50 protein-coding genes (2 of these 50 running past the window's edge) are annotated in these 57671 nt (G+C 67.2%); 18 read left to right on the forward strand and 32 right to left on the reverse strand.

Annotated features, from left to right (window positions below):
• Positions 1-69 carry the 5' portion of an AEC family transporter gene (locus tag AC1DT6_RS01825; protein WP_441635249.1) on the reverse strand. Its footprint begins 825 nt before the window's first position, so the window shows 69 of its 894 coding nt (coding positions 1-69); the start codon lies at positions 67-69; the stop codon falls past the left edge of the window.
• A 123-nt stretch (positions 70-192) separates the two neighbouring features.
• On the opposite strand from AC1DT6_RS01825, the gene AC1DT6_RS01830 reads away from it, so the two are divergent.
• Together AC1DT6_RS01830 and AC1DT6_RS01835 are read left to right on the forward strand one after the other, a co-directional pair.
• Positions 193-819 (forward strand): chalcone isomerase family protein, encoded by a 627-nt coding sequence (locus AC1DT6_RS01830; protein ID WP_477103372.1) that lies wholly within the window; start codon positions 193-195, stop codon positions 817-819.
• A gap of 140 nt (positions 820-959) precedes the next feature.
• The gene (locus tag AC1DT6_RS01835; protein WP_477103373.1) at positions 960-1928 is read left to right on the forward strand and encodes a tripartite tricarboxylate transporter substrate binding protein BugE; all 969 of its coding nucleotides are present in this window, start codon (positions 960-962) and stop codon (positions 1926-1928) included.
• Between the two features lie 97 nt (positions 1929-2025).
• Here the strand turns inward: AC1DT6_RS01835 and AC1DT6_RS01840 are convergent, their stop codons facing one another.
• The 12 genes from AC1DT6_RS01840 to AC1DT6_RS01895 all read right to left on the reverse strand — a co-directional run bounded on the left by AC1DT6_RS01840 (position 2026) and on the right by AC1DT6_RS01895 (position 15711).
• Entirely contained in the window at positions 2026-3027 is a 1002-nt protein-coding gene (locus tag AC1DT6_RS01840; protein WP_477103374.1) for a Bug family tripartite tricarboxylate transporter substrate binding protein, read from the reverse strand.
• A 76-nt stretch (positions 3028-3103) separates the two neighbouring features.
• Entirely contained in the window at positions 3104-3805 is a 702-nt protein-coding gene (locus tag AC1DT6_RS01845) for an AroM family protein (protein ID WP_477103383.1), read from the reverse strand.
• Positions 3805-4728: a DUF1177 domain-containing protein gene (locus tag AC1DT6_RS01850; RefSeq protein WP_477103375.1), complete on the reverse strand. Its 924-nt coding sequence runs from the start codon at positions 4726-4728 to the stop codon at positions 3805-3807. Before AC1DT6_RS01850 ends, AC1DT6_RS01845 begins: the two co-directional genes overlap by 1 nt.
• Positions 4729-4781: 53 nt before the next feature.
• Positions 4782-5486: a dipeptidase PepE gene (gene pepE / locus AC1DT6_RS01855; RefSeq protein WP_477103376.1), complete on the reverse strand. Its 705-nt coding sequence runs from the start codon at positions 5484-5486 to the stop codon at positions 4782-4784.
• Positions 5487-5508: 22 nt separating this feature from the next.
• Positions 5509-6297, reverse strand: a complete 789-nt coding sequence (locus tag AC1DT6_RS01860; protein ID WP_477103377.1) for an IclR family transcriptional regulator — start codon at positions 6295-6297, stop codon at positions 5509-5511.
• 172 nt (positions 6298-6469) lie between these two features.
• The gene (locus AC1DT6_RS01865) at positions 6470-7399 is read right to left on the reverse strand and encodes a carbohydrate kinase family protein (protein ID WP_441635263.1); all 930 of its coding nucleotides are present in this window, start codon (positions 7397-7399) and stop codon (positions 6470-6472) included.
• 41 nt (positions 7400-7440) lie between these two features.
• A complete protein-coding gene (gene pgi, locus AC1DT6_RS01870; RefSeq protein ID WP_477103384.1) occupies positions 7441-9072 on the reverse strand; it encodes a glucose-6-phosphate isomerase in 1632 nt (543 codons plus the stop codon).
• A gap of 76 nt (positions 9073-9148) precedes the next feature.
• Positions 9149-10639: a glucose-6-phosphate dehydrogenase gene (gene zwf, locus AC1DT6_RS01875; RefSeq protein WP_441635291.1), complete on the reverse strand. Its 1491-nt coding sequence runs from the start codon at positions 10637-10639 to the stop codon at positions 9149-9151.
• Positions 10640-10706: 67 nt separating this feature from the next.
• A complete protein-coding gene (locus AC1DT6_RS01880; RefSeq protein WP_441635265.1) occupies positions 10707-11684 on the reverse strand; it encodes an ABC transporter substrate-binding protein in 978 nt (325 codons plus the stop codon).
• Between the two features lie 39 nt (positions 11685-11723).
• Positions 11724-12737, reverse strand: coding sequence for an ABC transporter permease subunit (locus AC1DT6_RS01885; RefSeq protein ID WP_441635267.1), 1014 nt, complete (start codon positions 12735-12737; stop codon positions 11724-11726).
• Positions 12738-12821: 84 nt separating this feature from the next.
• Positions 12822-14465, reverse strand: coding sequence for a sugar ABC transporter ATP-binding protein (locus AC1DT6_RS01890; protein ID WP_441635269.1), 1644 nt, complete (start codon positions 14463-14465; stop codon positions 12822-12824).
• On the reverse strand, positions 14452-15711 hold the full coding sequence (locus AC1DT6_RS01895) for an ROK family protein (protein ID WP_441635271.1): 1260 nt from the start codon (positions 15709-15711) through the stop codon (positions 14452-14454). The genes AC1DT6_RS01890 and AC1DT6_RS01895 overlap by 14 nt, the downstream gene beginning before the upstream one ends.
• Positions 15712-15948: 237 nt before the next feature.
• Here AC1DT6_RS01895 and AC1DT6_RS01900 point away from each other — a divergent pair, with 237 nt between their 5' ends.
• The 4 genes from AC1DT6_RS01900 (at position 15949) to plsY (ending at position 19624) form a co-directional block, all read left to right on the forward strand.
• Entirely contained in the window at positions 15949-16428 is a 480-nt protein-coding gene (locus AC1DT6_RS01900; RefSeq protein ID WP_276286799.1) for a methylated-DNA--[protein]-cysteine S-methyltransferase, read from the forward strand.
• Positions 16425-17375, forward strand: a complete 951-nt coding sequence (gene xerD, locus AC1DT6_RS01905; protein WP_477103378.1) for a site-specific tyrosine recombinase XerD — start codon at positions 16425-16427, stop codon at positions 17373-17375. Before AC1DT6_RS01900 ends, xerD begins: the two co-directional genes overlap by 4 nt.
• A gap of 37 nt (positions 17376-17412) precedes the next feature.
• On the forward strand, positions 17413-17904 hold the full coding sequence (locus tag AC1DT6_RS01910; protein WP_441635275.1) for an aminoacyl-tRNA deacylase: 492 nt from the start codon (positions 17413-17415) through the stop codon (positions 17902-17904).
• A gap of 1102 nt (positions 17905-19006) precedes the next feature.
• On the forward strand, positions 19007-19624 hold the full coding sequence (gene plsY, locus AC1DT6_RS01915; RefSeq protein WP_441635277.1) for a glycerol-3-phosphate 1-O-acyltransferase PlsY: 618 nt from the start codon (positions 19007-19009) through the stop codon (positions 19622-19624).
• An 80-nt stretch (positions 19625-19704) separates the two neighbouring features.
• Here the strand turns inward: plsY and AC1DT6_RS01920 are convergent, their stop codons facing one another.
• The 3 genes from AC1DT6_RS01920 to AC1DT6_RS01930 all read right to left on the reverse strand — a co-directional run bounded on the left by AC1DT6_RS01920 (position 19705) and on the right by AC1DT6_RS01930 (position 22234).
• The gene (locus AC1DT6_RS01920) at positions 19705-19998 is read right to left on the reverse strand and encodes a GYD domain-containing protein (protein ID WP_441635279.1); all 294 of its coding nucleotides are present in this window, start codon (positions 19996-19998) and stop codon (positions 19705-19707) included.
• Between the two features lie 230 nt (positions 19999-20228).
• Positions 20229-21506: an ATP-binding protein gene (locus AC1DT6_RS01925; protein ID WP_441635281.1), complete on the reverse strand. Its 1278-nt coding sequence runs from the start codon at positions 21504-21506 to the stop codon at positions 20229-20231.
• Positions 21503-22234 (reverse strand): response regulator, encoded by a 732-nt coding sequence (locus AC1DT6_RS01930; protein WP_441635283.1) that lies wholly within the window; start codon positions 22232-22234, stop codon positions 21503-21505. The genes AC1DT6_RS01925 and AC1DT6_RS01930 overlap by 4 nt, the downstream gene beginning before the upstream one ends.
• A 319-nt stretch (positions 22235-22553) precedes the next feature.
• On the opposite strand from AC1DT6_RS01930, the gene AC1DT6_RS01935 reads away from it, so the two are divergent.
• The 4 genes from AC1DT6_RS01935 to AC1DT6_RS01950 are packed head-to-tail and all read left to right on the forward strand — an operon-like array spanning position 22554 to position 32056.
• Positions 22554-24014 (forward strand): MdtA/MuxA family multidrug efflux RND transporter periplasmic adaptor subunit, encoded by a 1461-nt coding sequence (locus AC1DT6_RS01935; RefSeq protein ID WP_477103379.1) that lies wholly within the window; start codon positions 22554-22556, stop codon positions 24012-24014.
• Positions 24015-24023: 9 nt separating this feature from the next.
• Positions 24024-27164, forward strand: a complete 3141-nt coding sequence (locus AC1DT6_RS01940) for an MdtB/MuxB family multidrug efflux RND transporter permease subunit (protein ID WP_477114424.1) — start codon at positions 24024-24026, stop codon at positions 27162-27164.
• Positions 27164-30460 carry an efflux RND transporter permease subunit gene (locus AC1DT6_RS01945; protein ID WP_477114425.1) on the forward strand — a complete coding sequence of 1099 codons (3297 nt, stop codon included), beginning with the start codon at positions 27164-27166 and terminating at the stop codon, positions 30458-30460. The genes AC1DT6_RS01940 and AC1DT6_RS01945 overlap by 1 nt, the downstream gene beginning before the upstream one ends.
• The gene (locus AC1DT6_RS01950) at positions 30461-32056 is read left to right on the forward strand and encodes an efflux transporter outer membrane subunit (protein WP_441637168.1); all 1596 of its coding nucleotides are present in this window, start codon (positions 30461-30463) and stop codon (positions 32054-32056) included.
• Positions 32057-32088: 32 nt separating this feature from the next.
• Here AC1DT6_RS01950 and AC1DT6_RS01955 read toward each other — a convergent pair whose 3' ends face one another.
• Both AC1DT6_RS01955 and AC1DT6_RS01960 read right to left on the reverse strand, forming a co-directional pair.
• Positions 32089-33516, reverse strand: coding sequence for a sensor histidine kinase (locus AC1DT6_RS01955; protein ID WP_477103380.1), 1428 nt, complete (start codon positions 33514-33516; stop codon positions 32089-32091).
• Complete coding sequence (locus AC1DT6_RS01960; RefSeq protein WP_045237222.1) at positions 33509-34207, reverse strand: response regulator; 699 nt, start codon at positions 34205-34207, stop codon at positions 33509-33511. The genes AC1DT6_RS01955 and AC1DT6_RS01960 overlap by 8 nt, the downstream gene beginning before the upstream one ends.
• A gap of 144 nt (positions 34208-34351) precedes the next feature.
• On the opposite strand from AC1DT6_RS01960, the gene AC1DT6_RS01965 reads away from it, so the two are divergent.
• Positions 34352-35329 carry a tripartite tricarboxylate transporter substrate binding protein gene (locus tag AC1DT6_RS01965; protein WP_441635967.1) on the forward strand — a complete coding sequence of 326 codons (978 nt, stop codon included), beginning with the start codon at positions 34352-34354 and terminating at the stop codon, positions 35327-35329.
• Between the two features lie 34 nt (positions 35330-35363).
• Here the strand turns inward: AC1DT6_RS01965 and AC1DT6_RS01970 are convergent, their stop codons facing one another.
• The gene (locus AC1DT6_RS01970; RefSeq protein ID WP_045237224.1) at positions 35364-36266 is read right to left on the reverse strand and encodes a LysR family transcriptional regulator; all 903 of its coding nucleotides are present in this window, start codon (positions 36264-36266) and stop codon (positions 35364-35366) included.
• Between the two features lie 115 nt (positions 36267-36381).
• Here AC1DT6_RS01970 and AC1DT6_RS01975 point away from each other — a divergent pair, with 115 nt between their 5' ends.
• On the forward strand, positions 36382-36840 hold the full coding sequence (locus tag AC1DT6_RS01975) for a PACE efflux transporter (RefSeq protein ID WP_441635969.1): 459 nt from the start codon (positions 36382-36384) through the stop codon (positions 36838-36840).
• Positions 36841-36936: 96 nt separating this feature from the next.
• On the opposite strand, the gene AC1DT6_RS01980 is transcribed toward AC1DT6_RS01975, so the two are convergent.
• Positions 36937-37146: a hypothetical protein gene (locus AC1DT6_RS01980; RefSeq protein WP_045237226.1), complete on the reverse strand. Its 210-nt coding sequence runs from the start codon at positions 37144-37146 to the stop codon at positions 36937-36939.
• A 313-nt stretch (positions 37147-37459) separates the two neighbouring features.
• On the opposite strand from AC1DT6_RS01980, the gene AC1DT6_RS01985 reads away from it, so the two are divergent.
• The 5 genes from AC1DT6_RS01985 (at position 37460) to dacB (ending at position 42672) form a co-directional block, all read left to right on the forward strand.
• Positions 37460-38740 (forward strand): flavin-dependent oxidoreductase, encoded by a 1281-nt coding sequence (locus tag AC1DT6_RS01985; protein ID WP_441635971.1) that lies wholly within the window; start codon positions 37460-37462, stop codon positions 38738-38740.
• 128 nt (positions 38741-38868) lie between these two features.
• Positions 38869-39981 carry an ABC transporter substrate-binding protein gene (locus AC1DT6_RS01990; RefSeq protein ID WP_477103385.1) on the forward strand — a complete coding sequence of 371 codons (1113 nt, stop codon included), beginning with the start codon at positions 38869-38871 and terminating at the stop codon, positions 39979-39981.
• Positions 39978-40478: a DUF3237 domain-containing protein gene (locus AC1DT6_RS01995; protein ID WP_477103381.1), complete on the forward strand. Its 501-nt coding sequence runs from the start codon at positions 39978-39980 to the stop codon at positions 40476-40478. Before AC1DT6_RS01990 ends, AC1DT6_RS01995 begins: the two co-directional genes overlap by 4 nt.
• Positions 40479-40509: 31 nt before the next feature.
• Positions 40510-41091: a MarR family winged helix-turn-helix transcriptional regulator gene (locus tag AC1DT6_RS02000; RefSeq protein WP_477103382.1), complete on the forward strand. Its 582-nt coding sequence runs from the start codon at positions 40510-40512 to the stop codon at positions 41089-41091.
• A gap of 36 nt (positions 41092-41127) precedes the next feature.
• Positions 41128-42672, forward strand: coding sequence for a D-alanyl-D-alanine carboxypeptidase/D-alanyl-D-alanine endopeptidase (gene dacB, locus AC1DT6_RS02005; protein ID WP_441635977.1), 1545 nt, complete (start codon positions 41128-41130; stop codon positions 42670-42672).
• Between the two features lie 823 nt (positions 42673-43495).
• Here the strand turns inward: dacB and AC1DT6_RS02010 are convergent.
• The 8 genes from AC1DT6_RS02010 to AC1DT6_RS02045 all read right to left on the reverse strand — a co-directional run bounded on the left by AC1DT6_RS02010 (position 43496) and on the right by AC1DT6_RS02045 (position 52320).
• Positions 43496-44482, reverse strand: a complete 987-nt coding sequence (locus tag AC1DT6_RS02010; protein WP_477103315.1) for an L-threonylcarbamoyladenylate synthase — start codon at positions 44480-44482, stop codon at positions 43496-43498.
• Positions 44483-44596: 114 nt separating this feature from the next.
• Positions 44597-45841, reverse strand: a complete 1245-nt coding sequence (locus AC1DT6_RS02015) for a 5-(carboxyamino)imidazole ribonucleotide synthase (protein ID WP_477103314.1) — start codon at positions 45839-45841, stop codon at positions 44597-44599.
• Between the two features lie 59 nt (positions 45842-45900).
• Entirely contained in the window at positions 45901-46398 is a 498-nt protein-coding gene (purE, locus tag AC1DT6_RS02020) for a 5-(carboxyamino)imidazole ribonucleotide mutase (RefSeq protein WP_035869268.1), read from the reverse strand.
• 60 nt (positions 46399-46458) lie between these two features.
• Positions 46459-47367 (reverse strand): phosphoribosylaminoimidazolesuccinocarboxamide synthase, encoded by a 909-nt coding sequence (locus tag AC1DT6_RS02025; RefSeq protein WP_441635984.1) that lies wholly within the window; start codon positions 47365-47367, stop codon positions 46459-46461.
• Positions 47368-47540: 173 nt separating this feature from the next.
• Positions 47541-48605 (reverse strand): class II fructose-bisphosphate aldolase, encoded by a 1065-nt coding sequence (fba, locus tag AC1DT6_RS02030; RefSeq protein WP_477114426.1) that lies wholly within the window; start codon positions 48603-48605, stop codon positions 47541-47543.
• Positions 48606-48729: 124 nt separating this feature from the next.
• Positions 48730-50166 (reverse strand): pyruvate kinase, encoded by a 1437-nt coding sequence (gene pyk / locus AC1DT6_RS02035; RefSeq protein WP_477103313.1) that lies wholly within the window; start codon positions 50164-50166, stop codon positions 48730-48732.
• Between the two features lie 13 nt (positions 50167-50179).
• A complete protein-coding gene (locus tag AC1DT6_RS02040) occupies positions 50180-51079 on the reverse strand; it encodes a DUF4349 domain-containing protein (RefSeq protein ID WP_477103312.1) in 900 nt (299 codons plus the stop codon).
• Between the two features lie 32 nt (positions 51080-51111).
• Complete coding sequence (locus AC1DT6_RS02045) at positions 51112-52320, reverse strand: phosphoglycerate kinase (protein ID WP_441629322.1); 1209 nt, start codon at positions 52318-52320, stop codon at positions 51112-51114.
• Between the two features lie 351 nt (positions 52321-52671).
• Here AC1DT6_RS02045 and AC1DT6_RS02050 point away from each other — a divergent pair, with 351 nt between their 5' ends.
• Positions 52672-53835, forward strand: a complete 1164-nt coding sequence (locus tag AC1DT6_RS02050; protein ID WP_441629320.1) for a helix-turn-helix transcriptional regulator — start codon at positions 52672-52674, stop codon at positions 53833-53835.
• On the opposite strand, the gene AC1DT6_RS02055 is transcribed toward AC1DT6_RS02050, so the two are convergent.
• The 4 genes from AC1DT6_RS02055 to AC1DT6_RS02070 form a co-directional block, all read right to left on the reverse strand.
• Entirely contained in the window at positions 53808-54131 is a 324-nt protein-coding gene (locus AC1DT6_RS02055; RefSeq protein WP_477114427.1) for an AzlD domain-containing protein, read from the reverse strand. The genes AC1DT6_RS02050 and AC1DT6_RS02055 overlap by 28 nt on opposite strands.
• The gene (locus tag AC1DT6_RS02060) at positions 54128-54946 is read right to left on the reverse strand and encodes an AzlC family ABC transporter permease (protein ID WP_441629317.1); all 819 of its coding nucleotides are present in this window, start codon (positions 54944-54946) and stop codon (positions 54128-54130) included. The genes AC1DT6_RS02055 and AC1DT6_RS02060 overlap by 4 nt, the downstream gene beginning before the upstream one ends.
• A gap of 228 nt (positions 54947-55174) precedes the next feature.
• Positions 55175-56200, reverse strand: a complete 1026-nt coding sequence (locus AC1DT6_RS02065; protein WP_441629315.1) for a Bug family tripartite tricarboxylate transporter substrate binding protein — start codon at positions 56198-56200, stop codon at positions 55175-55177.
• A 177-nt stretch (positions 56201-56377) separates the two neighbouring features.
• Positions 56378-57671 carry the 3' end of a DEAD/DEAH box helicase gene (locus tag AC1DT6_RS02070; RefSeq protein ID WP_477103318.1) on the reverse strand. Its footprint extends 1646 nt past the window's final position, so the window shows 1294 of its 2940 coding nt (coding positions 1647-2940); the start codon falls outside the window, past its right edge; the stop codon is at positions 56378-56380.

The raw sequence follows: 57671 nt of genomic DNA on the forward strand, positions 1-57671 counted from the left end.
GTAGCGCACCAGCAGCCAGCCTATCAGGATCAGGCTGAAATCAGGCACCAGCAGGAGAGCAGAAGACATCGTCTCGTTTTATTTATTGTGATGGCCGCCGCGTCACGCCAAGTGCAGACTAGGGCAGATACCAATTGGTATTGTTTCAGAAATCGACGAATATGGCACGTTCCGTCGTACCGTCCAGCTTCCATGTTTTCCCGTCGTACCCCGTCCGTGCGTGCATCGCTGCGCCGCCGCGCCAGCCAGCTGGCGCTCACCCTCTGCGTGGGCTCGGCCCTGGCCATGCCGCCGGGGCACGCGCGCGCCAACGTTGTCGAGGGGATGCGCATCGACGATGCGATCCGGGTCGGCGGCAAGGAACTGCAGCTCAATGGCACCGGGCTGCGCTCGGCGTTCATTCTCAAGGGCTATGTGGCCGCGCTTTACCTGCCGGAAAAGGCGCGCAACGCCACCGTGGTGCTGGGCGGCCACGGTCCCAAGCGCCTGCAGATCCGGCCGCTGCGCGAAGTCGCACCCGATACCTTTATCAAGGCGCTGAACGACGGGCTTCGCGAAAACCACAGCGAGCTCCAGCTGCAGCGGCTATCCGACCGCATGCTCCAGCTCAGGCAGACCATGGAGCAGATGGGCACGGCCCGCAAGGGCGACGTGATCAATTTCGACTTCTCGCCCGATGGCGGCACCATGGTCGCCATCAACGGCACGCCGCGCGGCAAGCCGATCCCGGGCGAGGATTTCTACCAGGCGGTGCTGCGCGTTTTCCTTGGCGACCATCCGGTCGACCGGGAACTCAAGCGCGGACTCCTGGGCGGTTGACCGCCAAGGGCGGCCACTAAGCCCGCCCGCCAGAACTCACGCCGCCGGCCTCGCCGCTCCGCCACCGCGGATGCCTGGCCGGCGTTCTTTACCTAGGGCGGGATATCCCCGCCCGGTCTTTTGACGGGAGACACGATCTCATGCAATCCAGCAAAATCGCACTGGCCCTGGGCCTGGCAGCCGCCGCCACCCTGGCGCAGGCACAAAGCTTCCCGAGCAAGCCGATCCGGCTGATTATCCCGTTCGCGCCCGGCGGCACCACGGATATCGTGGGCCGTGGCGCGGCCGACCAGATGAGCCGCATCCTGGGCCAGCCCGTGGTGGTGGAAAACCGCGCCGGCGGCGGCGGCTCGATCGGCGCCGACGCCATCGCCAAGGCCGCGCCCGACGGCTACACCATCGGCATCTCCACCGTGTCCACCATGGCGGTCAACCCGGCTTGCAATCCCAAGCTGTCGTATGACCCGATCAAGGACTTCAAGCCCATCACCAACCTGGCCAACGTAGCCAACGTGATCGCGGTCAACCCGAATTTCCCGGCCAAGGACTACAAGGAGTTCCTGGCTGCGCTGAAGGCCAATCCGGGCAAGTATTCGTACGCCACATCCGGCACCTGCGCCTTCGGCCACATGCTGGGCGAGCAGTTCAAGGTCTCGACCAAGACCTTCATGGTCCATATCCCCTACCGCGGCGCGGGCCCGGCACTGAACGACGTGCTGGCCGGCCAGGTACCCATCATGGTCGACAACCTGCCCTCCTCGATGCCCTACATCAAGGCCGGCAAGCTGCGCCCGATCGTGGTGGCATGGAACAAGCGGATCGACGCGCTGCCGAACGTGCCGACCTTCGGCGAACTGGGCCTGAAGGAGCCGAACGACCCGGCCTGGTACGGGCTGGTGGCCCCGGCCGGCACGCCTGACGACGTCATCAAGAAGCTCAATGAAGCCGCCGTCAAGGCACTGCAGGACAAGGACTTCCAGCAGCGCCTGCGCGCCGCCGGCGCCGAACCCTCGGGCAACACCCCGGCGGAGCACGCGGCCGAGATCAAGAAGGAATTCGAAAAGATGAAACACCTGGTCAAGGTGCAGAACATCAAGCTGGAGCAGTGATACCGCGCCTGCCGGCATGAACGCCAGGCTTCAGCGCATCGTTGGCCCCCGATACGGGGGCCTTTTTATTTGGCGGGCATTTGCGCCCCGGTGCCGCTTATTCGAGCGTGACGTTGGCGGACTTGATCACCCCCGCCCACATCTTGCGGTCCTGCGCCAGGAAGCTGGCGAAGTGCTCAGGCGTATCGCCCACCGGTTCGGAGCCGAACTCCGCCAGTTTCTTCTTCACCTCCGGCCGCGCCAGCGCTTTCACCAGTTCCTTGTTGAAGCGCTCCACAACCGGCTTTGGCAGGTCCCTGGGGCCGAAAATGCCCTGCCAAGTGGGCATGTCGAAGCCCTTGAGCCCGCTTTCCGCCAGCGTCGGCACGCCGGGCAGCAACGCGGAGCGCGTGCTGCCGGTGACGGCCAGCGCCTTGACCTTGCCAGCCTGGACCAGGCTGGCTGCCGTGGTGATATTGTCCACGGTCATGGCGATATGCCCGCCCATCAGGTCGGTGATGACCGGGGTGGCGCCCTTGTACGGCGCATGGACCATGTCGATCCCGAGCCGGTGCAGCATGGTCTCGGCGATCAGGTGATTGGAGGTGCCGACGCCCGACGTGCCGAAGGTGGCCGACGGGGTCCGCTTCACGTAGGTGACGAAGTCGGCCATGTTCCGCACCGGCAAGGTGGGGGCGACGATCACCACATTGGGTTGCGTGGCGAGCATCACGATGGGCGTGAAATCCTCCACCTTGTAGGGCGTTCCCTTGGGATTGAGCAGATGGCTCACGGCCATCGCGCCGGCGGCACCCATGCCGATGGTGTAGCCATCCGCCGGGGACTTCGCAACCTTGTCGGCGGCGATATTGCCACCGGCGCCGGGCACGTTCTCCACCACCACGGGAACCCCCAGGCTGTCCGACAGCGGCGCCTGCACCAGCCGCGCCAGCAGGTCCGCCGAGCCGCCCGGCGCAAAACCGACCAGCAGCCGTACCGGCCTTGCTGGCTTCCACTCCTGCGCCTGCGCAACCGATACCGTCGATACCGCGGCCATGCCTACGCCCACCGTCAGCAAGCCGCGTAGCAGCGGCCGCATGCGTTTCACCAGCTTTTCCATCTTGAGTCGCGCTCCAGCTATGTCATGGGCAATGGGTAACAGGTCTGCCGGGTTGCCCGCACCCCGGTTAGTCGGCTTATGCCCGCGCGGCATCAGTGCGATCGAGCACCTGCGCCAGCACGGTGGCCACCATGCGGTTCGACAGCAATACCGGTGCCTGCGCATGCCGCGCCACCTCAAGGCGCATCGCCTCGGTGAAGCCCATGCAATGCATGACGATCAGGTCGCAGCCGCGCAGGGCTTCGCCGGCCTGCGCGAAGCGTCCGCTCATGGCATCGAGATAGGGCGAGGCGTGGGTCACGCGCAGCTCGCAAGGCACCGGCTGGATCAGGTGAAAGTCCTTCACCTGCGCTTCCAGCGGCAGCACGATGCCAAGACGCTTGCAACCTGATGCAAGCGCCACGGTGAGGTGATCCACCACCTGCTGGGGCTCCACCACCAGCGTGTTCAGCGGCGGCAGCGCCGTGCCGGTGCATAGCGGCACCAGCACATCGAAGCGGCCGTCGTCCAGCGATTGCAGCAGCCGCGCGAGGCGCGCTTGCGCAACGGGCTTGCCGACCACCGCCTGGCTGCCGTCGCGCATGCGGGTGGCAAAGCGATACTCGCCGGCGCCCGGCGCCATTGCCGCGATGCCGGCGGCGTCCAGCGCGTCGAGAATGCCGAACTCCTCCGCCACCACCGGCATGCGAAGGTCGGCCATCATCTGCGGCACCACATCCACACGCGGCGACTGCCCGATGGTGACGAATCCCACGCGCGGTTCACGGCGGGCCGGCATCATGCTTCACGCCCCACCGTTTGCAGATGCGCCAGCGAGCCGTAGCGGCGCAGCAATTCGGCCCACTCGGCTTCATCGTAGAAGGCGCAGTTGCCAGGGCCGAACAGTTTGGCCACTTCAATGCAGAAGCGCGTGGCCACGTCGAGGTCGAAGGCGTTGGTCACGCCGGTGGCGCAGCCCGGCACCGTGGTCTGCGCGGTCAGCGCCACGCCGATCACGGGCGCGGTGGTGACGATGCCCGGCTGCATGATGGAGTTGACGTGCCAGAGGCCGTTTTCATATGGCGTGATGTCCTGCGTGGTCAGCGGCAGCACGGCCGGCAGTTCGCCGCTGACCCAGCCCATCACGTCCAGCATGCGCTCGGGCAGGCGCAGCAGCCAGCCCTCCTTGGCCACCGGCGTGAGCGCCACGCCGCGGCGGTTGACGAAGCGGTTGCCCCGCGTGGTGTCCACCGACAGGATGGCGGCCATCCCGGCATGCACCTCATGCGACATCATCCTGCGCATTGCGAAAGGCGATTTCATCATCGGCACCGGATGGTGCGGCCGCGTGGCCGCGTGCGGGCAGATATGGGTGTGAATCCGCACCGGCCCGGCCAGCACGTCGCCGGTGGCAGCCATGTCGGCCAGCTTGAGCGCGGCGGCAATCGCAACGATGGCGCCATCCGCATCCGAAACCAGCCCGGTCACGGCCGGGCGCGCACCCACGCCCCCGAGCCGCCCGACCAGGCCAAGCGCCGGCAAGCCGGGGTCCCGGCCTGGCAGCGTGCAGGCGAGGAAATCCGTGTACAGCCCGCCCTCTTCCACGCGCGTGACAGTGACATCGGCCACGCCGCGCGCACGCAGCAGCGCGGCGACCGTCTCGCCGTCGACCGTTGCCGCCGAGAGCAACTCGATCGACTCAATAACCTGCTTCATCGACATCCTGCCTGACCTCCCGCGACTCGCGCGCTCATTTCCAATTGGCCCTGCCCTGCTTACTCTGGAAGCACCAGTGCGCCCGGCGCAACGTCCCAGGTGGACGGCCCCTTGAACCAGCGCGCCTGGTGCGGCCCGCCCATGTCGAACCGCTCGCCGGAAACGCGCAGCCAGTTGCCCTCCGGCAAACCCAGTACGGGCATATGCGGCGCCAGCGTGGTGAACTCCGCCAGGCGCTGGTCGCGCGTTTCCCCGCGGAAACCAGGCACGGTGAGATTGAAGTAGTGCGGATTGATCTGGAACTGCACCAGCCCGAGCGCGTCGAAGCCGCCCGGATAGACCACCGGCATGTCGTTGGTGGTGCAAATGCTCGGGCAAGCCAGATTGGATCCCGCGCTCCAGCCCAGATAGCGGGCGTGCCCGGCGGCAACGCGCGCGGAGATCGCGGCGAGCAGTCCGCGCTCGCGCAGGCATTGCAGCAGGCGGAAGGTATTGCCACCGCCGACCACGATCAGCTCGGCCGTGTCGATGGCGGCAATGGCGGCCCCTGCATCGGCCGCGCGATGCAGCGAGTGCGTGGCCAGGCCCAGCGGCGACAGTGCATCGCGCACGAGGGCTTCGTAGTCGTCCCATTCGCGCGTCACGCCCGCGAAAGGAATGAAGCATGCCTGCCGGCGTCCGCCAGCCAGTTCGGCGATCGCGTCGTGTGCATGGACGAGGTAGCCCTCGTCGCTGCTTGAATTGCTCAGTAACAGTAATTCCATGGGAGTGTGGGGATCTTCTGCGTTATTCATCCGCGAGTGCCGGCGGGTCGCGCCACAGCGGGTCGCCAATGCGCTGGCCGAGGGCAGCTACCGCCTCCACCAGCGCGTCGCGCAATGCCTGCGCCTGCGCCTGGCCGACCTGCATGGCGGTAAAGGACAAGCACAGGCCGCGCAGGTCGCCCGACGCCGGATCGGCAATCGTGGTGGCAACCGCGCCGATGCCCGGCATGCCTTCGTTGATGGCGATCGCGCTGCGCTCCGCGCGCGCGGCCGCCACGCGCTCACGCAATTCCCCCACCGTCGCGGGGCAACCGGCCGGGGCATCCGGCAGCTTCTTGCCGGCCAACTTGCCGTAGCGCTCGCTGAACGCCTCGCCGGACAGGCGCGACAGCAGCACGCGCCCCATCGCCGTGGTGAAGGCGGACCGGCGCGTACCGGGCGGGGACAGCACCTGGACGGGATTGCTGCCGTTCAGGCGCTGCAGCACCACGGTGTCGGTGCCGTCGAGCATGGAAAGGTAGGCGGTAAAACCGGTGGATTCCGAGAGCGCCGCCAGCAGGTCACGGCATTGCTCGTCGAAGGGATGTGCCTGGGTGGCCGCTTGCGCCGCGCGGATCAGCAGTACGCCAGGGCGATAGCGCCGCGTGGCTGGATGCATCTCCAGCAGGCGGTATTTCACCATTTGGGCGAGCAGGCGCGACGCGGAACTCTTGGCCAGGCCGAGTTCGTCGGTGATGTCGTTAAAGACAATCTCGTGCCGGCCCTGTTCGAACAGGCCCAGCACGCTTTCGACGCCTTCAAGAATGCTCATGCGGGATCTTTCCCTTCGGGCCGCACCCGTCACCCGGCGGTGCGGCCGGCTAGAATTTCTGGTTCCGTTTTTTGGAACCTTGGTTCCGTTAAATGGTTGTTCGGAAAAATTCTAGCTGTATTGAAGGAAAGATTCAACAGATGCTGCGCCGTATGGCGCCGTTCCGGCCCCGTCAGGCCGGAACGGCCATCTTGCCCAGCAGCGCCTCGACCTCCGCAACCGTGGGCGAATACGCCCCCGCCCGCGTAGCCGCCACCGCCGCGCTAGCCGCCGCCCATCGCGCCTGCCGCGCCGGTGTCGCCCCGGGATCCAGCAGCAATCCCGCCATCCACCCTCCCATGGCGGCATCGCCGCAGCCCACGGTGTCGACCACATCGACGGCAAACACCGGCTGTTCGCAAACCGCATCTCCATGCAGCAGCGTCATGCCATCGGCGCCGCGCGTCAGCAGCACGCTCGCGCGCGGGGCCAGCGCCCTGAGCGCGGCCAGCGCGGCGTGTTCATCCAGTGCCGGATACAGGCCGCGCAGGTCCTCGTCCGAGACCTTGATGTAGTCCGCCAGGCCGGCGAGATGCGCAAAGACCGCCTGGTACGCCGGCGCGCGCATGGGCATGCGGAAATTGGGGTCGAAGGCGATGCGCTTGCCCGCCGCCGCTGCTTGCGTGGCTTCTTCGCAAAGGCGCGCGGCCAGCGGCTGGCGCGCCAGGCTCAGCGAGCCGAAATGCACCGTGCGCGCGGCCTGGCGCCAGCCCTGCGGCAAACGCGCGGGATCGAAGTAGAGATCGGCGCTGTCGTCGCCCACGAAGAAGTACTGCGGCGGGTGCTGCGCGCCGACAAAAGCCAGCAGCGGCGAGCGTTCGACGCGCTGCAGGAAACGCAGGTCAAGGCCGGCGTCCTCGCTGGCCAGGGCGAGCTGGTCGCCCAGCGCGTCGCAACTGATCGCGCCGGCGAACGCGGTGGGAATGCCCAGCCGCGCGCCCACGCGGGCTACGTTCCAGCATGAGCCGCCGGGCAGGCCGAGCCAGTCCTGACCGCCCTGGTGGACCATATCGGTCAACGCCTCGCCGAAGACGACGTACGCAGGCCATGGTGTCGTTGTCATTGCATCCTCTACTGTGTTGGATAGCGGCCGCGCGCCGCGCCTCAGCCTTGCCACGCCGACGCCGCGGCCAGCGCGCGCCGGATCAGGCCGGCGGTGGAAGCATCGTGGGGCCGCACCGGTCCGCCGTCGAGCTCGCAGGCGATCGGCCCAGCCAGTTGCTTGCCGAGTTCCACGCCCCACTGGTCGAACGAATTGATGTTCCAAAGCACGCCCTGCACGAAGGTGCGGTGCTCCGAGAGCGCAATCAGCGCACCCAGGTGCCAGGGATCGAGCCGCTGCAGCAGCAAGGTATTGCTGGGCCGGTTGCCCTCGAACACCATGTGCGGCACCAGCGCCTCGTCCCGCACGCCCAGCGCCCTGACCTCCTCGGCGGTGCGGCCGCGCAGCAGCGCCTCGCCCTGCGCGAAGCAGTTGGCGAGCAGCTTGCCATGGTGGCCGGGCATCGCGTACGCCGGTTCGAGCGCGGCGATGAAATCCACCGGCATCCAGTGCGAACCCTGGTGCACCATCTGGAAGTAGGCATGCTGGCCGTTGGTGCCGGTGGTGCCCCACACCACGGGCGCAGTGCCTTGCGCGGCGGCGGCGCCGTCGAGCTGCACGGACTTGCCGTTGCTCTCCATCTCAAGCTGCTGCAGGAAGGCCGGCAGCAATTCGAGCGGCTCGCAGTACGGCGCCACGCAGCGGCTGCCGGTGCCCAGGAAGCTGCGATACCAGACATCGAGCAGGCCGAGGATCATCGGCATGTTGCGCGGCGCGCCGGCCTCGGCAAAATGCCGGTCCATGGCGCGGGCGCCGTCAAGCAACTGGCGGAAGCGATCGAAGCCGACCACCAGCGCAATCGACAGGCCCACCGCCGACCACAGCGAGAAGCGCCCGCCCACCCAGTCCCAGAACGGGAACATGTTGACGGGATCGATGCCGAACGCCACCACGGCCTCCCGGTTGGTGGAAACCGCGACGAAATGGCTTGCCAGCTGCGCCTGCGGCACGCCGTGGCGCAGGAACCAGGCGCGCGCGGTCTGCGCGTTGGCCATGGTCTCGAGCGTGGTGAAGGTCTTGGAGCAAACCACCACCAGCGTGCTGGCGGCATCCAGCCGCGCGAGCACCGCGGCGAGATCGCTGCCGTCCACGTTGGCGACGAAATGCATGCGCGGCCCTTCGCTATCCAGGTGCGCGAGCGCGCGGCAGACCATGCGCGGACCCAGGTCCGAGCCACCGATGCCGATATTGACCACATCGGCAATCACGCGGCCATTCCAGCCGCGCCATGTGCCGCCGCGCACCGCGCCGGCGAAGCGTTCCATCTGCGCCAGCACCGCGGCCACGTCGCCGGCCACCGGCACGCCCTGCGCATGGAAACCATCCTCCGGCCACGCGCGCAGCGCCATGTGCAGCGCGGCGCGGCGCTCGGTGGTATTGACCGCTTCGCCGCGGTACATCGCATCGCGCCGCGTGGTTACGCCCGCCTCGCTGGCGAGTTCGAACAACAGCGCCATCGTGGTGTCGGTGACGCGGTTCTTGGCATAGTCCAGCGTCAGGCCGGCCGCCTCGGCCACGAAGCGGGCACCGCGGGCTTCGCCCTGCTCGCCGTCGAACCAGTCGCGCAGGTGGGCATCGCGGATGACTTGGGCATGCGCCTGCAGCCGTTGCCAGGTGGGCAGGTGGTGGGACATATTGGACATCGGTTCAACTCCTGTACTCGCCGCCGCCCTGGCCATGGCAAGGGCGGCGGTATCCCTCAAGCTGACTTCACAGCTCTTCATGCCAGACCGCGCCATCGCGCGAAGGCAGCGCGCTCGACGCGGCCGGCCCCCAGGTGCCCGCGGTGTAGAGCTTGGGCGCGAGATTGCTCTGCGCCCATGCCTGCTGGATGGGCGCGACCCAGCGCCAGGCCTGTGCCTGTTCGTCACGCCGCACGAAGAGCCCGAGACGGCCCCGGATCACGTCAAGCAGCAGGCGCTCGTAAGCCCCGGTCTTGCGCTCATGGCGACCGCCCTGCCCGCGCGGCAACATGCGTTGCAGATCCAGCGTGGCGGGCTGCAGCGCCTGGGTGTCGCCAGGATGCTTGACCAGGAAATGCAGGCGGATGCTTTCCTCCGGCTGCAGCGTGATCACCAGCCGGTTGCCGGGCTCGTGGTCGAGCGGGCGCGGGAACAGGGAATACGGCACGTCGCGGAACTGGATCACGATCTCCGCCACGCGCGACTGCATGCGCTTGCCGGTGCGCAGGTAAAACGGCACGCCGGCCCAGCGCCAGTTGGCGATCTCCGCCTTGATGGCGACGAAGGTTTCGGTCTGGCTGTCGGGCGAGACGGCCGGCTCGTTCACGTAGCCCGGCACCGCATCGCCGCTCGCCGCGCCGCGGCAGTACTGTCCACGTACCACTTTCTCCGCCACCTCGTTCAGCGCGATCGGCTTGAGCGCCTTCAGGATCTTGAGCTTCTCGTCGCGGATGGCGTCCTCGGACAGGCTGGAGGGCGGCTCCATCGCCACCATGCACAGCAGTTGCAGCAGGTGGTTCTGCACCATGTCGCGCAACGCACCGATGCCGTCGTAGAACGCGCCACGCTTTTCCACACCGATTTCCTCGGCGATGGTGATCTGCACATCGCGCACCCATTCGCGCCGCCACAGCGGCTCGAACAGGACATTGCCGAAGCGCATCGCCATCAGGTTCTGCACCGATTCCTTGCCCAGGTAATGATCGATGCGATAGATCTGGTCTTCGGCAAAATGGCGCGCCACCGCGGAGTTGATCGCGTCGGACGAGGCCAGGTCATGACCCAGCGGTTTCTCCAGCACGATACGCACGCCGGCGTGATTAAGCCCCGTGCGGGCCAGATGGTCGCAGATCGGCACGAACAGGTGCGGCCCCGTGGCCAGGTAGAACACCACCACCGGGGCGGCGCGCGCGCGCACCAGTTCGGCCAGGGAATCGAAACCGTCCGGCGCGTTGGCATCCACCTGCAGGTAAAGAATGCGCTCGGCAAACGAGCGCCATGTTTCGTCGGCCGCGGCCGCCGGCAGCGCGGGACGCACCTTGGCCTCCAGCATGGTCAGGTAGGCTTCCTGGCCGAGCGGCTGGCTGCCCAGCGCGAGGATGCGCCCGCGCGGATGCAGCGAGCCCACGCAGTGCGCGTCGAACAGCGCCGGCAGCAGCTTGCGCGTGGCCAGGTCCCCGGTGCCGCCGAACAGCACGAAGTCGAATTCGGGTACTGCGCCTACAGCATTGCTTTGCATCATGTCACCAGTCGGTTGGTTATTCGATTCATCGGTTTGAAGCGGGTTGGCGTGGCCGCTGGCCACGCTAGCGCGGCGCGGACCAGCCCTTGTAGTCGTTCACATTGGCGCGCGTAACCAATGCAGGCGGCAGCAACACGGTGCGGCTTGCGGGCGGCCTGCCGTTCATCAGCCCCACGCCGATCTCCACCGCGGTGCGCGAGATGGCCCAGGGGTCCTGGCTGGCCGAGGCCTCGACCAGGGTGTTGGCCTTGAGCGCGGCCTCGATATCGGGCGCGCCGTCGACCGAGGCGATCAGGATGCCGCGCCGGTTCAACTGGCGCGCGGCCAGGTCGGCGCCGACCGCCTGCGGGTCGTTGATGGTGAACACCGCATCGACCTTGGGGAAACGGGTCAGGTAAAGCTGCATGACGTTCAGCCCGCCCTCGCGCGAGCCCTTGGCATCCTGGTCGTCGGAGAGCACATGGATACCGGGGTGCTTGCCCAGCACGGTCTTGCAGCCCTTCACGCGATCCAGCACCGCGGACACCGGCGGGCCGTTCTGAATGATCAGGTTGCCGCGCCCGCCCAGCCGCTCGGCGAGGAAGCCGCAGGCAAGCTCGCCGGCCTGGGTGTTGTCGGTCTGCACCGTGGCGTCGGCGCCCGCCGCCGCCACGTCCACCGCCACCACCACGATGCCGGCCTTGCGCGCCTTCTTCACCGCCGGTTCGATGGCACGCGCATCGGCCGCGTTGATCAGGATCAGGTCCACCTTGGACACGATGAAACTGTCGATATGCGAGAACTGCTTGTTGAGGTCGTAGTCGGCGGACAGCACCGTGACCTTGACCTCCGGGTTGATCTTCCTGGCCGCGGCTTCGGCGCCGTGCGCCAGCGCGACGAAGTACGGATTACCGAGCGAGCCGAGCGTGACGCCGACCTTCTTCAACGGCTTTTGCGCGGCCGCGGGCGCCGACGCCGGGTCCGGCGCGCCCTGCGCCGCCGCGCCGGTGCACAGTACGCTCATTGCCGCCAGCGTGAGTGCCGCCAGGTAATGCTTGGACATGTCGTGTCTCCAGTAGCCGGTGTGTTCAGCGCAAGCGCATCAGGTACGTGCCGAGCCCTTGCGGCGGTAGCGGTCGAGCGCCACCGCGCCGATGATCACCAGGCCCTTGATGATGTACTGCCAGATATCGGACACGCCCAGCAGCACCAGCCCGTTGGACAGCACCGCGATGATCAGCGCCCCCACCAGCGTACCGACGATCGAGCCGGTGCCGCCGACGAAGCTGGTGCCGCCAAGGATGACCGCCGCGATCGCGTCGAGCTCATACGACTGGCCCAGTTGCAGGCCGTTGGCGGCGTACAGCCGCGAGGCGGACATCACGCCGCCGAGGCCGGACAGCAAACCCGAGACCGCATAGACGAACAGCAGCACGACCCACACCTTGATGCCGGACAGCCGCGCCGCTTCCGCATTGCCGCCCACCGCGTAGATCTGCAGGCCCAGCACGGTACGGCGCAGCACGAACCACGACACCCCCACCACGGCGAAGGCGATGATCACCAGCCAGGGCACGCCCAGCACCTCTGCGTTGCCGATGAAGGCGAAGCCGATATCCGGGTTGTAGATCGTGCTGTCGTTGCCGACCAGCCGCGCCAGCCCGCGCACGGCGGTCAGCGTGCCGAGCGTAACAATGAACGGCGGCAGTTTCATGAAAGCGACCAGGGCCCCGTTGACGATGCCGAACAGCAAGCCGCACAGCAGCGCGGCCGGCACGCTCAGCATGCCTAGCTGCGGCGACAGCGATGCCAGCATCGCCACCACCGCGGAGATCGACAGGATCGACCCCACAGACAGGTCGATGCCGCCAGTCAGGATCACGAAGGTCATGCCCGCGGCCAGCACCATATTGATCGAAGCTTGCTGCGCGATGATCGACAGGTTCTGCCAGCCGGCGAAGTTCTCGGTGAGCACCGTGAAGCCGATGCACAGCAGCACCAGCACCGGCAGCATGCCGAGCGCGCGCAGGCGCTCCTGCGTGGTGATGCGGCCGAGGGACGCCGACGGCGCGGCCGGACCGGAGGAAGGAACGGGACGGGTGATGGATTCGTGCATGGTTGTCTCCTGCGCCGGCGGCTGCGGGGATCTGCAGGGCGGCGTCAATATCTCTTGCGGGTGGCGGAGAGGCTCCGCCCTGTCTCAGTGCAGCATGCTGCTTGTTGCGTTGCCCGCGGCGGCATTGACGGCCGCGGCCAATGGCGTGCCAGTCCAGCCCGCCGCCGGCTGCGCCGCGCCCGTCGCCAGCGCAATGATGCGTTCCTGGGTTTCGGCGGCGCTGCTGGCAGGGCGGACCTCGCCGGCCAGCGCACCTTCGCGCATGACCAGTACGCGATCGCACAGGCCCACTACTTCGGGCAGCTCGCTGGAGATCATCAGGATCGCCACGCCGCTCTCGGCCAGCGCGTTGATCAGGCGGTAGATTTCCGACTTGGCGCCGATATCCACGCCACGGGTGGGCTCATCGAGGATCAGCACGCGCGGCTGGATTTCCAGCAGCCGCGACAGCATCACCTTCTGCTGGTTGCCGCCCGACAGCGCACCCACATTGACCTGCGCATGCGCGACGCGGATGCCGAGCGTGTCGATGGCCTCCGTGGTCCGCCGGCGCGCGGCCGGCCGGTTCAGGCGTCCAAGCCCGAGGGCATCGCGCGCGGCCACGATAAGGTTGATGTTCTCGAGCACGCTCTGGTCGAGAAACAGGCCTTGCAGCTTGCGGTCCTCGGTCAGGTAGGCAATGCCGGCATCGATGGCCTGGCGCGGGCCGCCGGGTGGCAGCGTGACCATCCCGGCCGGGCTTGCAATGCGCACCTCACCGCGCGTACGCACATCGGCGCCGAACACCAGCCGCGCCAGTTCCGTGCGGCCCGCGCCGACCAGGCCCGCCAGTCCCAACACCTCGCCGGCACGCAGATCAAAGCTGCAGCCCTTGACGCGGCGCCCGTCCGCTATATCGCGCACCGACAACATCACCTCGCCCTGGCGCGACTGGCCATGCGTCTTGGTATAGAAGCCCGACAGGTCGCGCCCCACCATCATCTTGACCAGCGCCGCCTGCGACAGGTGATCGCGGTCCAGCGTGCCGACGAAGCAGCCGTCGCGCAGCACCGTCACGCGATCGGCCAGTTCGTCGATCTCGGCCATGCGGTGGCTGATATAGAGGATCGCCATGCCTTCGCCGCGCAACTGGCGGATCAGCGCGAACAGGCGGTCCGTCTCGTGCGTGGACAGCGGCGTGGTGGGTTCGTCCATCACCAGGATGCGCGCTTCGAAGTGCACGGCACGCGCAATCTCGACCAGCTGGCGTTGCGCGATCGACAGGCTGGAGACACAGGCAACGGGCGAGAAATCCGCGCCGAGCCGGGCCAGCGTCGGCTCGCAGGCGCGCGCCATTTCGCCGCGCGCCACCAGCCCGCGCCGTTGCAGCGCGCGGCCAAGGTAGATGTTCTCCGCCACGCTCAGGTTGGGCGCCAGGCTCAGCTCCTGGTAGATCACCGCCACGCCGAGGTCGCGCGCGGATTGCGGCCCGTCGATCTCCACCCGTTGCCCGTCGATATGGCATTCGCCGCCGGGATCCGCGGTGTAGGCACCGGACAGGATCTTCATCAGGGTCGACTTGCCGGCACCGTTTTCACCCATCAGGGCATGGACCTCGCCGGCATAGGCGGTCAGCTCGACATTGCGCAGCGCGCGCACGCCGGGGAAGGTCTTGCAGATATTGCGCAGCGCCAGCAAGGGCGGCCTGGCACACGCGCCGGAAAAATCGGACAGGTCAGACGATGGCATGGTTGGCCTCCGGAATCATGGCGGATGCGCCCCTGAGCATTTCGGCCCGCGGCGAGAAGTTCATGAACATTGGCAGCGAGGCGGCACCCACCGCGCCGGCGTTGGCACCGAAGCAACCACGCACCACGCGCGGCGGGCGCCGCGCCTCCGGCGCGCCCTCGTCCAGTTCGGTCTGCAGGCGCCCGATCAGCGCCGCCACGAGGCCGGCATCGATGTCGGCGTCAAGGATGATCAGCGGCACGTCGAGCACCGCCAGCGCGGACTGCATAGCCGGCGCGAGCGCGTCGATGCAGTCTTCCAGCCACTCCCCCACCGCCGGATGCTGGTTGCGCACCTGCGCTTCCAGATCCGCGTGGCCGTCGATGGTCACACCGTGATGGCGCAGGTGCCGGGTCAGCGCATTGAGCGAAGCGCGTGCCAGCAGGATGTCGCGCCGCTTGCCGGTGCGCGGCGCCGAGGCCAGCGTGCCCGGCTGGACCGGCATCATGCCGATATCGCCGGCATTGCCCGACACGCCGCGCACGCAGTCGCCGTTGAGCGCCACGCCGCCGCCGATGGCCGGGCCGAGGAAGACATAGAGGAAACTCTGCGCGTGGTGGCGGCCGTAGAACAGTTCGGCCACGGCGGCGGCGGTCCCGTCGTTCTCGCCGAACACCGGCATGTCCGTGGCGTCCGCCAGTTCGGCGGCGAAGTCCACCGCATCCCAGGCGCGGAAGGTGGCTTGTGAAGCCTCGTCCTGCAGATCCAGTTCGCGCAGCCAGGCGCCGAGGTTGTAGGGCTGGGCCACGCCGATGCCGAGCAGGCGCTTGCGTTCGGCCGGCGTCAGCTGCGCGCGCAGCGCGGCCACGTCGCCGCGCACGATCTCGAGCGCCTGATCCGGGTGCGGCAGGATCATCTGGTGGGCGCGGGTGGCGAGGATCTCGCCGCCGAAATCCACCATCACGCACTCGATGCTGGCGCGGTCCAGCCGCACGCCGATGCCGAACGCCCCCTTCGGCTGCAGGCGGATCAGGCTGGCCGGCTGGCCACGCTGCCCGTCCTGCCTGCGGCCGGCGACTTCGATCAGGCCATCCTCGGTCAGCGTCTGCACGATGCTGCCCACCGCCGTGTTGGTGAGCTGGGCCATGCGGGCGAGATCGGCCTTGGACGCCTCCCCGGCCCGGCGCAGCGCCAGCAGCAGCGCGCGCTCGTTGTACAGCCGCAGGCTGGCGGAATTCACGCCGCGGCCGGCCTTGGCACTGTTCATATCGTCTCCGGTGTTGTTCTGGGCGCCGCCTGGATCACAGGACGGATTCGCCGCTGCATTAATTAATTCAATTTGAATTAAATAATACGGAGAGGCAGAACTCAAGGAAGGGGAAACCCGCAGGCAAGCGGTTGCATGCCTCCACCAAAGCGCCGCCCGAGCGCCTCGCACGCCACCGGGCATCCCACCGGCTCCGCCATGCTCTAAAATCCAGGCTCGCGCCTTCCGCACCCTGCCATGGACTCCATCTTCGACGCCATCCTTCCCGCGCCTTTCGGCAAGATCGGCGTGCGTACCGACGGCGAAACCATCCGCGAGATCGTCTACCTGCCCGAGAGCATGAAGCTCATCGAACCCGCCAATGCGGTCGCGCGACGGCTGGCGCGGCAACTCGAGGCCTACTACGCCGATCCGGATGCCCCCTTCGATATCCCGCTGGCGCCGGTCGGCAGCGCCTTCCAGCGCCGGGTATGGCAAGCCATCGCGAGCGTGCCGCGCGGCAAGGTCACCACCTATGGCGCCGTGGCGCGGCAGATCGCCAGCGCGCCGCGCGCGGTCGGGCAGGCGTGCGGGGCCAATTACTTCCCGGTGGTGATTCCCTGCCACCGCGTGGTCGGCGCCAGCGGCATCGGCGGCTTTGCCAACCACCAGGGCGATGGCTTCTTCCTTGACATCAAACGCTGGTTGCTGATCCACGAAGGGGTGATGCTGGCATGAACGATATCGCCTCCGTCGAAGGCGGCACCGAAGCCCAGGACAGCCCCGAGCTGCTTGCCGACCTGGACCTGGTCCACCGTTTCTGCGATGCGCTGTGGCTGGAAGACGGGCTGGCGCGCAACACCATCGACGCCTACCGGCGCGACCTGACGCTGCTTTCGCGCTGGCTGCATGGCACGGCTACGGCCACGCTGCTGGGGGTGAACGATGCCGCCCTCAATGGCTACTTCGCATCGCGCCACCTCGAGACGCGCGCATCGTCGGCCAACCGGCGGCTCACCGTGTTCAAGCGTTTTTACCAGTGGGCGGTGCGCGAGCACATGATCACGGCCGATCCCTGCCTGCTGCTGCGCCCGGCCAAGCAGCCGCCGCGCTTTCCCAAGACGCTGACCGAAGCCCAGGTCGAAGCCCTGCTTGAAGCGCCCGACACCGCCACTCCGCTCGGCTTGCGCGACCGCACCATGCTGGAGCTGATGTACGCCAGCGGATTGCGCGTGTCCGAGCTCACGCAGATGAAGACCATCGAAGTCGGCCTCAACGAAGGCGTGGCGCGCGTGGTCGGCGGCAAGGGCAACAAGGAACGGCTGGTTCCCTTCGGCACCGAAGCCGGCGACTGGCTACGCCGCTACCTCGCCGAAGGCCGGCCCGCGCTGCTGGGCGAGCGCGCCTGCGACGCGCTGTTCGTCACCCAGCGCGGCGAGGGCATGACGCGGCAGGCCTTCTGGCACCTGATCAAGCGCCACGCGCGCGACGCCGAGATCTACGCGCCGTTGTCCCCGCATACGTTGCGGCATGCCTTTGCCACCCACCTGCTCAACCACGGCGCAGACCTGCGCGTGGTGCAGTTGCTGTTGGGGCATGCCGATATTTCCACTACGCAGATCTATACGCATGTGGCGCGCGAGCGCTTGCGGGATCTGCATCAGCAGCATCATCCGCGCGGGTAGGTTTTTTTGCGCGGTCATTGCGAACAGTCATTCCATCATGAGCAAGTCCAAACACGTTTCGGAAACCCCCGCTACCCAGTTCCTCAAGCAGCATGGCGTTGCCTTTGGCGAACATGCCTATGACTATGTCGAGCATGGGGGCACCGGGGAGTCGGCGCGCCAGCTTGGCGTGGATGAACATGCCGTGATCAAGACGCTGGTGATGGAGGACGAGAAGGCGCAGCCGATGATCGTGCTGATGCACGGGGATTGTTCGGTGTCGACGAAAAACCTGGCTCGGCAGACGGGGCGCAAGAGCGTGCAGCCGTGCAAGCCGGAGGTGGCGCAGCGGCATAGCGGGTATATGGTGGGGGGTACTTCGCCGTTTGGGACGCGCAAGCGGATGCCGGTGTTTGTGGAGGCTGGGGTGCTGGCGATGGGGCGGATCTATATTAATGGGGGGCGTAGGGGGTATCTGGTTAGTATTGATCCGCAGGTGTTGGTGGGGTTGGTGGGGGCTGAGGTGGTGGAGTGTGCGTTGGTGGATTGAGGGGGACTTGGTTGGGGTTGGGGGGCAAAACCGTTGGTTTTTTATTGCGGGGTTGGGATTGGTTTTGGCGGTGTTGGTTGTTGCACCCAACAGCGTACGACATCCCCCTGCGGGGGACGCCGGTCACTCTTCTTTGCCTCGGCAAAGAAGACTAACGAGAAGAAAGCCGACCCTGCCGGGGGCAGAGCAATCAGGCTGTTCGGCGGCAGTGATTCCGTCGTGCGGGCAGTGGCTTCGGCTGACATGTCCTACCGGTTTCCCCGCTGCACCACTGCGCGCCACACGGGTTTCGTGGTGCAGCCCCTGATGGCGGGTGCCCTGCCCATTCGGCCATCTGCCGTACGCGGTGCAAACGGCCGCGAATCTTCGAGATTTACTGGTTTCGTGGTTTTGTCTCTGACGGCAAGCGCAGTGATTGTTCAGTCCCTGCCGTTCGCGGAGGTGGGCGCTGCGCAATTTCGCAATGATGGGTTTCGTGGTGGGCGCGGTGGCCCGTGCTCAATTGCCGGCAGCCTCGCTCATGAAGTGGCAGCGAACCGCCCAACACCGTCGCCAGATCCTTCCGTCTTCGCTGACCGGGCCACGGTGCCCACCCAGAAACGAAGACGGTTGTATTCAGTCACGGCCAGCGCCGGTACGGCAGGGTGTCAATTGGCACGCTATTCGCCGTCAGAGACAAAACCACGAAACCAGCAAGGCACGATACGCTGCAGCAATTCGCGCCGCGAACGGCAGATGTGGGAGCAGGCACCGCGCACGAGGTCAGGGGCCCCACCACGAAACCCATGGGTCATGCGATTGCGCTGCCCTTCGAGTCAGTAAGGCACGCCAGCCAACACTCAGGGCCGTACGACGCAACCACCGAGGCCCACAAGCCTGATTGCTCTGCCCCCGGCAGGGTCGGCTTTCTTCTCGTTAGTCTTCTTTGCCGAAGCAAAGAAGAGTGACCGGCGTCCCCCGCAGGGGGATGTCGTACGCTGTTGGGTGCAACAACCAACACCGCCAAAATCAAAAGCCAACCGTTTCGCACACCGCCATAGCCCGCCCCCCACCCCCCTTCCACGCTACAATCCCGCCAGCCTCAAATACCCGGTTCCCCCAAATGGCCAACCTAATCTTCACCCTCGCCGCCTACCTGATCGGCTCCATTTCCTTCGCCGTCGTGGTCAGCAAGGCCATGAACCTGCCTGACCCGCACACCTACGGTTCCGGCAATCCTGGCGCCACCAACGTCCTGCGCAGCGGCAACAAGAAAGCCGCCGTACTGACGCTGATCGGCGACGCCTTGAAAGGCTGGCTGGCGGTCTGGCTGGCGGAGCGTTTCGGCCCGGCCTACGGCCTCGACGACACCGGTATCGCGCTGGTKGCCGTGGCGGTCTTCCTGGGCCACCTGTTCCCGGTCTTCTTCCGCTTCGCCGGCGGCAAGGGCGTGGCTACCGCAGCCGGCATCCTGTTCGCCATCGACCCGCTGCTAGGTGCGGGCACGATGGCCACCTGGCTGATCATGGCATTCTTCTTCCGCTATTCGTCGCTGGCAGCGCTGGTGTCCGCGGTCTTCGCGCCCTTCTTCTATGTGCTGATGCAGGGCGTGGACGTGATCGCCGGCGCGGTCTTTGCGATCAGCGTATTGCTGGTGGTTCGCCATCGCCAGAATATCGGCAAGCTGCTGGCGGGCAAGGAAAGCCGCATCGGCGAAAAGAAGAAGGTGCCCGGCGCCTGAAGGCGGAACGCATCCAAGGCCAAGAAGAAAGCCCGCACGATGCGGGCTTTCTTCTTGGCGAGCCGGTATGAGGAATGCGCTTACGGCATCTTGCCGAGGATGCCATCCATCTCGTCTGCGGAGAAAGCACGCAGCGTCTGCGTGCGCACATTGCCCGCCATGCCCAGGGACAGTCCGAACGCGGTCATGGTAGCTTCGTCGGGCGCGGTAAAGGTCACTACAAGGTCATATTGCCCGAGCGTCCAGTAGATATCTTTCATGTCGATGCCGTTTTTCTTCGCCATTTCGCGAACGGCAGCGGCGCGCTTGGTTGTGTCTTTTACGGTACGGATTCCCTGGTCGGTAAAGTTTAAGAGTGCTACGAAAGTTGCCATGATGCGTCTCCTGATCAACTGGAATGGCACTACGCGTCGCCAAAGCGCACAGAGCAAGTAAGTGCTGCAATCTGCGTACCATGCGAGACATCGTCTGGCCCGCGTGGCCATGACGCCAGGCGGAAGCGCCCGCGGCGGGAGAATTTACCCGAAAGTGTTCCAGGATTGAGACACTCCGGACGCCGCGGCAGGTGGCCGGCGCGGCGCCGAAGCTGCATTTGGAGCGGCGTTCAGGCTGCCTGTGCCAGCGCCGCGAACGGAAACACCATTTCCACCCGCAACCCGCCCTCGGCACGGTTTTCCAGCACGAGCCGCCCGCCCGCCTGGCGCACCAGCCGGTCCACGATGGCCAGGCCCAGGCCCGAATGCGCATTGCCGCCGCGCGCCGGATCCAGTCGCACGAAAGGCAGCGTCACCTTGTCCATCGCTTCCGGCGGAATGCCTTCGCCGTGGTCTTCCACCCCCATATGCCAGCCATCGGCCTGGCGCGAGGTACTGAGCAGCACCGGCGGCGCGCCATAGGCATACGCGTTGTCGATCAGATTGCCAACGATGCGGTCGAGCTGGGTGGCAATCAACCGGAATCCTTCGCCTGCCATCAGCGACACTTCCACCGGCTTGTCCTGCTCCGCCAGCGAAGCGGCCAGTTCACCGATGCGGCGGTCCACCGGCACCGGCCGGGCGGCAGGCTCGCCGCTTTGGGCGAAGGTGAGGAATTGTTCGACGATGGCGGACATGGATTCGACGTCACGCGTCACGCCAGCCGCCGCCTTGGGATCGGCCAGCATCTCGGCGCGCAGCCGCAGCCGCGCCAGCGGCGTCTTGAGGTCATGGGCGATACCGGCCAGCATGGTGTTGCGTTCCTGGTCGATGCGGGTCAGGTCGGCCATCATGCGATTGAAACGCACGATCAGCTGGCGCAACTCGTGCGGGCCGCGTTCGCGCAGCGGCTCGACGGTGTGCTGGCGCGACAACTGCTCGGCGGCCGCGGCCATGTCGCGCACCGGGCGCTGGATCTGCCAGGCGATCAGCAAGGCCACCGCCATGGCCACACCGACCACCAGGATCACGCCGGGCAGCAGGCGATTGTCGGGCGGCGGGTTGACCACCCACAGCACCGGCATCGCGATCCAGTCCTGCCGCTGGGGTAGCTTGATCCAGATGCGCGACGTCTCTTCTTCTTCGAGCCGCACCTGGGTACCGGCCGGCATGCGCTGCGCGAACTTCTCGACCAGCCGGCGCGCCCTGCCCTTGGCCGCCACGGTATGCTCCGCCGCGCTGGCCTCGCTGGCCACTTCCACCAGGCTCGGCAGCCTGGCCGGAGGCTGCGCGGCGAGCGCGCGCTGGATGCTCTCGAACTGGAACATCATCTGTTCGACGGAGTAATCCACCTGCTGCTGGCGGCGATCCATGCGCAGGATGGCAAGCCAGGAAAAATGGCTCAGTACCAGCACGGCTGCGATCAGCAGCGCGATGCGTCCGAACAGCGTATCGATGCGCAGCTTCATTGCGGTATGTCGTCTGCTTCGTCAGGCACGAAGGTATAGCCTCGCCCCCGCACGGTCTGGATGTAGCGGGGACGCTGGGCGTCCTCGTCGAGCAGGCGGCGCAGACGCCAGATCTGCACGTCGATGCCGCGATCGCTGATGCCGCTGGCGGTGCCGTACATCAGTTCCACGATGCGCTCGCGCGACAGCACCTCCAGCGGATGCATCAGCAGCAACTTGAGCAGCGCGAACTCGGTATCGCTGATCGCCATCTGCTCGCCGGCGCGCGCCAGCGCGCGCTGGCGAAAGTTGACGCGGAAGGGCCCGAAGGCGATGCCCTCGCGGTCTTCCGGCGCGGCGGCCGGGCGCGCCAGCTTGCGGCGCAGCACGGCATTGATGCGCGCCAGCAGTTCGCGCGGCGAAAACGGCTTGCCGAGATAATCGTCGGCGCCGATCTCCAGCCCGACGATGCGGTCGATCTCGTCGCTGCGCGCGGTCAGCAGGATCACGGGAATATCGTCGTTCTTGGCACGCAGGTTGCGCAGCGCTGTCAGGCCGTCCACCTTCGGCATCATCAGGTCGAGCACGATCAGGGCCGGCCGCTCGCGCTCCAGGCGCGCCTGCAAACCTTCGCCATCGTGCAGCACGGACACGGCGAAACCCTGCTGGCTTAAATACTCGCGCAGCAGGTCGCGGAGTTCGGGATCGTCGTCGACGACCAGGATCTGGGTAGGCTGATTGACTCGCATAGGCAGATGATAGCTAGGCTGGGCGCGGCAATCCGGGCGAATTGTTTCAGGGCATTACACCCGAGCCGCTGGTAATGGTCTGTAAGAATGGATGCCGGCGTTGAAACACGAGGAGCATCAAGGCGCATTATGCTTCGCTTATGTTTGCCGTTGCCGGCGGTCGCCGGACTAAACGGACCCGCCCCGATGCCGCCCGGCCACTACAAGCCGCGTGCTGCCTGCGGCACGTGCCGATGGCATTACGGCATACTGCTGCCTCTCTTACTCCGAAATTTGTTCGAACGCGCTCTCTTTTTCGCGTCGCTCCCAGGATCCGGTCATGGCCAAACCCGAAGAACATCAACAGGCTAAGCTGCCACCGCCGCCCAAGGCTGCCTCACGCCGCCGCAAACTGATCGCCGCCGCGCTGATCCTGCTACTGGCCGGCGGCGGCTGGTACTGGTACCAGCACCGTACCCCCGCCGCCAGCGCCCCTGGCGCGCCCGGCGCAGCCGGTGGTCCCGGTGGCCCGGGCGGCCGCGGCGGTCCTGGTGGCCCCGGTGGCCCCGGTGGCCAGCGCTCGCCGGTGGTGGTCAGCACCGTGGCCCAACGTAATATGGATGTCATCCTCAACGGCCTGGGCAACGTCACGCCGGTGGCCAACGTGACCGTGCGGGCCCAGGTGTCGGGTCCGCTGCTCAAGGTGCTGTTCAAGGAGGGCCAGATGGTCAAGGCCGGCGATGTGCTTGCGGAGATCGACCCGCGCCCGTTCCAGGCCACGCTGGACCAGGCCGTGGGCACGCTGGCGCGCGACCGCGCCCTGCTGGAAAACGCCCGCCTGGACCAGAAGCGCTACCGCACCCTGCTTGGACAGGACTCGATCTCCAGCCAGCAGGTCGACACCCAGGACGCGCTGGTGCGCCAGTACGAAGGCGTGGTCAAGACCGACCAGGCCAACGTGGACAGCGCCCGCCTGCAACTGGGCTACACCCGCATCGTGGCGCCGGCTTCGGGCCGCATCGGCCTGCGGCAGGTCGATCCGGGCAATATCGTCAGCACCAGCGACACCAACGGCATCGCCCTGATCACCCAGATCCAGCCGATCGCCGTGCTCTACACCATCCCCGAAGACAACCTGCCTTCGGTACTCAAGCGCCTGCATGCCGGCGAGACCATTCCGGTCCAGGCCTGGGACCGCCAGGCGCGCAACCGCCTTGCCGAGGGCACGCTGCTGACTACCGACAACCAGATCGACACCACCACCGGCACGGTCAAGCTCAAGGCGATCTTCCAGAATACCGACGGCCTGCTGTTCCCTAACCAGTTCGTCAACATGCGCACGCGCGTGGACACCATCGAGGATGCCACCGTGGTACCGGTGGCGGCCATCCAGCGCGGCCAGCAAGGTACCTTCGTGTATGTGGTGGACGAGAGCAGCAAGGTCAAGGTCCAGGTGGTCACGCTGGGGCCGTCGGACGGCGAGCGTACCGTCGTGACCAAGGGCGTGCAGCCCGGCCAGCGCGTGGTGATCGACGGCGCGGACCGGCTCAAGGAAGGCATGACGGTGGAAACCGTGGACCCGGCAGCGCGCGCTGCCGCGCTGGTGCCGGCCAGCGCGCCGCGCGGGCGCGGACGCCGCCGCGACGGCGGCTCGGGTGGTGCCAGCGGCAGCGGGGCTTCGAGCGCGGCGGGTGCCTCCGGCGCCCATGCCGAAGGACGGCGCCACCGCGACGGCGCAAGCGCCCCGGTTCCCGGCGGCGATGGCGCCCCGGCGGGCGCGGCGCCCCAGCGGCCGCAGTAAGGACTCAGCATGAACCCCTCACGCCTCTTCATCGAGCGGCCGGTCGCCACCGCGTTGCTGATGGTCGCCATCCTGCTGTCCGGTCTGGTGGCCTTCAGGCTGCTGCCGCTGTCGGCGCTGCCGGAGGTCGATTACCCGACCATCCAGGTCACCACGCTCTACCCGGGCGCCAGCCCGGACGTAATGACGTCGTCGATCACGGCCCCGCTGGAGCGCCAGTTCGGCCAGATGCCGGGCCTCAAGCAGATGTCGTCGTCGTCCTCGGGCGGCGCCTCGGTGATCACGCTGCAATTCGACCTGACGCTGTCGCTGGACGTGGCCGAGCAAGAAGTCCAGGCGGCCATCAACGCCGGCGGCAACCTGCTGCCGGCGGACCTGCCGATGCCGCCGGTCTACAGCAAGGTCAACCCGGCCGACGCGCCGATCATGACCCTGGCCATGACCTCGGACACCATGCCGCTGCCCAAGCTGCAGGACATGGTGGATACGCGCGTGGCGCAGAAGATTTCGCAGTTGCAGGGGGTGGGGCTGGTCAGCATCAGCGGCGGGCAGCGCCCGGCGGTGCGTATCCAGGCCAACCCGACCGCGCTGGCCGCGCTCGGCATGTCGATCGATGACCTGCGCACGGCCATCGGCAGCGCCAACGTCAACGGCGCCAAGGGCAGCTTCGACGGCCCCGCGCGCGCCTCCACCATCGACGCCAACGACCAGCTCAAGTCCGCCGACGAGTACCGCCAGATCATCGTGGGCTACCAGAACGGCGCGCCGATCCGCATCACCGACGTGGCCAATATCGTCGACGGCCCCGAGAACAGCCGGCTGGCGGCGTGGGCCAACGACAAGCCGGCCATCGTGCTGAGCATCCAGCGCCAGCCCGGCGCCAACGTGATCGAGGTGGTGGACCGCATCAAGGGGCTGCTGCCGCAATTGCAGAGCTCGCTGCCGGCCTCGGTCAAGGTGCAGCTGCTGACCGACCGCACCACCACCATCCGCGCCTCGGTGCGCGACGTGGAGTTTGAACTGCTGCTGKCGGTYGCGCTGGTGGTGATGGTGATCTTCGTSTTCCTGCGCAACGTGCCGGCCACCATCATCCCKRGCGTGGCGGTGCCGCTGTCGCTGGTSGGCACCTTYGGSGTGATGTACCTGGCGGGCTTCTCGATCAACAACCTGACGCTGATGGCGCTGACCATCGCCACCGGCTTCGTGGTGGACGATGCGATCGTGATGATCGAGAACATCATGCGCTACATCGAGAAGGGCGATTCGCCCATGGAGGCGGCCCTCAAGGGGTCCAGGCAGATTGGCTTCACCATCATCTCGCTGACCTTCTCGCTGGTGGCCGTGCTGATCCCGCTGCTGTTCATGGGCGACGTGGTGGGGCGGCTGTTCCGCGAATTCGCCATCACGCTGGCGGTATCGATCCTGATCTCGGCGGTGGTCTCGCTGACGCTCACGCCGATGATGTGCGCGCGCCTGCTGCACCATGTGCCCGAAGAGAAACTCTCGCGGTTCCACCGGGCCACCGGGCGCTTCTTCGACAACGTGATCGCCAGCTACGGGCGCGCCCTGGACTGGGTGCTGGACCGCCAGCAACTCACGCTGCTGGTCGCCGTCGGCACGCTGGTGCTGACCGTGCTGCTGTACATGCTGGTGCCCAAGGGCTTCTTCCCGGTGCAGGACACCGGCGTGATCCAGGGCATTACCGAGGCTTCCCAGACTACGTCCTTCCCCGCCATGGCGCTGAAACAGCAGGCGGTGGCGAAAGTGGTGCTGGAAGATCCCGCGGTGGAAAGCCTGTCCTCCTTCATCGGCGTGGACGGCACCAACACCACGCTCAACGCCGGGCGCCTCTTGATCAACCTGAAGCCCAAGGACCAGCGCCGCGATTCCATCGAGGACGTGACGCGCCGGCTGCAGGCCGCGGTCGACAAGCTCGGCGGCGTCTCGCTCTACACCCAGCCGGTGCAGGACCTGACCATCGAGGACCGCGTGTCCCGCACCCAGTACCAGTTCACCGTGCAGGATCCGGACCCCGTCACGCTGGCCACCTGGGTGCCCAGGCTGGTGGAGCGCCTGAAGCAGGAGCCCGAACTGCGTGACGTGGCGAGCGACCAGCAGAACAACGGCCTGCGCGCCTACGTGGATATCGACCGCGACGCCGCGGCGCGCTTCGGCATCACCACCGCGGTGATCGACAGCGCGCTGTACAGCGCATTCGGCCAGCGGCTGGTGTCGACCATCTTCACCCAGTCGAGCCAGTACCGTGTGGTGCTGGAAGCCATGCCCGAGTTCCGCACCGATCCGCGGTCGCTGGCGGAACTGCGCCTGCCCTCGTCCTCGGGCGGGCAAGTGCCGCTTGGCGCGTTCGCGCGCATCAGCGAGCGCACCGGCCCGCTGGTGATCAACCATCAGGGCCAGTTCCCCTCCGCCACCATTTCGTTCAATCTGTCGCCCGGCGAATCGCTCGGCGCGGCAGTGGACAAGATCACCAAGGTGGAGCACGAAATCGGCCTGCCGATCTCCATGCAGACCGAATTCCAGGGCGCGGCGCTGGCATTCCGTGCCTCGTTGTCCAACACGCTGTGGCTGATCCTGGCGGCGGTGATCACGATGTACATCGTGCTGGGCGTGCTCTACGAGAGCACCATCCATCCGGTGACCATCCTCTCCACCCTGCCCTCGGCCGGCGTGGGCGCGCTGCTGGCGCTGCTGGTCTCGGGCCAGGACCTGGGCATCATCGCGATCATCGGCATCATCCTGCTGATCGGTATCGTCAAGAAGAACGCCATCATGATGATCGACTTCGCGCTGGACGCGGAGCGCGAGGGTGGCATGGCGCCGCGCGAGGCGATCTTCCAGGCCTGCCTGCTGCGTTTCCGCCCGATCCTGATGACCACCATGGCGGCATTGCTGGCCGCGCTGCCGCTGATGCTCGGCACCGGCATCGGGTCCGAGCTGCGCCGCCCGCTGGGCATCACCATGGTGGGCGGCTTGCTGGTCAGCCAGGTGCTGACGCTGTTCACCACGCCGGTGATCTACCTGGCGTTCGACAGCCTGGCAATGCGCCTCAAGGACTGGCGCCGGCGCCGTTATGGCGACACCGGCGATGGCGACCAGACCGGCGGCCCCGCCCCCGAGCCGAGGCCGTGATGAACCTGTCGGCTACCTTTATCCATCGGCCGGTCGCCACCGCGCTGCTGACCATCGGCATCCTGCTGGCGGGGCTGGCGGCGCTGCGGCTGCTGCCGGTGTCGCCGCTGCCGCAGGTGGACTTCCCCACCATCTCGGTGTCCGCCTCGCTGCCCGGCGCCAGCCCCGAGACCATGGCCGCCACCGTGGCCACGCCGCTGGAGCGCGCGCTGGGCGCCATCGCCGGCGTCACCGAGATCACCTCCAGCAGCTCGCTGGGCTCGACCCGCGTCACGCTGCAGTTCGAGCTGTCACGCGATATCGACGGCGCCGCGCGCGACGTGCAGGCTGCCATCAACGCCTCGCGCGCCACGCTGCCCACCAGCCTGCCGAGCAACCCGACCTACCGCAAGGTCAACCCGGCCGACGCGCCGATCATGATCATCGCGCTGACCTCGCCCACCATGACGCGCGGCCAGCTCTACGATGCGGCCTCGACCATCCTGGCGCAGAAGATGTCGCAGATCGAGGGCGTCGGGCAAGTCACCATCGGCGGCTCTTCGCTGCCGGCGGTGCGGGTGGAGCTCAACCCCACCGCGCTCAACAAATACGGCATCTCGCTGGAGGATGTGCGCAACACCATCAGCGCCACCAACGCCAACCGTCCGCTCGGCTCGCTGGAAAACGCCACCACCAACTGGCAGGTCTACGCCAACGACCAGGCCATGAAGGCGGCGGACTATATGCCGCTGATCGTGCGCTACGCCACGCCGGGCACGTTTTCCTCGGCCTCGGCGGGCGCGCTGATCGCCAGCACCGCCAAYGCCACCGCGGGCGGCGGCGTCAGCACCAAGACCGTCAACGGCGTCACCACCACCACGCTGACCACCAGCAGCGGCACCACCACCATCAGCACCGGCGCCACCGGCGGCAACGGCAGCAGCAGCGGCCCGAACGCCTTCGCCGTGCCGGTGCGGCTGTCTGACGTGGCCAGGGTGACCGATTCGGTGCAGGACGTGCGCAACGCCGGCTCCGCCAACGGCCAGCCCTCGGTGCTGCTGGTGCTCAACCGTTCCCCCGGCGCCAACATCATCGAGACCGTGGACCGGGTCAACGAGGTGCTGCCGTCGCTGCAGCAGATGATTCCGTCCGCCATCAAGATGGAAGTGATGATGGACCGCACCCCCACCATCCGCGGTTCGCTGCGCGAGGTGGAGCACACGCTGATGATCTCGGTGGCGCTGGTGATCATGGTGGTGTTCCTGTTCTTGCGCAATGCGCGCGCCACGCTGATTCCCAGCGTGGCGGTGCCGGTGTCGCTGATCGGCACCTTCTCGGTGATGTACCTGGCCGGCTTCTCGCTCAACAACCTGTCGCTGATGGCGCTGACCATCGCCACCGGTTTCGTGGTCGATGACGCCATCGTGGTGCTGGAGAATATCTCGCGGCATATCGAGGAGGGCATGAAGCCGCTCGAAGCCGCGCTCAGGGGGTCGCGCGAGGTAGGCTTCACCGTGCTGTCGATGAGCCTGTCGCTGATCGCGGTGTTTATCCCGCTGCTGATGATGGGCGGCATCGTCGGACGCCTGTTCCAGGAGTTCGCCATCACCTTGTCGGTGGCGATCCTGGTATCGCTGGTGGTCTCGCTGACCGCCACGCCGATGATGTGCGCGCGCCTGCTCAAGCCGGTGAAGCCGGAACAGCAGGGCCGCTTCTACCGCGCCAGCGAACGCGTGTTCACCTGGATGCACGACCTGTACGCGCGCACCCTGGCCGTGTCGCTGCGCCACAGCGTGCTGGTGYGGCTGGTGTTGCTGGCCACCATCGGCCTCAATGTCTGGCTCTACACGATCGTGCCCAAGGGCTTCTTCCCGCAGCAGGACACCGGGCGCCTGATCGGCTTTATACGGGCCGACCAGGCCACCTCGTTCCAGGCCATGCGGCCCAAGCTCGATAACTTCATCAAGATCGTGCAGTCCGACCCGGCGGTGGTCAACGTGACGGGCTTCACCGGCGGTTCGCAGCGCAATACCGGCCAGATGTTCGTCACGCTCAAGCCGATTTCAGAGCGCGATTCGGCCGACGCCATCGTGGCCCGGCTGCGCGTCAAGCTGGCCAAGGAGCCCGGTGCCAGCCTGTTCCTGACCTCGGTGCAGGACATCCGCATCGGCGGCCGGCAAAGCAGTTCGGCTTACCAGTTCACGCTGCAGTCGGACGATCTCGACGTGCTGCGCGAGTGGGAGCCCAAGGTGCGCGCGGCCATCTCCAACCTCAAGGGGCTGGAGGATGTCGATACCGACACCAACGACAAGGGCCTGCAGACCTCGGTCATCATCGACCGCGACACCGCTTCGAAGCTCGGCGTCACCGCGCAGCAGATCGATGCCGTGCTCAACGACGCCTTCGGCCAGCGCCTGGTGTCCACCATCTACCACCCGCTCAACCAGTACCGGGTGGTGATGGAACTCAGCCCCGAGTATCTGCAGGGCCCGCATGCGCTCAACGATATCTATGTAGTCACCGGCGGCGGCAAGCAGGTGCCGCTGTCGGCCTTCGCGCGGTTCGCGCCCACCAGCACGCCGCTGGGCGTCAACCACCAGGGCCAGTTCGCCGCCTCCACCATTTCCTTCAACCTTGCCGAGGGCGTCTCGCTGTCGCAGGCCACCGACATGGTCAAGGCGGAGATGGCGCGCATCGGCGTGCCGGAGACGCTGCAGGCCAACTTCCAGGGCAGCGCCAAGGCCTTCCAGGACTCGCTCAAGAGCCAGCCGCTGCTGATCCTGGCCGCGCTGATCACCATCTACATCGTGCTCGGCATGCTGTACGAGAGTTACGTGCATCCGCTCACCATCCTGTCCACCCTGCCATCGGCGGGCGTCGGCGCGCTGCTGGCGCTGCTGGCCTCGGGCACGGACTTCAGCATCATCGCGCTGATCGGCGTGATCCTGCTGATCGGCATCGTCAAGAAGAACGCCATCATGATGATCGACTTCGCCATCGATGCCGAGCGGCGCGAGGGCCTGTCGCCGCGCGATGCCATCTACCGCGCCTGCCTGCTGCGCTTCCGCCCCATCCTGATGACCACGATGGCTGCCTTGCTGGGCGCCATCCCGCTGGCGATCGGCCGCGGCGACGGCGCCGAACTGCGCGCGCCGCTGGGCATCTCCATCGTCGGCGGGCTGGTGGTCAGCCAGTTGCTCACGCTGTACACGACGCCCGTGGTCTACCTGACGCTGGACCGCTGGCGCCTGAAGGTGAAAGCCTGGCGCCAGCGCCGTTCGGCCGTGCCCCCGGCCACGGCCAGCCTCGAACCCTGAATGCGATCCATGAACGCTCTTCTCCGCCTCCCTACCCTTTCCTTCCCGGCGACCGCGATGACGGTGGCGTGCGCCCTGCTGCTGGCCGGCTGCGCCGTGGGGCCCGACTACAAGCGCCCCGATGCGCCGTCCACGCCGACCTTCAAGGAGGCACCGGCCGACGCCTCGCAGTGGGGCGAGTGGAAGCCGGCCGAACCGCAGGACACCAGCGAGCGCAGCAACTGGTGGGCGGTGTTCGCCGATCCGGAGCTCGACAAGCTGATGGCACAGGTGCAGGTCGCCAACCAGAACATCAAGGCATCCGAGGCGCAGTACCGGCAAGCGCTGGCGGCGCTGGAATCGGCGCGCGCGGGCTACTTCCCGACCGTGAACGCATCGGCCGGACTCGACCGCACGCGCGGCAGCAACGGCCAGGTCGCCAACGGGCAGAGGGCCACGTTGTCGGCAAGCTGGGAAATCGATGTGTGGGGCCGTGTGCGCAGGCAGGTGGAAAGCAGCGAAGCCAGCGCGCAGGCCAGCCAGTCCGACCTGGCTTCGACATTGCTGTCGACCCAGTCCACGCTGGCGCAGAGCTATTTCCTGCTGCGCATCGCCGACCAGCAGAAGGCCTTGCTGGACCGCACGGTGACCGACTACGAGAAATCACTGCAGCTGGTACGCAACCAGTACGCAGCCGGCACCGCCCAGCGCTCCGACGTGCTGCAATCCGAGACCCAGCTCAAGAGCGCGCAGGCGCAGCAGATCGATATCCAGATCACGCGCGCGCAGCTGGAGCACGCCATCGCCATCCTGACAGGCAAGCCGCCGGCGGACCTCGCCATCACGCCGCAGGACTACGCCTCCGCCGTGCCGCGCGTGCCCATCGCGGTGCCGTCGGCGCTGCTGGAACGCCGGCCCGATATCGGCGCGGCCGAGCGCCGCATGGCCGCTGCCAATGCGCAGATCGGGGTGGCCCAGGCGGCTTATTACCCGACGCTGACGCTATCCGCCACCGGCGGTCTATCCGCCAGCACGCTGGCGCGCTGGCTGGCGCTGCCGGACCGCGTGTGGTCGATCGGCCCCGCGCTGGCCGGCACGCTGTTCGACGGTGGCCTGCGCAGCGCCGCCAAGGCGCAGGCGGTTGCCGCTTACGACCAGAGCGTGGCCAATTACCGCCAGACGGTGCTCTCCGCCTTCCAGGAGGTCGAGGATGGCCTCGCGGCCGCGCGCCTGCTGGAGCAGGAATCCGTGGTGCAGAACGACGCGCTGCGTTCGGCGCGCGACGCGCTGGCCCTCGTCAACAACCGCTACCGCGCCGGCACCGCGAGCCTGCTGGATGTGCTGACGGCGCAAACCACCGCCTACACCGCGGAGCGCACCGCGCTGACCATCGTAGGCCGCCAGTACACGACCAGCGCGGTGCTGATCAAGGCGCTGGGCGGCGGGTGGCATATCGAGACGGACAATGCGTCGAACGCGGCGCCGGCTATGCCAGGTACCGTGCCAGCCGCACCGGCCCCTGGCGGCATGCCACCGCCCGCCGGAACGCAAGGCGCCGCGCCGGCACCGGCAATCGCACCGGCGCGCTCCGCCGCCAGCGTGGCCGCGCGGCGGTAGCCGTCGCTGGCATCCGGTGGCGTTGCGCCGCCCTATGCCGGCGGAAAACGCACCCGCACCAGCAGGCCATTGCCGCCCTCGCCCTCCAGCAGCGCCAGCGTGGCGCCGTGCGCGGCGGCAATGTCGCGCACGATGGTGAGACCGAGCCCGGAGCCGCCCGGGTTCGCCTCCCCCGCGGCGCTCAAACCGGCGGCCTTGCCGCGATAGAACGGCTCCAGTACCGCCGCGCGTTCCTGCAACGGAATGCCCGGGCCATCGTCTTCCACCTCCAGTACCACCGCTTCGCCAGCGCGATGGACGCGCGCCGTGACGACGCCGTCCGATGGCGTGTAGCGCAGCGCGTTGTCGACCAGGTTGGTGACCAGTTCGTGCAGCAGGTCGGTGCCAAGCACCGGCAGCGCGCCCTCGCCCTCGAAACCCAGGTCGATGCGCCGCGCGCGGGCGGCGGGCGTGAGTTCGAGGCAGACTTCCCTCACCAGCGCCGCCAGGTCCAGCACGCGCGGTGTCTCCGCGCCGCCGTGCGCGGCGCGCGCCATCGACAGCAGGCGGTCGGCCAGCGCGGCCATGCGCGCGGTGCTGTCGGCCAGGCCCTGCGCGATGCGCCGCTGCTCGGCGGGATCGTGCTCACGCGCCGCCAGTTGCGCCTGCGTGTGCAGCACCGCGAGCGGCGTGCGCAACTGATGTGCCGCGTCGGCGATAAAGCGGCGCTGCGCGGCCAGCACCTGCTCCAGCCGCGCCATATAGCCGTTCATCGCCTCCACCAGCGGCGCCGTTTCGCGCGGCGCGCTATCGAGCGGCAGCGGCGTGGTGGCGCCGGGCTGGCGCTGCGCCACCTCGGCGCGCAGCGCATCGAGCGGCGCCAGCGCGCGCCGCGTGAACAGCCAGATCACGAGCACCACCGCCAGCACCAGCATCAACTGGCCCCACAGCACATCGAACAGGATGTTGCGCGTCAGCGCCTGGCGCGAGTCGAGGGTCTCGCCAACTTCGATCAACGCCATGCCGCCGTGCGTGCCGCTCGCGTCCATCACCGGCTGGCGCAGCGCGGCGATGCGGATCGGCTGGCCGCGGTAAGTGCGGTCGTAGAAACTCACCAGCGCGGGATAGAGCCTGGTGCGGGGCTGGCTGGCATCGAACGGCGGCAGGTCGTCGTAGCCCGAGACGAACTCGCCATGCACCCCGCTCACGCGATAGAACATGGTGGCGTTCATACCCACCTCGAAGGTATCGAGCGAGATATAGGGCACGTCCACGCGCACGCCTTCGGGTGTCAGCGTGATGCGCTCGGAGATATTGCGCGCGGAGGCGAGCAGCGTGCGGTCGTAGGCCAGGTCGGCTGACGCCAGCGCATTCGAATACGCCACCACGCCGTACACCGCCTGCAGCACCAGCATGGGCGGTATCAGCCACCACAGCAGGCGCGCGCGCAGGCTGGCGGGACGCCTGCGCGGCTCAGCCAACGCTGGGCTCCAGCACGTAGCCCAGCCCGCGCAAGGTCACGATGGCCGCGCCGGAGCCTTCGAGCTTGCGGCGCAGGCGATGCACATAGACCTCGATCACATCGGGCTGGGTCTCGTCGGCCAGCGTGAAGATGCTGGCGTAGATCCGGTCCTTGCTGACGGTCTTGCCTGGCGGCGTCATCAGGATCTCCAGCACCGCGTGCTCGCGCGGCGTCAGCGCGAGCGGCACGCCGCCCACCTGGAAATGGCGCGACACCGTATCGAAGCCCAGGCCGCCGCAAACCACCAGCGGCGCCTCGGTCTGGCGCGCGCGGCGCAGCAGGGCCTTCACGCGCGCCTCGAACTCGGCGAGATCGAAGGGCTTGGCCATGTAGTCGTCGGCGCCCAGGTCCAGGCCCTTGACCCGGTCGCCCACTTCGCCGCGCGCGGTCAGGATCATCACCGGCACGCGGCAGCCGCGGCCGCGCAGGCGGGCGAGCAGGTCGAGGCCGTCGCGGTCGGGCAGCGTGAGGTCCAGCAGCACCAGCGCGTAGTCGCTGCCGGCACCGGTGCCGCCCGCGTGCGTGCTGAACAGGAGGGATTCGGCGCTGGCCGCGTCGGCGGCGCGCTCCACGGTGAAATGCAGGGCGCGCAGCGCCTGCATCACCCAGGTGGCCAGTTCGTCGTGGTCTTCGACCAGCAGTACTCTCATGGAAGGTTCTTCTCCTGCGCTTCTGGCACTCCGTTATGCCTGATTTTCTCACCGGCAGCCAGCGGATTTGCCCGGGATTTCCCGGTAAGCTGTCTGCCGCGTTGTCGTTCTATCCCGTCGTCCGGCCCCATCCCAGGAGAATCCATGAGCATCGTCCCGGCCGCCCTGCGTCTCGCCTGCGCCGCGCTCGCCCTCGGGGCGGTTTGCGCGCATGCGTCCCCCACGCCGGAGTGCATCGTGCCCGCCAAGCCCGGCGGCGGCTTCGACCTGACCTGCAAGCTGGCGCAGCGAGCGCTGCTGGAAGCCGGACTGACCGAGCAACCGATGCGGCTGGTCTACGTGCCGGGTGGCATCGGCGCCGTGGCCTACAACAGCATCGTGGCGCAGCGCCCCGCCGAGCCCGATACGATCGTCGCCTTCTCCGGCGGCTCGCTGCTGGCGCTGGCCGAGGGCAAGTTCGGCAAGTATGGCGTGGCCGACGTGCGCTGGGTCGGCGCGCTCGGCACCGACTACGGCATGATCGCGGTGCGCGCCGATTCGCCTTACAAGACCTTGAAGGACCTGGTGGCCGCGCTGAAGTCGGACCCCGACCAGGTACTGTTCGGTGCCGGTGGCACCATCGGCAACCAGGACTGGATGAAGGCCGCGCTGGTGGCCAGGCAGGCCGGCGTTGGCTACAAGCGCATGCGCTTCGTGGGCTTCGAAGGTGGCGGCGAGGCCTTCACGGCACTGCTGGGCGGGCACGTGCAAGCGGTGTCGGGCGACGTCTCCGAAGCCGCGATGCAACTCGGCGCAGGCGGGATCCGCATCCTCGCCGTGCTGGCCGAGCGGCGCCTGCCGGGCAGGCTTGCCAGCGTGCCGACGGCGCGCGAGCAAGGCTACGACATCACCTGGCCCATCCTGCGCGGCTTCTACATGGGCCCGAAGGTCGCGCAGGCCGACTACCAGCGCTGGGCTGGCCGCTTCGAGCGCCTGCAGGCAAGCCCGGCATTCGCCCGGCTGCGCGCGGAGCAAGGCTTGTTCCCCGCCGATCTGGGCGGCGCGGCGTCGCTTGACGCCTATGTGAAGGACACCGTGCAACGCTACGGCACGCTGGCGAAGGAGTTCGGCCTGGTCCGCTAGGCGGCGGCGTGCGCGAGCCTCCGGAGTAGCGGCCCTATGCCGGCCGCTTCTCCGGACGCGGCAGCGGCTGCTTGCTCACCCGTTCCTTGAGCCACGTAGCGGCCTTGCCGAGCGGCCGCTGCTTGTGCCACACCAGCTCCATCGCCACCGGCCAGTCCTGGTCGTCGAACTCCAGCACCGGCGACACCAGTTGCGCCGCGGCCGGCGAATTGGCCGCCACGTGCCAGGGCACGAAGGCCCAGCCCAGCCGGCGCTTGACCAGTTCGACGATGACCCACTGGCTCTCCACCCACCAGACTTCGGCGGCCACGCGCAGCCGCATTTTTTCCTCGCTATCGCTGCGGGTCGCCACCATCAGTTGCCGGTAGCGTTTCAGTTCCTCCCAGCCCACGCGCTGGTCCGCGAGCGCGTGGTCGGGCGCGCAGATGATCTGCATCGGCACCCAACCCAGCGCACGGAAGCCCAGCTCCGGCGGCAACACCTCCTGGCGCCACATCAGGCCCAGGTCGGCGGAACCGGCCAGCACCAGCCGGCTGACATCCTCCATCAAGGGAAACAGCAGCTCCAGTTCCACCGCCGGGAAGCGCGCCGAGAACTCTTCGAGCAGCACGCCCAGGGTTTCCTCCGGATACAGCTCATCCACCGCCAGCACCAGGCGGCTCTCGACGCCTTCGCCCAGGCTCTTGGCCACACCGCGGAAATGCTCGCAACGCTCCAGGATCACCCGTGCTTCGGCCAGCAGGCGTTCGCCCGCGGCGGTCAGGGTCGGATAGCGGCCGGCACGGTCGAACAGTTGATTGCCGAGATCGATTTCCAGGTTGGCCACGGCCGCGCTGACCACCGACTGCGCCTTGCCCAGGCGGCGCGCGGCGGCGGAAAAAGAACCGCACTCGGCGGCGGCCGCGAAGGCCTGCAATTGTTCCAGGGAAAGGCTCATGGGATTCCTGATGGCGCGATGCCGTCACAACCATCGTTTTTAGCGATGGATACCAACTTGGCTATGCCACGATTATAGATAGAATGGCCTGCATTGACGCCAGACAGGAAGTATCATGCGCAGCACCAAGGACAGAATCCGCCACACCATCGGCTTTGAACTGATCGGCCTGCTGATCTTCGCGCCGGTGGGCAGCTGGCTATTTGGCTTCGCCCTGCACCAGATGGGCATCATTGCGGTGGTGGCATCGGTGATCGCCGCCGGCTGGAATTATCTTTACAACCTGCTGTTCGACAAGGCCATGCTCCGGTTCACCGGACAATTGCGCAAGCCGGTGGCCGTGCGCGTGCTGCATGCCATCCTGTTCGAACTGGGCCTGCTGGTGGTGTTCCTGCCGATGGTGGCCTGGTACCTGGACATGAGCTTGCTCGATGCCTTCATCATGGATATCGCGGTGGCGGCGTTCTACGTGGTTTATGCCTTCATCTACAACTGGGCGTACGACGCCGTGTTCCCCGTTGGCGCTGGCGCCCGGACCAGCACGAAAACAAAGGCTGTCGGGGAATCCGCCTGAGCGGCGCCCCTCCGAAAGCAAAAAGCGGATGCCACCGGCATCCGCTTTTTGCTTTGTAACGGCCTGGAACGTATGCCGGCCGGCAGCTTGTCCTGCTCACTTCCGGTCGGGGGTCGCCACATTACCGACCACGCCACCCAGGGCCGCGCCACCGATGGTGGCCGCCGGCCCGCCGATCAGGGCCGCACCGGCGACGCCGCCGACGCCTGCGCCAATGGCCGTATTGCGCTGCTTGGGAGTCATGTCGGCACAGCCCGCCACGCTAAGCAGGGTGGCAAGCAGGAGAGACAGGGTCACGGTACGCATGATGGGGCTCCTTGATGGATTGGCTTTGCGCCTGGCAATGCACCCATGCATTGCGGCAGTTGCTTTCAGTATGGATGCCGGGTAAGTCACGCGCGACCGGCAAGGGGCCTAACCTCTTGTCAGAGGAATCCCACAAGCTTCCACACAGGCTTGCCCCGGCATGCCCGGTATTGCGGGTTTCTCCCCACGTTTCAGAGCTTGATGCGATCATCCATTTAGTTATACTACATAACAATATTGCTGCTTGCCGCCGACCCTGCATGAGGGACCCACGCGGCGCGGGCAATCCATAACAAGCTGTGGAGACAACATCATGAAGATCGCGATAGCCGGCGGCGGCATCGGCGGCCTGACGCTGGCACTGCTTTGCCACCGGCACGGCATCGAGGCCGAGGTCTGGGAAGCCAGCGAAACGCTGCGCCCGCTCGGCGTGGGCATCAACCTGCTGCCGCACGCCGTGCGCGAGCTGGCGGAACTGGGGCTGCTCGATGCGCTGGCCGAACTGGCGGTGCAGACCTCATCACTGTCTTACTACAACAAGCTGGGCCAGCGCATCTGGCACGAGCCGCGCGGGCGCGCGGCGGGCTACGACCTGCCCCAGTTTTCCGTTCATCGCGGCGAATTCCAGATGCTGCTCTACCGCACGGCGGTGGAACGCCTGGGCGCCGATCGCGTGCACACCGGGCATACTTTCGAATCGGTGGTGAGCACCGGTGCGCGCGCCGGCGAGCCGGTGGCGTTCACGCTGTGCCGTCGCAGCGACAACGCCGAAGTCACGGCCCGGGCCGATGTGCTGGTGGGCGCCGACGGCATCCACTCCGCGGTGCGCCGCCACTTCTATCCGCAGGGCGACGCGCCGCGCTTCTCGCGCCGCACGCTGTGGCGTGCCGTCACCGAAGCGCCGCCGTACCTGGACGGCAGCTCGATGTTCATGGCGGGCCACCAGGACCAGAAGTTCGTGGCCTACCCGATCTCCGAACCGCTGCGCCGCCAGGGGCGCTCGCTGGTCAACTGGATCGCCGAGCTGCGCGTGCCCGACCACGTCTCGGACACACCACCGCGCAGCGACTGGAACAAGCAGGTCGACAAGTCCGTGTTCAGCGCGGCCTTTGCGAACTGGCGCTGGAACTGGATCGATATTCCCGCGCTGATCGACGGCGCCGAAGCCATCTACGAATTCCCCATGGTCGACAAGGACCCGCTGCCGCGCTGGACCTTCGACCGGGTGACGCTGCTGGGCGACGCCGCCCACCCGATGTACCCGATCGGCTCCAACGGCAGCGCCCAGGCCATCCTGGATGCGCGCTACCTGATGGACAGCCTGCTGGCCAACGGCGCGCCGCGCGATGCGTCCGGCGCCGGCTACGCACTGCGCGAGTACGAGGCGGAGCGGCTGCCGCGCACCGCCGCCATCGTCCTGCGCAACCGCCTGAACGGGCCCGAGCAGGTCATGCAGCTGGCCGAGCAGCGCGCGCCGCAAGGCTTCAGCGATATCGACGCCGTGATACCGCGCGCGGAGCTCGAAGCCATCGCATTGCGCTACAAGCAGCTCGCCGGCTTCGACCGGCAGTCGCTGCAGGCACCTGCGCGCTAGCCCACTGCTTCGCCCCTCGCATTACGCCCAACGACCGGCCCCGAGAAGCCGGCGTTATCACAAGGAAAAAAGGAGACATCGTGCCGCGCCCCAGCCCTATCCGCCCCGCTACCGCTGCCCGCCTCGCGCTGGCCGTGGCCGTAACCCTTGCCGCCGCGCCCGCGCTGGCCGACGTGACTGTCGGTGTCAGCATCTCGTCGACAGGCCCCTCGGCTTCGCTCGGCATCCCGCAGAAGAACAGCATGCCGCTGCTGCCGGAGACCATCGGCGGCGAGAAGATCCGCTACGTGGTGCTGGACGACGGCTCCGACCCCACCCAGGCCACCAAGGTGGCGCGGCGCTTTGTCAGCGAAGACAAGGTCGACATCATCCTCGGTTCGTCGGCGGTGGCGCCGTCGATCGCGATCGCCGAAGTCGCCGACGAGAGCCAGACCGTGCAGCTGGCATTCTCGCCCATCGAACTCAAGCCCGGCCGTGGCGAATGGACCTATCGGCTGGCGCAGCCGGTCAGGCTGATGGCCGAAGCCGTGGCGGAAGCGGCGCACGCCAGGGGCGTCAAGACCATCGCCTTCATCGGCTTTGCCGACGCCTACGGCGAGACCTGGCTCAAGGAGTTCACCGCCGCCGCCACCGCGCGCGGCATCCGCCTCGTCGCCACCGAACGCTATGCGCGCTCGGATGCCAGCGTGACCGCGCAAACGCTCAAGCTGATCGCCGCCCATCCCGACGCGGTGCTGATCGCGGGCGCCGGCACCGGCGCCGCCCTGCCGCACACCACGTTGCGCGAGCGCGGCTACGCGGGCCCGGTCTACCACACGCACGGCGCCGCCACCAAGGACCTGATCCGCATCGGCGGCAAAGCCGTGAACGGCTCCATCCTCCCGGCCGGGCCGGTGATCGTGGCCGAACAACTGGCGGACAACGCCGCGGTGAAAAAGCCAGGGCTGGACTATGTGGGCCGCTATGAAAAGCAGTACGGTCCCGAGAGCCGCACCCAGTTCGGCGCGCACCCCTACGATGCCGGCCTGGTGCTGCAGCGCATCGTGCCGGTGGCGCTCAAGCAGGCGAAGCCGGGCACGCCGGAATTCCGCAAGGCACTCAAGACGGCGCTGGAGACCGAGCGCAATATCGTGGTCTCGCACGGGGTGCTGAACTACACGGCGCAGGACCATTTCGGCTTCGACACGCGTGGCCGCGTGCTGCTGACCATCGACAACGGCAACTGGAAGCTGCTGAAATGACCACGCCCCTGGTTAGCGACGCGCTGCCCGCCCCCACGCTGGAACATGTGGCCGACTTCAGCTTCCGGCTGGCGCCGGCCACCGAGGTGGGCGCGAGCGCGCTGGGCAACCGCCGGGTGATCCCCATCCTGGACGGCGCGGTCAGCGGGCCGCGCCTGCAAGGGCGCATCCTGCCCGGCGGCGCTGACTTCCAGCTGGTACGGCATGACACGGGCAACGGCATCGCCGTGGCCGATATCGAAGCGCGCTACGTGCTGGAGACCACCGACGGCGCGCGCATCTACATCGTCAACGCCGGCTTGCGCAGCGGCCCCGGCGAGCTGATCGCGCGGCTCGGCGCCGGCGAGGTGATCGATCCGCGCCTGATTTACTTCCGCACGGCGCCGCGCTTCGAAACGGCATCGCCCGGTTACGACTGGCTCATGCAGCACCTGTTCGTCGCCACCGGCGCCCGCTATCCCGACCGGGTGGAAATGCGGTATTTTCGCGTCATCTGATCCCGTTTCATTCGACCGACGCCAAGGCATCATGACCACAGCAAAGGCGCGCCCGCGCCGCAGCCGCGACGCCCCCGATCCCGCCGGCGCCAGCCAGGCGGCCGACACCATCGGCGGCTTCGACCCACATATCCCCAACATCGACTACGGCGTGCTGGACAGCCTGGTCGGCTACGCCATCCGCCGCGCGCAGATCCGCATCTACGAGGACTTCGTCCAGTCGCTGGCGCAGTGGCACATCACGCCGCCGCGTTTCTCCGCGCTGGTGATCATCTCGCGCAACCCGCATCTCAAGCTGACCGAACTGGCCAGCATCCTGGGCATCGCGCGCTCCGGTGCGGTGCTGCTGGTCGATGCGCTGGAAGACATGAAGCTGGTTGCACGCCGTCCCGCGCCGCACGACCGCCGGGCCTACAGCCTGGTCCTGACGCCAGCGGGCCGCCGCACGCTGGAGGCCGCCACCACTGCGGTGTGCGCGCATGATGCGCGCGTCGCGGCCGCGTTATCGGCGCAGGAGCAGGATACGCTGCGCGCGCTGCTCGGCAAGCTGGCGCCGCCCTGTCCCGCCGGCATGGCCCAGCCGGCACCACCCGCGAGCCTCACGGAAATCTGAACTTCGCGTCATCCGCGCTCATGCCCATGCGTTAACATGGGCACCATGCCGAAACGCCCTTCCCCATTCCTTCACCGCCTGTTGCCGCTTTGCGCCGCCGGGCTGCTATGCATCGGCGGCCTGCCCGCCGCCACAGCCAAGGCCACCGTCCACAAGGCCAAAGCCTCCCACGCCGCTAACACGCCGACAGAACAGGCGGAGCCGCGATCGGGCCTGCCGGCCAGCGTGACGGGCGCGCTCAAGCGCGCACACGTGCCAGCCTCGGCCGCCAGCTTTTATGTGATCAAGGTCGGCGCGCAGGCGCCCCGCGCAAGCTGGAACGCACAGACGCCAATGAACCCGGCCTCGACCATGAAACTGGTCACCACCTTTGCCGGCCTGCAGTTGCTCGGCCCCGGCTATCGGTGGCAAACCTCGCTCTACGCCGACGGCCAGCCAGGCGCCGACGGCACCATCAACGGCAACGTCTACCTGCGCGGCCAGGGCGATCCCAAGCTGGTGCCGGAAGAAATGGCCAAGCTGGTCGCCAAGGCCCGCGCCGCGGGCGCCACCACCATCAATGGCGACCTGGTGCTGGACCGCAGCTACTTCGACTCCGCCATCGACAACGGCGCCACCATCGACGGCGAGACCCAGCGCGCCTACAACGTCAGCCCCGACGCGCTGCTGTATGCCTTCAAGACGCTGTCGTTCACCATCACGCCCGACCCGGCCAGCCAGTCGGTAGCGGTATCGGTCACGCCCGCGCTGGCGCAGCTCAAGCTGGACAACCGCCTGGCGCTGTCCAACGGAAAATGCGGTGACTGGTCGGCACGCGCCCGGCCCTCCGTCACGCAACAGCCCGACGGCACCGTGCTGGCTTCCTTCGACGGCAGCTACGCCGCCGACTGTGGCGAACACGTCGTTAATATCGCCACCCTCTCGCACAACGAATTCACCTGGGGCGGCTTCGTCGCCGAATGGCAATTCGCCGGCGGCCGCTTCACCCACCAGCCGGCGCTGCGCATGGGCCGCCCCCCGCGCGGCGCCTTCCTGCTCGCACGCCACTACGGCCAGCCGCTCTCCGATATCGTGCGCGACATCAACAAGTTCTCGAACAACGTGATGGCCCGCCAGCTCTATCTGACCATCGGCGCCGAGATGGATCGCAGCGGGCCTGCCAGCACCGCGCGCTCGGAGAAAGTGGTGCAACGCTGGCTGGCACGCCAGGGGCTGACCATGCCGGACCTGGTACTGGACAACGGTTCAGGGCTTTCGCGCGAAGAACGGATCAGCGCGTACGATATGTCGCGGTTGTTGCAGCAGGCGCTTGCCAGCGAGGTTGGGCCGGTGTTGATCGATTCGCTGCCCATACTTGGGGTGGACGGCACGTTGCGTAACCGGCTGACTAAGGCCGGCGCGGCCGGCAATGCGTATATGAAGACGGGGACGTTGAATGATGTGCGGGCGCTGGCGGGGTATGTGGATGCCCTGAACGGGGATCGGTATGTGGTGGTGAGTTATATCAACCATGCGAATGCAGCGCAGGCGCGGGATGCGCATGATGCGTTGTTGCAGTGGGTTTATCAGGGGGCGCCTTAAATTAAGGTTTTTTAGGGCGGGTGGCTTTGGCGGTGGGTGGTGTGAGCTGCAAAACCGTTGGTTTTTGATTGCTGGGTTGGGGGTGGTTTTGGCGGTGTTGGTTGTTGCACCCAACAGCGTACGACATCCCCCCTGCGGGGGGCTGCCGGTCACTCTTCTTTGCCTCGGCAAAGAAGACTAACGAGAAGAAAGCCGACCCTGCCGGGGGCAGAGCAATCAGGCTCTCGAATATCGATGATTTCGTCGTACGGCCCAGAGTGCCGGCGGGCTTCTGCCGGTACCGGTTTGAGCGGCCACGGATCTGCCAGCTTCCGGGATTCAGGGTGGGGCCCCCGGTAGCAGACATCACTGACTTCGAGCCGTCTGTCGCTCGCGAAATGGGCGGCCACGAAGTTGCAGGCGGTCCGGTTCCGTCGTGGGCGCGGTGGCACCGGGTGATATGCCCGAGGCCTTCACCACCGCGCCCGCCCCACCACGAAACCATGGGCATGTGATGTGTCGTGGTAGCCCGCGCCGGTAACGGCAGATGTGGGCATGGTCACCGCGCACGAGGTCAGGGGCATCACTACGAAACCCATGGGTCGTGCCATTGCGATGCCCTGCAAGCTGGTAACGGCAGATGCCAGCAGAACTGCGGCCGTACGACGAAACCAGCGTCCCTCGCACTCGCGATTGCTCTGCCCCCGGCAGGGTCGGCTTTCTTCTCGTTAGTCTTCTTTGCCGAGGCAAAGAAGAGTGACCGGCGTCCCCCGCAGGGGGATGTCGTACGCTCTTGGGTCCAACAACCAACACCGCCAAAACCAACGCCCCAAGACCGCCCCCCTTACCCCCCAAACGCAGCAGCAGCCCGCTGCAACCGATCCCTAACCCCATCCCACTCACACCCATCCGGCAAGACCTCAAACACCAGTCTCGAATACCCCTCCCGATCCAACCTCCGCAACAACCGATAAAGCTCTCGAGCATAAGCCTCGGCGTCGGCAGGCGCCTGCACCCAAACGCACCGCGGATCGGCAACCGCCTCGCCCCCCACCCATGCCACTTTGGCATCAGCAGGCAAATCCGCCAACTGGGCCGGCAAATCCGCAGCGGAAGACAACGCCAGCGAAGTATGCGGCGCATAGTGCGCCTTAAGCGTCCCCGAAGCCCGCGGCGCAGCGGCATCCGGCGGCAAGGGCGTCACGCCCAGGACCTGCGCCATCATCGCCGCCGTAATCGCGCCAGGTCGCAGCAATACGGGGCCAATGCCCTGCTCCAGCCGCGATAGATCCACGATGGTCGATTCAATGCCAACCTCCACCCCATCGCCTTCGAGCACAAAGACGGCGTCGCCAAACTCATCCCGCACATGCTGCGCGGTGGTCGGGCTGACCTGGCCGAACTTGTTTGCCGACGGCGCGGCAATGCCTCCTCGCCCGCGCTTGAAGCGTGCCAGCAGCGCCTGCGCGACGGGATGCGAGGGGCAACGCAGGCCGATGCTGTCCTGCCCGCCGGCCACCGCTGCCGGTATATGACTGGCGCGCTTGAGGATCAGCGTGAGCGGGCCAGGCCAGAAGGCGTCGATCAGTTGCTGCGCGGCCGGCGGCACGTCGTCGACCCAGTAGCTGATATCGCCGCCGTCCACCACGTGCACGATGATCGGATGGTTGGACGGCCGGCCCTTGGCCGCGTAGATGCGGGCGATGGCCTGGGGGTTTTCCGCGTCGGCGCCGAGGCCGTAGACCGTCTCGGTGGGAAAGGCGACCAGCTCGCCGGCTTCCAGCAGTTGGACCGCTTGGTCAAGTTCGGCGGACGTGGGCATGCGCGACATCGGGGATCTCTGGGGTGGGCGTTACTACGAAACTACAAAACTACGAAGCTACAAGACTACGAAAGCGGGAGAACCCGCCGGGCACGCCGACAGCGCACCCGACCGGGCAAGCCTTCACGACTCGATGTGCAGCGCCTTCAAGGCAGCGTCGAACGCGCGGCCCGCATCGGCGGCTTCGCCGCCCACGCAGTTCACATGGCCCATCTTGCGCGAGGGGCGCGCATCGTTCTTGCCGTACAGGTGCAGCTTGGCACCGGACTGCGCCACGACTTCGTCCCAGGCCGGCGTGCGCTCCAGACCGAACTCGAACCACACATCGCCCAGCAGGTTGAGCATCTTGCCCGCCGAATGCTGGCGCGTGCTGCCCAGCGGCAGGCGGGCCATGGCGCGCACCTGCTGCTCGAACTGGCTGGTTTCGCAGGCGTCCATGGTGATATGGCCCGAGTTGTGCGGGCGCGGCGCCATTTCGTTGGCAACCAGCGAGCCGTCCGTCAGCACGAAGAACTCGATGCACAGCACGCCCACATAGCCCATCTCGGTGGCGATGGTGGCGGCGGCTGCGCGGGCCCGCGCGGCGATCTCGTCGGAAACGCTCGTGGCGGGCATCACGGTGGAGAACAGGATGCCGTCGCGGTGCACGTTTTCGGCCAGCGGCCAGGTGGCGGTGCTGCCGTCGGCGGCACGCGCGGCCAGCACCGAGACCTCGTAGGCCAGCGGCAGCATCTTCTCCAGCACGCAGGGCACGTGCTGCATGGCGCGCCAGGCAGCACGCACGTCCTCGCGGCTCTTGACGCGGGCCTGGCCCTTGCCGTCGTAGCCCATGCGCGCGGTCTTCAGGATGCCCGGCAGCAGGTCTTCGGGCAACTGGTCGACGTCGGCGTCGTGCTGGATCACCCAGTGCGGCGCGGTGGGCACGCCAGTGCGCTCGGCGCAGGAGGCGAAGAACTTCTTCTCGCCGATGCGGTTCTGCGCGATCGACACGCAGTAGCCGCGCGGCGCCACGAAGGCGCCCAGTTGTTCGAGCCGGTCCAGCGAGAGCGACGGCACGTTCTCGAATTCGGTGCTCACCGCCGGGCACAGTCTGGCCATCTCGGCCAGCGCGGCTTCGTCGGTGTAGGCCGCGCAGATATGCTTCTCGGCGATGGTGCCGGCCGGGCTGTCCTGGTCCGGATCGAGCACGCAGACCTTGTAGCCCATCGCCTGGGCGGCATGGGTGAACATGCGGCCGAGCTGGCCGCCGCCCAGCATGCCGAGCCAGGCGCCGGGCAGCACCGGCGCGCTGGGGTTGTCGATGCCGAACTCGGCACGCGACTCCGGCGTGTGGGCTTCGACCAGGTGGGGATGGATATCGGTGGGCATTGCGCGTCTTTCCGGATTCGGGGCTTAAGCTAGTCGGCTGGTCTGGTGTTGCTTGCGTGTTATACCGGCAGCGTCATCGCGCGCGCAGCTTCGGTCTGCCTGGCACGGAATGCTTCCAGCGCCGCGGCCAGCGCGTCGTCGGTGGTGGCCAGCGTGGCGATGGCGTGCAGCGCGGCGTTGGCGGCGCCAGCCTCGCCGATGGCGAAGGTGGCGACGGGCACGCCCTTGGGCATCTGCACGATCGACAGCAACGAGTCCTCGCCGCGCAGGTAGCGCGACGGCACGGGCACGCCGAATACCGGCACGATGGTCTTGGCGGCGATCATGCCGGGCAGGTGCGCGGCACCGCCGGCACCGGCGATGATGGCGCGCAGGCCACGTTCACGCGCCGTGGCGGCGTACTCGAACATATCGTCGGCCATGCGGTGGGCGGATACCACGCGCGCTTCGAAGGCCACGCCGAAATCCTTCAGCATGGCGACCGCGTTCTGCATCACGTCCCAGTCGGAACTGCTGCCCATCACAACGCCGACCAGCGGCTTGGCTGTATTGCTCACGTTAAATCCTTAAATATCGTCTGGCGCCTGGTGGCGCCAGTCCTCGCCATCCGGCAATGATTACTGCAGTTCCTCGCCGGTCAGGCGCGTCAGCGCCTCGCGGTACTTGGCGGCGGTCTTCTCGATCACGTCGGCCGGCAGCGCCGGTGCCGGCGCGGTCTTGGGCCACGGCTTGCCGTCGATACGCACCGATTCCAGCCAGTCGCGCACGAACTGCTTGTCGAAGGACGGCGGGTTGGTGCCGACCTGGTAGGAATCCGCCGGCCAGAAGCGGGAGGAATCCGCGGTCAGCACTTCGTCCATCAGCGTCAGCGTGCCGTTCTCGTCCAGGCCGAACTCGAACTTGGTGTCGGCAATGATAATGCCGCGCGTGGCGGCATAGTCGGCCGCTTCCTTGTACAGGCGGATCGAGATGTCACGCATCTGGCGGGCCAGGTCGGCGCCGATGCGGGCTTCGGTTTCGGCGAAGGAGATGTTCTCGTCGTGCTCGCCCATCTCGGCCTTGGCGGCCGGGGTGAAGATCGGCTCGGGCAGCTTCTGCGCGTTCTGCAGGCCGGCGGGCAGTTCGATGCCGCAGACGCTGCCGGTAGCCTGGTAATCCTTCCATCCGCTGCCGGCCAGGTAGCCGCGCACCACCGCTTCCACCAGGATCGGCTTGAGGCGCTTGACCACCACGGCGCGGCCTTGCACCTGCTCGACCTCGGCCGGGCTCACGACGCTCTCGGCGGAGACATCGGTCTCGTGGTTCGGCACGATGTGGGCCAGCTTCTTGAACCAGAAGTTGGCCATCTGGTTGAGCACGCGGCCCTTGGCCGGGATCGGCTCGCCCAGGATGACGTCGAAGGCCGACAGGCGGTCGGTGGTGACGATCAGCAGCTTGTCGTCGCCGACGGCGTAGTTGTCGCGGACCTTGCCGTGACCGAGCAGCGGCAGCGAAGTGATGGAGGACTGATAGAGAGCGTTCGACATGGTGGTTCCGATAGGAGGCACTAACAGAATGATCCCGAGTGATCCTGAGTGACCCGGCGCATCATTTTGTTAGTGCCTCTCGGGCCCCGGCAACATGCGCCGGGGCCTGAAAAGCGTCGTCCCCGCGCCTCTCCTTGTTACGGGATCAGGGCGGGGACGGCACGGGGTTCGGCTTACTGCACGACCTGGGCGAGTTCGCCCGACTTGTACTTCTGCGCGACGGCGTCCAGCGAGACCGGCTTGATCTTGGATGCCTGGCCTTCGCAGCCGAAGGCGATGTAGCGTGCCTTGCAMACCAGCTTGGCGGCTTCGCGGGCCGGCTTCAGGWACTCGCGCGGATCGAACTTGCTGGGGTTCTCGGCAAAGAAGCGGCGGATCGCGCCGGTCATGGCAAGGCGGATATCGGTGTCGATATTGATCTTGCGCACGCCGAACTTGATGGCTTCCTGGATTTCCTCGACCGGCACGCCGTAGGTTTCCTTCATGTCGCCGCCGAACTGGCGGATTTCGGCCAGCAGTTCCTGGGGCACCGAGGACGAGCCGTGCATCACCAGGTGGGTGTTGGGGATGCGGGCGTGGATTTCCTTGATGCGGTTGATCGCCAGGATGTCGCCGGTGGGCTTGCGGGTGAACTTGTAGGCGCCGTGCGAGGTGCCGATGGCGATGGCCAGGGCGTCGAGCTGGGTGGCCTTGACGAAGTCGGCGGCCTGTTCCGGGTCGGTCAGCAGCATGGAGTGATCCAGCTTGCCTTCGGCGCCGAYGCCGTCYTCCTCGCCGGCYTSGCCGGTTTCGAGCGAGCCCAGGCAGCCMAGTTCGCCTTCGACGGTCACGCCGATGGCGTGCGACATCTGCACCACCTTGCGGGTTACGTCGACGTTGTATTCGTAGTCGGCCGGGGTCTTGCCGTCTTCACGCAGCGAGCCGTCCATCATCACGGAGGAGAAACCCAGGTCGATCGCGGCCTGGCAGATCACCGGCGACTGGCCGTGATCCTGGTGCATCACCACCGGGATATGCGGGTAGGCTTCCACGGCGGCTTCGATCAGATGGCGCAGGAAGTGCTCGCCGGCATACTTGCGCGCGCCGGCGGAGGCTTGCATGATCACCGGCGCATTGACCTCGTCGGCGGCCTGCATGATGGCCTGAACCTGTTCCAGGTTGTTCACGTTGAAAGCGGGCAGACCGTAGCCGTTTTCGGCGGCGTGGTCGAGCAGCTGGCGCATCGATACGAGTGGCATGTCAAAACTCCTAAAGAAAGAATGGGGTGTCTCGGTATTCGTTTATTCGTCTTCGCATATTGGCTATGCGTGTGCGGCTGATCCTACGTGCACGGCGGCCGGCGTTCTGTCCGGCGCGGCACACTCAGGCGCCGACGCGGACAATCTTCAGCGTATTGGTGCCGCCCGGCTGGCCCATCGGCTCGCCAATGGTCAGCACGATAAAATCGCCGCGCTGCACAACGCCGCGCGACAGCAAGAGTTCCTCGGCCTGCTCCAGCGCGGTATCGCGGTCGGCGCTGGCTTCCAGCGGCAGCGGCACCACATTGCGGTAGAGCTGCATCTTGCGCTGCGAGGCCACGTTGGGCGTCATCGCGTAGATCGGCACATGGATGCGGTGCCGGCTCATCCACAGCGCGGTGGCGCCGGAATCGGTCAGCGCGGCGATGGCCTTCACCTGCAAATGATAGGCGGTGAACAGCGCGCCCATGGCGATCGACTGGTCGATGCGGCCAAAGGTCTGGTTGAGGAAATCGGTGTCGAGCTGGACCACCTCGGATTTCTCCGCCTCGACGCAGACCGCGGCCATGGCTTCCACGGTTTCCACCGGATAGCGGCCGGCGGCGGTCTCGGCCGACAGCATCACGGCGTCGGTGCCGTCCAGCACGGCGTTGGCCACGTCCGACACCTCGGCGCGCGTCGGCACCGGGTTGACGATCATGCTCTCCATCATCTGGGTAGCGGTGATGGTCAGCTTGTTGGCCTCGCGCGCCAGCCGGATCATGCGCTTTTGCAGCGCCGGCACGGCCGCGTTGCCCACTTCCACGGCCAGGTCGCCGCGGGCCACCATGATGCCGTCGGAGGCCTGCAGGATCTCTTCCAGCACGCCCGGGCGGATCGCCTCGGCGCGCTCGATCTTGGCGATCATGCGAGCCTTGTGCTGGTGCGGCTGGCCGGCCACGGCGGCGAGCTGGCGGGCCATTTCCATATCGGTGGCGTTCTTGGGAAAGCTCACCGCGACATAGTCCGCGCCCAGCGCCATGGCAGTCTTGATGTCGTCCATGTCCTTGGCGGTCAGCGCCGGCGCCGACAGGCCGCCGCCCTGGCGGTTGATGCCCTTGTTGTTGGACAGCTCGCCGCCGATCCGGACCGTGGTGAAGATCTCGTGGCCGAGCACGCGGTCCACCACCAGCACGATCAGGCCGTCGTTGAGCAGCAGCAGGTCGCCCGGGCCCACGTCGCGCGGCAGGTCTTCATAATCCAGGCCCGCCCGCTCCTGGTTGCCCAGGGTGCAGGTGGAATCAAGGATGAAAGCGTCGCCCGGCTGCAGCGTGATCTTGCCGTTCTCGAACTTGCCGACGCGGATCTTCGGCCCTTGCAGGTCGGCCATGATGGCGACTTCCCGGCCGCAGGCCCGGGCCGCCTCGCGCACCAGGCGGGCGCGCTCGATATGGTCCGCGGCTACGCCGTGGGAGAAGTTCAGGCGCACCACGTCGACCCCTGCCGCGATCATGCGCGTGAGCATTTCCAGCGTGCTGGAGGCGGGACCGATGGTGGCGACAATCTTGGTCGAGCGGGTCATTGGCAAATCTTCCTTATCGAGGGCCAGCGCCGTCCGGCGGCGCCGGCACGGCTTGCTTCCTGCGCGCCACGCGGCGCCGGCGCCAGGCCAGCGCCAGCCACAGCAGCGGCACGCCAACCAGCAGCCAGGGCAGCGCGCCGGCGGCCACGCGGATCAGCACGGCCAGGCTGCCGAGGAACAACTCGGCGATATCGTTAAAAGCGTCGCGCAGCGGCGATACCTTTCGTTGGCTGACAAAGCTCTCGCGCGCAATAAAGTCGATACGGACTTCGTTGCGGTCGGTTTGCGCCGCCAGCATCTTGCGCAGGCCGTGGATGGTATCCAGTTCGCCCTGCACGCGCGCCAGTTCGCGCTCCAGCTCGATCACGTCGCGCAGCGGACCGCGCGCGTTCTGCAGCATGGCACGCAGGCGGTCGCGCAGCTCGGTGGTGTTCTTGATGCGGGCCTCGGCATCGATCACCTGGTCGGTCTTGTCTTCGCTCGACACGGCGTTGGATACCACCGTGCCGCCTTGCTCCGCCGCTTTCAGCAGGTCCGGCAAGGATTTCGGCGCGATGCGCGCGCGCAGCTCGCCACGCGGCGATGCGCCATCGCGGCTGCGCGTGAAACCCGCCTCCAGCAACTCGCAGCCCAGCGCCTGGCAACGTTGCACCACGCTCTTCCAGCCGGCCTCCAGGGCATCGGCGGTATTCTCCACCGTCAATGCGTACTTGAGCGCGAGGTAGCGGCGCTCCGCTTCCTGCTGCTCTCCCTGTCCACCCTGCCCGCGCGCCATTTCCGCCGCCGCCATGCCCGCGGCCGGCGCGGCAGCCAGGGTGCGCCCGTCGGGCGCGCCGCCCGGGCGGCCGCAGGCGGCCAGGGCCAGCAGCATCGCGGCCAGCAGCAACGCTGCAAGGCCGCGCCTGCCGCCCATGTCCCCGCCAATCCCCCGCAGAGCCGCCACCCTCAGCCCGCGGCGCGCTGTTCCAGCACCTCGAAAGCGGGCAGCTTCTTGCCCTCCAGGAACTCCAGGAAGGCGCCACCGCCGGTGGAGATATAGCCCACGCGGTCAGCGATGCCATATTTGGCGATGGCCGCCAGCGTGTCGCCGCCACCGGCGATCGAGAAGGCCCTGGACTCGGCAATGGCATGCGCCAGCACCTGCGTGCCGTTGCTGAACTGGTCGAATTCGAACACGCCGACCGGGCCGTTCCACACGATGGTGCCGGCGGCCTTGAGCTGCTCGGCCAGCATCTGCGCGGTCTTGGGGCCAATGTCGAGGATCATGTCGTCGTCGGCCACTTCCTTCGCGTCCTTGACGGTAGCCGTGGCGGTGGCGCTGAATTCCTTGGCGCACACCACGTCCACGGGAATCGGCACCGAAGCGCCGCGCGCGGCCATCAGGTCGATGATGGTGCGGGCGTCGGCCACCAGGTCCGGCTCGGCCAGCGACTTGCCGATCTTGAGGCCGGCCGCCAGCATGAAGGTATTGGCGATGCCGCCGCCAACGATCAGGTTGTCGACCTTGCTGGCCAGCGTCTTGAGGATGGTCAGCTTGGTGGACACCTTGGAACCGGCCACGATCGCCACCAGCGGGCGCGCAGGCTGGCCCAGGGCCTTGCCCAGCGCATCGATCTCGGCAGCCAGCAGCGGGCCGGCGCAGGCGATGGGGGCGTACCTGGCGATACCGTGGGTGGTGGCCTCCGCGCGGTGCGCGGTGCCGAAGGCGTCGTTCACATAGACGTCGCACAGCCTGGCCATCTTCTGCGCCAGTTCGTCGCTGTTCTTCTTCTCGCCCTTGTTGATGCGGCAGTTTTCCAGCAGCACTACTTCACCGGGCTTGACCTGGCTGACTTCGCCGGTGCCGTCGACCCAGTTCTGCACGAGCTTGACGGGCTTGCCGAGCAGTTCGCCCAGGCGCGCGGCTACGGGGGCAAGCGAATCCTCGGGCTTGAACTCGCCCTCGGTGGGGCGGCCCAGGTGCGACGTCACCATGATGGCAGCGCCGGCCTTGAGGCAAGCCTCGATGGCGGGCACCGAGGCGCGGATACGGGTGTCTTCGGTGATATTGCCGGCGTCATCCTGCGGCACGTTCAGGTCGGCGCGGATAAAAACACGCTTGCCGGCAATTTTGCCTTCGGAGATGAGATCGGAAAGACGCAGGACAGAGGTCATGGCGGTGGCTGGGGAGCGAAAATCGGGGAAAATCGGCATTTTACCTGATCGCAAGAGCCATTTTGCGCGATTGGAACCACGATGCACCCTGCCGTGAGTGCTGCAATCGCCGCATGCGGCGAACGACGTGCCGCGTCCTTGCAACGCACCCCCTGAAAGGAGGGTGCGACAATCGGCCTGCGTCTCGTACGCTCATGTCGAAGCGCGCGATGTATGCACAAAATATGCACGCAAAAACATAGCCGGAGGCCCGCTACAGACGGGACCCAAGGCACGGAGCCGGGCACGCCCGAATGAGCGGCGTCGGCGCCACACGGCTGATGCCGTTGTCGCGAAGGCAGGGGGGTAATCATGAACGAAGACATGCACGGGGCAATCCGTGGCTTGTACGAAGGGATTCTTGACGCGCAGGCGTGGCAGCAAAGCTTGTACACCATGAGCGGCATCGTTGGCAGCGCGCATGCATCGATGATCGTGCGCGACACGGATCGCGACCTGATGACGGTCAATGAAATGGTGCGCCCGGTACAGGAGTTGTTCAGCGCCTACGAAAAGGAGTTCCACGAAATCGACCCGGGCAAGCTGTTCGCCCACAACCTGAGCCCCGGCGAGTGGTACATCGACGTGCGCGATTTCGGCGAGGGCGCGATGCAGCGCAGCCCGTTCTACCGCGACTTCTTCCACCGCTTCGGCCTGTGCTCCTATGCGGCCTGCCTGGTGGAGCGAAAGCCGCACTACGAAGTGTATTTCTCCCTGCAGCGCGCCTTCTCGCAGGGCATGTTCACGGCAGCGGACGTCAGCGCGCTGGACTGGGCGCTGCCCCATATGCGCAGCGCCATAGCCATGCGCGATCGTACCGTCGAGCTGTCCACGCTGGCGCAGCTATCGGCGCAAATCCTGGAACGGCTGTCGTTTGGCGTGATCGCCTTCTCGCCCGAGCGCCGCGTCTTGCTGAGCAACAGCATCGGTGAGCGCTGGGTGCGGCGGCTCGACCCCGCCGGCAAGACCAGCGAGTGGCAGCTGTCGCGCTCGCTGCCGGACATGATAGCCGCGGCCTGCTCGCTCCAAAGCACGGTGCCGGCACAGGCCGCGATGGCACGCCATGCCGATGGCGGCAGCGCGCAGCTGATCGTGATGCCGCTGCCGCCGTCCCATATCTTCGCGCTGCCCTGGCAAAAGCCCAGTGCGCTGGTGGTGATCCATGAAGACGCGCATGCGCCGGTGCAACTCCCGCACCTGCTGCGCGAAATCTACGGCCTGACCCCGGCCGAGATCCGCCTGGCCACCCTGCTGGCCACCGGCATCGGCCTGCCCGAAGCCAGCGAGCGCCTGCGTGTGCGGCATGAGACCGCGCGCAGCCAGCTCAAGGCGGTATTCCTCAAGACCGGCGCCACCACGCAGGCCCGCCTGACACGGATGCTGACCCAGCTGAGTACCGCGCTCGGGCCCGGCACGGGAACCCCTGCTCCGGAATCCGCGCCCGACGCTCAACCGAGCAATCGAAGCGCTGTATAGACCGCCATGCCTGCCGCGATCATGCCAACCATGCGCCGCGTCAGCAGGTAGAACACCAGGGCGACCGCCCCGGCCACCAGCTTGTAGTTGCCCGGCGCAATGGTGAAATGCCCCTGCCACGTCATCAGGTCGGGCAGGATGATGGCCRCCAGCGCCGCCGCCGGCGCGTAGCGCAGCGCGCGCTGGATGCGGTCGGGCACCGTCACGCGCTCGCCCGCCATCAGGAACAGCGCGCGGGTGACGATGGTCACCACCGCCATGCCCACCAGCGCGACCCAGATCTCGAGATGGCTCATGAACGGTCCTCGGCCGACTGGGGAGGCACCTGCGCCGCCGCATGCTCCAGCTTGCGGCGGCGGATACCGCGCAAGGTCGCCCGGGCCGCCAGTTCGTCGCTGGCCATGCCGGCCGCGATCGCGCCCACCACTGCCGCCACCAGGCCCAGCCGGTAAGGCAAGTGAAAGCACAGCAGCGCCAGGGTCGAAGCCACCGCCACCGCCAGCATCGTGGAACGCGAGTTGATGGTGGAGACCATGACCGGGATCAGCGCGAGGGTACCGGCCAGCCCAAGGCCCCAGCTATCCGGGAACGCGCTGGCCAGCACGATGCCGATGATGGACGAGACCTGCCACATGGCGAAGTTGGTCAGCGCCATGCCCCAGAAGTAGCCCTCCTTGCCCGGCTCGTGGCCCGGCGTGGCATAGCGCTGCATGAAGTAGACGAAATGCAGGTCGCCGTTGAAGGACCCCAGCAGGGTGCGGCGCCACAGCGGCAGGTAACTGAAATGCGGCTGCAGTCCCGCACTGAAGATGACAAATCGCAGGTTGACGATGGCGGCGGTCAGCCAGACCGTCCACAACGGCAAACCCGCCGCGAACAGCGGCAGCACCGACAACTGGGCCGAGCCCGCGTAGACCAGCAGCGACATGCCGATCGCCTCGGGCACGTTCATCACCGATTTGCTCATGGCCACGCCGGTCACCAGCCCCCAGGAGAACACCGCGGGCAGGGACGGGGCGAAATAGCGCGCGCCCTCGATAAAGCCGGCCCGCTCGGCCGGGGCAATACGATGCCAGGGACGCAGCAGGGCCTGGGGCGGTCGGAATGTCATGTTCTAAGGTCTTGGGGGGAAGCGGCGCCGGCTCCGCCACAGTGGAAAGCCTGGGGCACGTGAGTTGCCCGACGGGCGGGGCGCGCGGGCAAGGCCCCATTATAGGGCCAGCCCCGGCCACTCGTAAGCAACCGCTTAACAGATTCGCCGTTGCCCTTGGCTGGGGTGCCTGCAAATAAAAAGCCCCCGCATGCGGGGGYCCTGCAGGTGGGGACGGCCGTGCGGGATTCAGTCGATCGAGGCGCCCACGCTCTTCACCACGCCGGCCCACTTCTGGCGATCCGCCTTCACGGTGGCCCGGAACTGTTCGACCGTCTCGATCCGCGGCGAATTGCCGGCATCGATCAGTTTCTGCCGGATCGCCGGCGTTTCCAGCGCGACCTGGACCGCGTCATTGATCTTCTTGCTGATCCTGGCGTCCAGTCCCTTGGGTCCGAAGAAACCAAACCAGATAGTGCTGTTAAACCCGGCCAGGCCACTCTCGGCAATCGTCGGCACCTCCGGGATCACCGCCACTCGGTTCCTGGTGGTCACGCCCAGCAGCCGGACCTTCCCCGCCCTGTATTGCGGCAACACGCTCTGCACCTGATTAAAAATGCAGCAAACCTCGCCCTTTAGCACGGCCTGCAACGCATCCGGGCCGCCCTTGTACGGCACGTGGACCATGTCCAGGCCGGCGCGCGCATTGAACTCGGCGAAGGCCAGGTGGGTGCCGGTACCGTTGCCGGTGGACGCGTAGTTGTACTTGCCCGGATTGGCCTTGACCTTCTCGATGAATTCCTTCACCGACTTCACGTCGATCACGGACGGGTTGACCGTCAGCACATTGGACACTTCCACCAATGGTGCCACGGGCGTGAAATCGGCCTCGGCGTCGAACGGCAGGCTCTTATACAGGGCCGGGTTGATGCCGTGGGTGGCGGCGGTGCCGAGCAGCAGCGTGTAGCCGTCGGGCTTGGCGTGCGCGACCACTTCGGAGGCCACGTTGCCGCCCGCGCCGGGGCGGTAGTCATAAATGATGGTGGTCTTGAGCGACTTCTGCAGCGATTCCTGCAGGGTGCGGCCGACCATGTCCACGCCCGAACCGGCGGTAAAGCCCATCAGGATGGTAATCGGCTGGGCGGGCCATGCCGGGTCCTGGGCACGGGCCGGCGCGGCCAGCGTGCAAAGCGCGGCCAGGGCGCCCAGACCGGCTGCCAGGCGAGAAACCGGGCGGGAAACAAGGGAAATGCGGCGGGATGCAATGCGGAGCATGGGGGTACCGTCGGAAAAATGAATGCGGGTCGGGGCTGCCGGCCGGGGTCTGGCGCCCCGGGCCAAAACAGCAAGATACCAACGATCCGCCGCATTACCAACGATGGAGTTCGCTTGAAGGTATGCCATGTTGGTATAAGCAGACATGGAGCGGAATCGCGATGGGCAACGACGCCCCTAGTTGCGCAGCAGACCCACCAGTTCGTCGATGTCTGGCAGCGCGGCCGCCGTGCCGGTCAAGCCGTCCCCGCCCTCCCCGATCTCCAGGATGCCGTCGGCCAGCGCCCGCTTGCCGTGGTGCAGCGCAAGGATGCGCTCCTCGATGGTGCCCGCGCTGATCAGCCGGTACACCGTCACCGGCCGCTGCTGCCCGATGCGGTGGGCGCGGCCCATGGCCTGGTCCTCGGCGGCCGGGTTCCACCACGGGTCGGCGATGATCACGTAGTCCGCCGCGGTCAGGTTGAGGCCGAAACCACCGGCCTTCAGGCTGATCAGGAAGACATCGCCCTGCCCCGCCTGGAAAGCCGCCACGCGCCGGGTGCGCTCGGCTGCCGGCGTGGCGCCGTCCAGGTACTGCCACGCCAGCCCGGCCTCGTCCAGTCCCCGGCGCAGCAACTGCAGGAAGTCGACAAACTGGCTGAACACCAGCGTCTTGTGGCCGTTGGCGGCCAGTTCGCCGGCCAGTTGCACGAACGCGCGCACCTTGGCGCCCTCCTGCCCCAGATCCAGCTCGGGCGTGACCAGGCGCGCGTCGCAGGCGGCACGGCGCAGCCGCATCAGTTGCGCCAGCACATGGATGCGTGCCTCGGCGCCGGGCTGGCCGGAGGCGGTCCGGCGCGCCTTCGGGCCGCTGACCGCTGCCTCGGCTTCGGCCAGCGCCTGGCGGCGCAGCGCTTCATAGTGAGCCGCCTCGACCGGCTCCGGCTCGATGCGCAAGACCAGTTCGGTGCGTGGCGGCAGTTCGTCCAGCACCTGGGCCTTGGTCCGGCGCAGCACGAACGGCGCGATCATGCGGCGCAGCCGCTGGGCCGCCTCGCGCACGCCGTTGCGCTCGATCGGCACGGCGAAGTATTCGTTGAAGCGGACCAGCGAGCCAAGCAGGCCCGGGTTGCAGAAGCGCATGATCGACCACAACTCGGCCAGGCGGTTTTCCACCGGCGTGCCCGACAGCGCCATGCGGAAGCCGGAGCGCAGCTCGAACATCGCCTGCGAGCGCTTGGTGGCGGCGTTCTTGAAGGCCTGCGCCTCGTCGGCCACCACCGTGTGCCATTCCCGCTTGCAGAACGCTTCCCGGGCCTGGAGCAACAAGGTGTACGAGACGATCACCATGTCATGCGGGCCGGCGTGTTCCAGCAAGGCCGCGCGCTCGCCCTCGGCATAGATGTGCACGCGCAGCGTCGGCGCGAAGCGCCGCGCCTCCTCGGCCCAGTTGCCGCAGACCGAGGTCGGCGCGATGACCAGCGCGGCGCCG

It is taken from the genome of Cupriavidus sp. 01L45, assembly GCF_056399885.1.

Coding starts and splice junctions, on each gene's coding strand:
- AC1DT6_RS01830 (WP_477103372.1), top strand. CDS start 193: ATGTTTTCCCGTCGTACCCCGTCCGTGCGTGCATCGCTGCGCCGCCGC.
- AC1DT6_RS01835 (WP_477103373.1), top strand. CDS start 960: ATGCAATCCAGCAAAATCGCACTGGCCCTGGGCCTGGCAGCCGCCGCC.
- AC1DT6_RS01840 (WP_477103374.1), bottom strand. CDS start 3,027: ATGGAAAAGCTGGTGAAACGCATGCGGCCGCTGCTACGCGGCTTGCTG.
- AC1DT6_RS01845 (WP_477103383.1), bottom strand. CDS start 3,805: ATGCCGGCCCGCCGTGAACCGCGCGTGGGATTCGTCACCATCGGGCAG.
- AC1DT6_RS01850 (WP_477103375.1), bottom strand. CDS start 4,728: ATGTCGATGAAGCAGGTTATTGAGTCGATCGAGTTGCTCTCGGCGGCA.
- pepE (WP_477103376.1), bottom strand. CDS start 5,486: ATGGAATTACTGTTACTGAGCAATTCAAGCAGCGACGAGGGCTACCTC.
- AC1DT6_RS01860 (WP_477103377.1), bottom strand. CDS start 6,297: ATGAGCATTCTTGAAGGCGTCGAAAGCGTGCTGGGCCTGTTCGAACAG.
- AC1DT6_RS01865 (WP_441635263.1), bottom strand. CDS start 7,399: ATGACAACGACACCATGGCCTGCGTACGTCGTCTTCGGCGAGGCGTTG.
- pgi (WP_477103384.1), bottom strand. CDS start 9,072: ATGTCCCACCACCTGCCCACCTGGCAACGGCTGCAGGCGCATGCCCAA.
- zwf (WP_441635291.1), bottom strand. CDS start 10,639: ATGCAAAGCAATGCTGTAGGCGCAGTACCCGAATTCGACTTCGTGCTG.
- AC1DT6_RS01880 (WP_441635265.1), bottom strand. CDS start 11,684: ATGTCCAAGCATTACCTGGCGGCACTCACGCTGGCGGCAATGAGCGTA.
- AC1DT6_RS01885 (WP_441635267.1), bottom strand. CDS start 12,737: ATGCACGAATCCATCACCCGTCCCGTTCCTTCCTCCGGTCCGGCCGCG.
- AC1DT6_RS01890 (WP_441635269.1), bottom strand. CDS start 14,465: ATGCCATCGTCTGACCTGTCCGATTTTTCCGGCGCGTGTGCCAGGCCG.
- AC1DT6_RS01895 (WP_441635271.1), bottom strand. CDS start 15,711: ATGAACAGTGCCAAGGCCGGCCGCGGCGTGAATTCCGCCAGCCTGCGG.
- AC1DT6_RS01900 (WP_276286799.1), top strand. CDS start 15,949: ATGGACTCCATCTTCGACGCCATCCTTCCCGCGCCTTTCGGCAAGATC.
- xerD (WP_477103378.1), top strand. CDS start 16,425: ATGAACGATATCGCCTCCGTCGAAGGCGGCACCGAAGCCCAGGACAGC.
- AC1DT6_RS01910 (WP_441635275.1), top strand. CDS start 17,413: ATGAGCAAGTCCAAACACGTTTCGGAAACCCCCGCTACCCAGTTCCTC.
- AC1DT6_RS01920 (WP_441635279.1), bottom strand. CDS start 19,998: ATGGCAACTTTCGTAGCACTCTTAAACTTTACCGACCAGGGAATCCGT.
- AC1DT6_RS01925 (WP_441635281.1), bottom strand. CDS start 21,506: ATGAAGCTGCGCATCGATACGCTGTTCGGACGCATCGCGCTGCTGATC.
- AC1DT6_RS01930 (WP_441635283.1), bottom strand. CDS start 22,234: ATGCGAGTCAATCAGCCTACCCAGATCCTGGTCGTCGACGACGATCCC.
- AC1DT6_RS01935 (WP_477103379.1), top strand. CDS start 22,554: ATGGCCAAACCCGAAGAACATCAACAGGCTAAGCTGCCACCGCCGCCC.
- AC1DT6_RS01950 (WP_441637168.1), top strand. CDS start 30,461: ATGCGATCCATGAACGCTCTTCTCCGCCTCCCTACCCTTTCCTTCCCG.
- AC1DT6_RS01960 (WP_045237222.1), bottom strand. CDS start 34,207: ATGAGAGTACTGCTGGTCGAAGACCACGACGAACTGGCCACCTGGGTG.
- AC1DT6_RS01965 (WP_441635967.1), top strand. CDS start 34,352: ATGAGCATCGTCCCGGCCGCCCTGCGTCTCGCCTGCGCCGCGCTCGCC.
- AC1DT6_RS01970 (WP_045237224.1), bottom strand. CDS start 36,266: ATGAGCCTTTCCCTGGAACAATTGCAGGCCTTCGCGGCCGCCGCCGAG.
- AC1DT6_RS01975 (WP_441635969.1), top strand. CDS start 36,382: ATGCGCAGCACCAAGGACAGAATCCGCCACACCATCGGCTTTGAACTG.
- AC1DT6_RS01980 (WP_045237226.1), bottom strand. CDS start 37,146: ATGCGTACCGTGACCCTGTCTCTCCTGCTTGCCACCCTGCTTAGCGTG.
- AC1DT6_RS01985 (WP_441635971.1), top strand. CDS start 37,460: ATGAAGATCGCGATAGCCGGCGGCGGCATCGGCGGCCTGACGCTGGCA.
- AC1DT6_RS01995 (WP_477103381.1), top strand. CDS start 39,978: ATGACCACGCCCCTGGTTAGCGACGCGCTGCCCGCCCCCACGCTGGAA.
- AC1DT6_RS02000 (WP_477103382.1), top strand. CDS start 40,510: ATGACCACAGCAAAGGCGCGCCCGCGCCGCAGCCGCGACGCCCCCGAT.
- dacB (WP_441635977.1), top strand. CDS start 41,128: ATGGGCACCATGCCGAAACGCCCTTCCCCATTCCTTCACCGCCTGTTG.
- AC1DT6_RS02010 (WP_477103315.1), bottom strand. CDS start 44,482: ATGTCGCGCATGCCCACGTCCGCCGAACTTGACCAAGCGGTCCAACTG.
- AC1DT6_RS02015 (WP_477103314.1), bottom strand. CDS start 45,841: ATGCCCACCGATATCCATCCCCACCTGGTCGAAGCCCACACGCCGGAG.
- AC1DT6_RS02025 (WP_441635984.1), bottom strand. CDS start 47,367: ATGTCGAACGCTCTCTATCAGTCCTCCATCACTTCGCTGCCGCTGCTC.
- pyk (WP_477103313.1), bottom strand. CDS start 50,166: ATGACCCGCTCGACCAAGATTGTCGCCACCATCGGTCCCGCCTCCAGC.
- AC1DT6_RS02040 (WP_477103312.1), bottom strand. CDS start 51,079: ATGGGCGGCAGGCGCGGCCTTGCAGCGTTGCTGCTGGCCGCGATGCTG.
- AC1DT6_RS02045 (WP_441629322.1), bottom strand. CDS start 52,320: ATGACCTCTGTCCTGCGTCTTTCCGATCTCATCTCCGAAGGCAAAATT.
- AC1DT6_RS02050 (WP_441629320.1), top strand. CDS start 52,672: ATGAACGAAGACATGCACGGGGCAATCCGTGGCTTGTACGAAGGGATT.
- AC1DT6_RS02060 (WP_441629317.1), bottom strand. CDS start 54,946: ATGACATTCCGACCGCCCCAGGCCCTGCTGCGTCCCTGGCATCGTATT.
- AC1DT6_RS02065 (WP_441629315.1), bottom strand. CDS start 56,200: ATGCTCCGCATTGCATCCCGCCGCATTTCCCTTGTTTCCCGCCCGGTT.